This is a genomic window from Streptomyces sp. UC4497 (assembly GCF_054871485.1).
Genome location: NZ_JBTYHB010000046.1, coordinates 1 through 57,671, shown reverse-complemented (window position 1 = coordinate 57,671; position 57,671 = coordinate 1). Strand labels below are relative to the sequence as shown.

Below are 57,671 nucleotides of genomic sequence, written 5' to 3'. Positions count from 1 at the left end.
GGCCGCGTGGTTCCACATCCAGAACTCCAAGATCGCCTCCCATATCGGTCGCGGCGACGGGTGGAGCGAGATCGCCACGGCTCAGGAGCTCGTCCGGGGCCTCCCGCCGTCCGCCGTGCACGCCGAGGTCCTGGCGAACGTGGCCGCCTGGGGCATGCTGCACAGCCCCGGTGCCCAGACCCTGGCCGCCGCCGAGCGGGCCGTCGAGTACGCGCGCATGGTCGACGACGCCGAGGAGGTCGAACTTCATGCGCGTCTCGTCCGCGGCGGACTCCTCGTGGACGCGGGCGCCATCGAGGAGGGCTTCGCCGAGATGTACGCGGTCCGCGAGCGCTCCCTGGCACTGGGCATGACCGCCCGCCTCATCAACGTCAATGTCAATCTGCCCTCGCACCTGGAGGGGGTCGGGCGTTCCGCGGAAGCCGTGCGCATCTGCGAGGAGGCCGTCGTCCTGTGCCGCCGCCACGGCCTCACGGACAACAAGGGCTGGGTCCGCTCCAATCTGGCCGAGTCCCTCGTCTCCCTCGGCCGCTGGGACGAAGCGTTCGAGGTGGCCGACTGGGTGAGCCGGCGCTTCGGACTCAGCGACAAGCCTCGCGGCACCGCGTGCGCGCACCTCGCGGTGATCGCACTCGGCCGCGGCGACCTGCGGGCAGCAGCCGACCACCTGGCCGCTGCCAACGGGTACTACGGCGCGCACGACCCGCAGCCCCAGTACACGCTGCCCCGTGCGCATCTGACCCTCGCGCTCGCCGCCGCCGAGGGCCGCCTCGCGGACGCCCGCGCCGAGCTCGCCCGGCTGGTCGCCGCGGGGCTGCCGCCCTCCATGCACCGCTACCTGTGGCCCCTGCTGCGCACCGCCGCCGCGGCCGAGGCCGACGCCCGCGGGCTGCCCGCCGCCGACGCGGGGCGGGCCGAGGCGGTCGCCCGTATCCGGGACGCCGCCAAGCGGCAGGCCACCCTGGTCCCCGTCTGGGAGGCGCACGAGCAGTGGGTGCGCGCCGAACTCCTGCGCGCCGAGGGCCACGACACCCCGGACGACTGGTCCGCCACGGCCAGCGCGTTCGAACCCCTCGACCGCCCCTACGACCTGGCCCGTGTCCGGCTCCGCCTCGCGGAATCCCTGGTCGCGCGGGGCGCGGAGGACGACCGGGAGCACGCCACCGAGCTCCTCCGCCTCGTCGGCGCCGTCGCCGAGCACCTGGGCGTGCGCCCGCTCGCCGAATCCGTCGCCCTGCTCGGCCGGCGCGCCCGGCTGGCCCTGACCCGCGCCGCGCCGCGACAGAGCGCTCCGGCCGACCCCGCGCAGGAGTTCGGCCTCACGAGCCGCGAGCGGGACGTGCTGCGCCTGGTCGCGGCGGGGCGCAGCAACCGGCAGATCGCCGAGGAGCTGTTCATCTCACCGAAGACCGCCAGCGTCCACGTCTCCAACATCCTGGCGAAGCTGGGCGTCGCGGGCAGGGGCGAGGCGGCGGCCCTGGCCCACCGTCTGCACCTCTTCGCGGCGGGGAGAGCTCCCGTACGCTGAGGGGGAGGGCCCGGTCGGACCCGCCGCTGGGAGGCGCCGTGTTCAACATGTTCGAGGAGCTGTTCTCGCCGGGCCGCAAGCACACCAACGACGAGCGCAAGCGCCTGGAGCTGTCCCGCGTCGACCTGAACGACGGAGATCCGGGCCGCGGCCCGATAGACCTCACGTCGGGCAAGGTCGTCGTCCGCCCGCCGTCCCAGGAGGCCGCACCGGAGACCCCCGAGCCGGACGAGGCCGACGCTCAGGACGCCCCCGCCGCCGAGGGCAAGAGCGACGACGACGTCAGCTGACCTTCAGCTCCAGGATCCGGTCGTCCCCCTTCTCCGGCGTCCCCCGCGTGTCCGTCTCGCTCGTCACGAGCCACAGCTTGTCGCCGCCCGCCGCGACCACCGTGCGCAGCCGCCCGTACTTCCCCTCCAGGAACGCCTGCGGGTCGTGCGCCGCCTTCGAACCGTCGAGCGGGATCCGCCACAGCCGCTCGCCGCGCAGCCCGGCCATCCAGATCGACCCCTCGGCGTACGCGATACCGCTGGGCGAGGCGTCCGCGGTGCGCCACTGGGCGACCGGGTCGTGGTACTTCTTGTCGCCGCTTTTGCCCTCCGCGTCGGGCCACCCGTAGTTGTCACCCGCCACGATGTGGTTCAGCTCGTCCCAGGTGTCCTGCCCGAACTCCGAGGCCCAGAGCCGCTTGTCCTCGTCCCAGGCCAGACCCTGCACATTGCGGTGCCCGTACGAGTACACGGGAGAGTCGCCGCCGAAGGGGTTGCCCGGCGCCGGCTCGCCCTCCGCGGTCAGCCGGAGGATCTTGCCGCCCGTCGACTTCTTGTCCTGCGACAGCGGCTTGTCGTACGTCTCGCCGGTCCCCACGTACAGCAGTTTGTCCGGTCCGAACGCGATCCGCCCGCCATTGTGGTTCGTGCCCTTCGGGATGCCACGGAACACGGTGTCGGGGGCGCCCAGCTGCTCGCCGGAGGGCTTCTTCTCGTCGTAGATCATCCGCACGATGCGGTTGTCCGACTCCGTCGTGAAGTACGCGTAGACCATGTGGTCGGAGGCGTACGAGGGGGAGACCGCGAGGCCGAGGAGTCCGCCCTCGCCTTCGGGCGCGACGCCCGGCACCTCGCCGAGCACGGTCTTCTTCCCGGTCTTCGTGTCGACCCGCGTGATCGTCCCCTCGTCGCGGGACGAGACGAGCAGGTCGCCACCGGGCAGCTCGGCGAGCCCCCACGGCGACTTGAGGCCGTCCGTGACGGTCCGCTCGACGCTCACCGAGCCCTTCGCCGGAGGCACGTCCCCCTTGGGGGACGAGGAGCCCTTGGACCCGCTCGCGTTCGGCGCCGACGTCGCGTCCTTGCTCGGCGCGGGGGAGCCGTCACCGGAGGAGCACCCGGCCGTGAGCAGGAGCGCGGCACAGGCGGTGAGGGCCAACGCGGGCCGCACAGCTGGACTTTGCACGATCAGGGTCCCTTCGACGCGAAGCTCTGTCGTTCACACCGCTCTACCGTTCAAACACCTCGGGCGCCGCTCAGGTTCCCGAAGCCCGCGCCCCGAACCCGGCGCCCCGAACCCGGCCGCTCAGTCCCAGGAGCCCTGCGCCGCCGGAAGTCCCGCGATCTCCGCGAAGTCCTCGGCGGTGAGCCGCAGTTCCGCGGACGCCGCGTTCTCCAGCGCCCAGCGCTCCTGCTTGGTGCCCGGCACCGGCACCACGCCCTCACCTTGCGCCGCCACCCAGGCGAGCGCCACCTGGGCCGGTGTCACGTGCTCGCCGTGGCGCGCGGCGACGCGGCGCAGGCCCGCCACGATCGGCTGGTTCGCCGCCATCATCTCGGCGGTGAAGCGGGGGTGGCGGGCGCGCGGATCGTCCGGCTCGAAGCCCCCTCCGGGAGTGAGCGTGCCGGTCAGGAAACCGCTGCCCAGCGGCATCGCGGCGAGGAATCCGACGCCGCGCGCCTTGCACCACGGCAGCAGCGCCCCGAGCGCCTCCGGCGACCACACCGACAGCTCGGCCATGACCGCGCTCACCGGGAACACCTGCTGCACCCGCTCCAACTGGCGGATCGTTCCGGCATGCCGCGCGGCCCGGCCACCGCGCCGCGAGCCGCGCGCGCCCACGGCGCAGAACCCAAGCGAGCGCACCTTGCCCGCGCTCACGAGCTCCGCCATCGCGCCCCACGTCTCCTCGACGGGCACCTCGGGGTCCTCGCGGTGCAGCTGGTACAGGTCGATGACATCGGTCTGCAGGCGCCGCAGCGACGCGTCACAGGCCCGCTTCACATAGCCGGGCCTGCCGTTGGCGACGATGTGCTGCTCGCCGACGAGCAGCCCCACCTTCGTCGACACGAAGGCGTCGGCCCGCCGCTCCTTGAGCACGCGGCCGAGCAACAGCTCATTGGTGAAGGGCCCGTACATGTCCGCGGTGTCGACCAGGCTGCACCCCCGGTCCAGGGCGGTGTGCAGGGTGCGCAGGGACTCCTCGCCGCGCTGCCGCGAGCAGGTGTACGCCCAGCTCATCGGCATACAGCCGATTCCGACGGCACCCACGTCGAGGCCCGCCGCACCGATCGCCTTGCGCTCCACCTGCCCGTGACCCTCCCTGGCCCCTCCTGCCGAGGTCCCCAACCTAACCTCTGTACCTTCACGGGGCTGACATAGCCTCCTGACCATGACTGGTGATGTGTGGCTGCCCTTCCGCGCCGATGAGATTCCGGGCCTCCCGCAGGGGCTCAACTACCGCTTCTGGAACGGTGAACCCGACTTCCCGGCGGACCCCGCCGACTGCGCGTACTACGTCGTCCCCTACATGAAGCCGCCGGGCCTCGGCATCCGCCCGCTGCCCGAGATGACGTCCCTGCGCGCCGTGCAGACGCTCTCCGCGGGCGTCGACCACGTACAGGACGGGCTGAAGTACCTGCGCCCCGGCGTCCAGTTGTGCAACGCGCGCGGCGTGCACGACGCCAGCACCGCCGAGCTCGCGCTCACCCTGATCCTCGCCTCCCTGCGGGGCATCCCCGACTTCGTCCGAGGGCAGGACCGGGGCGAGTGGCGCGGCGGATTTCGGCCTGCTCTCGCCGACAAGCACGTCCTCATCGTCGGGTACGGCGCCATCGGCGGCGCCATCGAGGACCGGCTCACGCCGTTCGAGGTCGCGCGGGTGACACGCGTCGCGCGCTCCGCCCGTACAACGGAGCGCGGGCCCGTGCGCCCGCTCACCGAACTGCCTGAGCTGCTGCCGGAGGCCGACGTCGTCATCATGGTGACCCCGCTCACCGAGGACACCCGCGGCCTCGTGAACGCCGAGTTCCTCGCGCGACTCAAGGACGGCGCGCTACTCGTGAACGTCGGCCGCGGCCCGGTCGTCGACACCAAGGCCCTCCTCGCGGAGCTGGAAACCGGCCGAATCACCGCGGCCCTCGACGTCACCGATCCCGAACCCCTGCCCCAGGAGCACCCGTTGTGGCAGGCTCCAGGGGTGCTCATCTCGCCGCACGTGGGTGGCCCCACATCCGCCTTCCTGCCGCGCGCCAAGCGTCTCCTCGCCGCTCAGCTCACGCGGTTCGCGGCGGGGGAGCCGCTCGAGAACGTCGTGCTCACCATCGACGGGCACAGCGACTGAACTCCGGTCGCACGCGACTCTGCACACCCCGCAGACCTCGCGGACCACACCGGCCCCACGGGTAACTCCCATGCGGCCGCATGCCGTTCGTCGGGCACGCTGTGCGCCCGCTTGAATGCACCCAGTGCCCACCCCGTGCCCGCATCATGCCTGGTCGTCACGGAGAGTAGAGGAACTATGTCCCTGAGTGACGAGACTGGTGTATCGTCCCGACTGGGGCAGCGCCGTGCCAGCACGCGGCGCCGGGGAAGAGTGACGGACTGCGAGGGGGGCGACGGGCGATGCACGGCCTATGGGCGAACGATCCGACGCGGCGGGGCCGACGGCGGTCCTGTGCGGTGACCCGCGCGGCGATGCGGGGCCGAAGTCCGGGCTGTCGCAGGGCACATGTGCATCGGACGGGCCCGCGCGGCAGTCGCAGAAAGCCTCCGCAGACGGGGCAGGGGAAGGCGGACACGGGAGCCGCCCGGCGGACCGGGGCGGCCCGGTGAGTACGCACCCCACGCCGACGACAGCACTGGGCGCCTCGATGTACTCCGGCGGCCAGGCCCCCGCCCGCGCGCCACAGCGGGGCGGTACGAGAGCCCAGTTGCTCCTCGCCCTCCTGTGCGCAGGCTTCGCGGTGGGGTCCGCGTTCGGCTGGGGTTCCGACCGACTCGCCCTGATCATGGGCGACTTCGGCCTGAGCCTCGCGGCAGCGATCGCCGCCGTATCGAATTTCGTGTACGCGCGCAGCAGCCGCAGCCGCTTTCGACCCGCCTGGCTCCTGTTCGCGTTCTCCTCACTCATGGCCAGCTTCGGCAACGGGGTGTGGGGCTGGTACGAGGTCGTCCTGCGCGAGCCGGTGCCGACGCCGAGCCTCGCCGACCTGTTCTTCCTCTGCTTCGCGCCACCCGCCATCATCGGTCTGCTCGTCCTCGCGCGGCGGCCCGTCACCAAGGCCGGCTGGATCTGCCTCGCGCTCGACGCCTGGCTCATCGCCGGCTCCCTGGTCACGCTCTCCTGGAGCCTCGCCCTCGCGCACACCGCCGAGTTCGAGGGCCAGAGCGTCACCCGCACCGCGCTCTCCCTCGCGTACCCGCTGCTCGACATCGCCCTGGTCAGCATGGTGCTCGCGCTGCACTTCCGGCGCTCTCCCGGGAGTCGTACGGCGGTGAACACCGCGATCGGCGCGCTCGCCCTCACGGTGATGTGCGACGCCCTGTTCACCTCGCCGCTGCTGCACGCCAGCTACCGCTCGGGCGAGATCCTGGACGCCGGCTGGTTCGCCGGCTCGCTGCTGCTCGCGTACGCGCCGTGGGTGGGGACGCGGCGCGGGGTGCGCGAGGAGGAGCACTCGCTCGGGTCCGGCGGCCGCTACCAGGTCAGCTACACGCGGCCGATCTCCGGCTCGCTCGCCGCGCTCACCCCGTATCTGGCCGCCGCCGTCTGCACGTTGGGCATCCTCTACAACCTGCTGGACGGGCACCGGGTGGACCGCGTCGTGCTCTTCACGGCGTGCACGGTCGTCCTGGCGCTGGTCATGCGCCAGGGCATCATGCTGCTCGACAACATCACGCTCACCCAGGAGTTGGCGCAGAAGGAGAACCACTTCCGCTCCCTGGTCCAGGGCTCCAGCGACGTCATCATGATCGCCGCGCCGAACGGGACGCTGAGATACGTCAGCCCGGCCGCCGCGGGCGTCTACGGGCGGGACGCCGAGGATCTCGTCGGCTCCGAGCTCGCGTCGATCATCCACCCCGAGGACCTCGGGCGTGTGATGCACGAGGTGCGCAGATTCCTCGCCGCGAGCCAGATCGAGGAGCCCACTACGCGCATCGAATGCCGCTTCCGGTCCGGCACGGGCACCTGGCTGAACGTGGAGTCGACGGTCAACCGCCACCACGGCGGCCTGATCCTCAACAGCAGAGACGTGACCGAACGGGTGCGCCTACAGGCCCAGTTGCAGCACAACGCCGAGCACGACCCGCTGACCGACCTGCCCAACAGGTCGCTGTTCACCAAGCGGGTCGGACAGGCCCTGGCCGGGCGGCGGGCCGGCGACCTGGGCACCGCCGTGCTCTTCATCGACCTCGACGGCTTCAAGCAGGTCAACGACACGATCGGCCACCAGGCGGGCGACGAGCTGCTCGTCCAGGCGGCGAGAAGGCTGGCCGAATCCGTACGCGCCTCGGACACAGCGGCCCGGCTCGGCGGTGACGAGTTCGCGGCGCTGATCGTCGGCGACGGCGGTCGCGACCACACCGCGAGAGAGCAGCAGATCTACGAGCTGGCCGACCGGCTCAGAATCACCCTGTCCCAGCCGTACTCGATCGACGGGCACGACAATGTGCGGGTCGCCGCCTCCATCGGCGTCGCCTTCGCCGAGCCGGACATCGGGGCCGGTGAGCTGCTGCGCAATGCCGACCTGGCGATGTACCGGGCGAAGGCGGCGGGCAAGGGCCGCGTCGAGCTGTACGCGCCGCAGATGCAGGCCGATGTCGTACGCAAGGCGGAGCTGGCCACGCGGCTGCGATCGGCGCTGCACGAGGGCGAGTTCGCGTTGCTCCACCAGCCGATCGTCTCGCTCGACGACGGCCGGATCACGGCGGTCGCCGCGCAGGCCAGATGGCGCAGCGCGCAGGGCATCCTGTTCACCCCCGCCGAGTTCCTGCGGGTGGCCGACGACAGCGAGCGCACCGCCGAGCTGGGCCGCTGGATGCTGGAGGAGGCCGTCGAGCAGGCCGCCGAGCGCGGGCACAGCGGGCATGCGACGCCGGTCGCCGTACGGATCAGCGCCCGCAGGCTCCTCGACCGGGCCATGCCGCTCGGCTCGATAGAAGCGCTCCTCACCCGGCACGGGCTGCCCTCGGGCGCGCTCGTGATCGAGCTGGCGGACAGCGACCCCAGAGTCCCGCTGGACGAGCTGGAGCGCCGTCTGACGGCCCTGCGCCGCCTCGGCGTCCGGATCGCGCTGGACGGCTTCGGCAGCGGCTATGCGGCCATCACGGCGCTGCGCCGTCTCCCCGTCGACGTACTGAAGCTGGACCGCTCGCTGATCGAGGGCGTCGTCGAGTCCGCGCGGCTGCACAAGATCACCAGTGGGCTGCTGCGGATCGCGGGCGACCTCGGGCTCAACTCCGTGGCGGACGGCGTGGACCTGCCCGAGCAGGTCGCGGCGCTGCGGGCGATGGGGTGCACGCACGGGCAGGGCATGGCGTTCTCCGGGCCGCTCGACGAGTACCGGCTGCGCCGCGCGCTCACCTCGGGGGAGTACCCGATGCCCACGGGCCCCGCCGAGCCGGTGTTCGCGGGCTTCACCACGCTGCGCTCACATAATGAGACGCCCGTCCCACCCACTTGACACGCCCTACGCGCCGGGGGGAGGGTCAGTGCCATGCGCACCCGAATTCTCGTACTTGGAAAGCGCGTCGGCTGAAGCTGGGACCACCGGTCAGGACTCCGGAAACCCAGCGACCGCACCCGGCGCGCTCCCCTCGCTTGCCTCACGGCACGAGGGGTTTTTTGTTGCACGGGTGCCGGTTCAGAACCGCCGCCAACCGCCCGACACACACGTAAGACCCTGCAGAACCCTCGCAAAAACCCTCAGCATCGAGAAGAGAATGCCGATGACCGAGCAGGCCACCGGGGCCAGCCAGCCGCAGCCGCGGCCCCGTTCCGGAGGACAGCAGTCCGCCCCCGTCGAGCACGTCACGGGTGCGAAGTCCCTCATTCGCTCGCTTGAGGAGGTCGGGGTCGACACCGTATTCGGTATCCCCGGCGGCACGATTCTTCCGGCGTACGACCCGATGATGGACTCGAGCCGGGTGCGCCACGTGCTCGTCCGTCACGAGCAGGGTGCGGGCCACGCGGCCACGGGTTACGCGCAGGCCACCGGCAAGGTCGGTGTCTGCATGGCCACTTCGGGCCCGGGTGCGACCAACCTGGTGACGCCGATCGCCGACGCGATGATGGACTCGGTGCCGCTCGTCGCGATCACCGGCCAGGTCGTCTCCAAGGCCATCGGCACGGACGCCTTCCAGGAAGCGGACATCGTCGGCATCACCATGCCGATCACCAAGCACAGCTTCCTGGTCACCAAGGCCGAGGACATCCCGAAGGCGATCGCCGAGGCGTTCCACATCGCGGCCACCGGTCGTCCGGGCCCGGTCCTCGTGGACATCCCGAAGGACATCCTGCAGGCGCAGACGACGTTCGCCTGGCCGCCGCAGCAGGACCTGCCCGGCTACCGCCCGGTGACCAAGCCGCACGCCAAGCAGATCCGCGAGGCCGCGAAGCTGATCACGAATGCGAAGCGGCCCGTCCTCTACGTCGGTGGCGGCGTCCTCAAGGCGGGTGCCACCGCCGAACTCAAGATGCTCGCCGAGCTCACCGGAGCGCCCGTCACCACCACCCTGATGGCGCTCGGCGCATTCCCCGACAGCCACCCGCTGCACGTGGGAATGCCGGGCATGCACGGTGCGGTCACCGCCGTCACCGCGCTGCAGAAGGCCGACCTGATCGTCGCCCTCGGAGCCCGCTTCGACGACCGCGTCACCGGCAATCTGGACAGCTTCGCCCCGTTCGCGAAGATTGTCCACGCCGACATCGACCCCGCGGAGATCGGCAAGAACCGCGCCGCGGACGTGCCGATCGTCGGTGACGCCCGCGAGGTCATCGCCGACCTGATCCAGGCAGTCCAGAAGGAGCACAGCGACGGCCACACCGGCGACTACAGCGCCTGGTGGAAGGACCTCAACCGCTGGCGCGAGACGTACCCGCTGGGCTACGACCAGCCCGCGGACGGCTCGCTCTCCCCGCAGCAGGTCATCGAGCGCATCGGCCAACTCGCCCCCGCGGACACGATCTTCGCGGCCGGCGTCGGCCAGCACCAGATGTGGGCCGCGCACTACATCCAGTACGAGAAGCCGGCGACCTGGCTGAACTCGGGCGGCGCGGGGACCATGGGCTACTCGGTGCCCGCCGCGATGGGCGCCAAGGCCGGCGCGCCGGGCCAGACGGTCTGGGCGATCGACGGCGACGGCTGCTTCCAGATGACCAATCAGGAGCTGACCACCTGCGCCCTGAACAACATCCCGATCAAGGTCGCCATCATCAACAACGGCGCCCTCGGGATGGTCCGCCAGTGGCAGACGCTGTTCTACAACCAGCGCTACTCGAACACCGTGCTGCACGCGGGCCCGGACGGCGAGACCCCGCCCAACAAGGGCACCCGCATCCCGGACTTCGTGAAGCTGAGCGAGGCCATGGGCTGCTACGCCATCCGCTGTGAGCGCCCCGAGGACCTCGACAAGTGCATCGAGGAGGCGAACTCGATCAACGACCGCCCGGTCGTGGTCGACTTCATCGTCCACGAGGACGCCATGGTGTGGCCGATGGTCGCCGCCGGCACCTCCAACGACGAGATCATGGCCGCCCGGGACGTCCGCCCCGACTTCGGCGACAGCGAAGACGACTGAGCGAGAGAGATCAGAGAATCATGTCCAAGCACACGCTCTCCGTCCTGGTCGAGAACAAGCCCGGTGTCCTCGCCCGGATCACCGCCCTCTTCTCGCGCCGCGGCTTCAACATCGACTCGCTCGCCGTCGGCGTCACCGAGCACCCCGACATCTCGCGCATCACCATCGTCGTGAATGTCGAATCGCTCCCGCTCGAACAGGTCACGAAGCAGCTCAACAAGCTGGTCAACGTCCTGAAGATCGTCGAGCTGGAGCCCGACGCGGCCGTGGCCCGCGAGCTGGTGCTCGCCAAGGTCCGCGCCGACAACGAGACGCGCTCGCAGATCGTCGAGATCGTCCAGCTCTTCCGCGCCAAGACCGTGGACGTCTCCCCGGAGGCCGTCACCATCGAGGCCACCGGATCCAGCGACAAGCTCGAGGCGATGCTCAAGATGCTGGAACCCTTCGGCATCAAGGAGCTCGTCCAGTCCGGCACCATCGCGGTCGGCCGCGGCTCGCGCTCCATCACCGACCGGAGCCTGCGGGCGCTCGACCGCACCGCGTGAGCGCGCGGCACCTCCGCGCGCCCCTCTCGCATAGCGAGACCTGAAATCTTTCCTTCCGCACCCCGCCGTACGGTGGGACGCAGAACCAGCAATACCGCAAACGAGGAGAACCCCAGTGGCCGAGCTGTTCTACGACGACGATGCCGACCTGTCCATCATCCAGAACCGCAAGGTCGCGGTGATCGGCTACGGCTCCCAGGGCCACGCCCACGCGCTCTCCCTGCGCGACTCGGGTGTCGACGTCCGTGTCGGTCTGCACGAGGGCTCCAAGTCCAAGGCGAAGGCCGAGGAGCAGGGCCTGCGCGTGGTCACCCCGTCCGAGGCCGCGGCCGAGGCCGACGTCATCATGATCCTGGTCCCGGACCCGATCCAGGGCAAGGTCTACGAGGAGACCATCGCGCCGAACCTGAAGGACGGCGACGCGCTGTTCTTCGGCCACGGCCTGAACATCCGCTACGGCTTCATCAAGCCCCCGGCCGGCGTGGACGTCTGCATGGTCGCCCCGAAGGGCCCGGGTCACCTCGTGCGCCGCCAGTACGAGGAGGGTCGCGGCGTTCCGTGCATCGCGGCCGTCGAGCAGGACGCCACCGGCAAGGGCTTCGAGCTGGCCCTCTCCTACGCGAAGGGCATCGGCGGCACCCGCGCCGGCGTCATCAAGACGACCTTCACCGAGGAGACCGAGACCGACCTGTTCGGTGAGCAGGCCGTCCTCTGTGGTGGCACCGCCGCCCTGGTCAAGGCCGGTTTCGAGACGCTGACCGAGGCCGGCTACCAGCCGGAGATCGCGTACTTCGAGTGCCTGCACGAGCTGAAGCTCATCGTCGACCTCATGTACGAGGGCGGCCTCGAGAAGATGCGCTGGTCGGTCTCCGAGACCGCCGAGTGGGGCGACTACGTCACCGGCCCGCGGATCATCACGGACGCCACCAAGGCCGAGATGAAGAAGGTCCTCGCCGAGATCCAGGACGGCACGTTCGCCAACAACTGGATGGACGAGTACCACGGCGGTCTGAAGAAGTACAACGAGTACAAGAAGCAGGACGAGGACAGCCTCCTCGCCACCACCGGCAAGGAGCTGCGCAAGCTCATGAGCTGGGTGAACGACGACGAGGCGTAAGCCTTCACGGGACGGGGTCGCGGCACACGCCGCGACCCCGTTCTCCATGGCTCGTCCACACGGTTGTCCACGGTGTCCAGCCTCGGACGAGTGATCCTTCCAGGGAGGCGTAAGCACGCCTCCCCAGCGCCACTACACTGCTGAATACATTCGCGTTGGGCCCACAGCGTCGTGCGTCTTCCACGCGGCAAGCACCCTCCACCGCCTGCGGCCGTCGGGACGGCCGTCCGCATTGGACCTGTGAGGACTCACGTGAGCACTGCTGCCAACGGCAAACCCGTCGTACTCATCGCCGAAGAGCTGTCGCCGGCGACGGTCGACGCCCTGGGCCCGGACTTCGAGATCCGCCAGTGCAACGGCGCGGACCGGGCGGCCCTGCTGCCCGCCATCGCCGACGTCGACGCGATCCTGATCCGCTCGGCCACCAAGGTCGACGCCGAGGCGATCGCCGCCGCGAAGAAGCTGAAGGTCGTCGCACGAGCCGGCGTCGGCCTCGACAACGTCGACGTGTCCGCCGCCACCAAGGCCGGCGTGATGGTCGTCAACGCGCCGACCTCGAACATCGTGACCGCCGCCGAGCTCGCCTGCGGTCTGCTCATCGCCACCGCGCGCAACATCCCGCAGGGCTCGCAGGCCCTCAAGGGCGGCGAGTGGAAGCGCAGCAAGTACACGGGTGTCGAGCTCGCGGAGAAGACCCTCGGTGTCGTCGGCCTCGGCCGCATCGGCGCGCTCGTCGCGCAGCGCATGTCCGCCTTCGGCATGAAGGTCGTCGCGTACGACCCGTACGTGCAGCCCGCGCGCGCCGCGCAGATGGGCGTGAAGGTCCTCTCCCTCGACGAGCTGCTCGAGGTCTCGGACTTCATCACCGTGCACCTCCCGAAGACCCCGGAGACCCTCGGTCTCATCGGTGACGAGGCGCTGCACAAGGTCAAGCCGAACGTGCGCATCGTCAACGCCGCGCGCGGCGGGATCGTCGACGAAGAGGCGCTGTACTCGGCGATCAAGGAAGGCCGCGTCGCCGGCGCCGGTCTCGACGTGTACGCGAAGGAGCCCTGCACGGACTCCCCGCTGTTCCAGTTCGACCAGGTCGTCTGCACCCCGCACCTCGGCGCCTCCACGGACGAGGCGCAGGAGAAGGCGGGCGTCGCCGTCGCCAAGTCGGTGCGCCTCGCGCTCTCCGGCGAGCTCGTGCCGGACGCGGTGAACGTCCAGGGCGGCGTCATCGCCGAGGACGTCAAGCCGGGCCTGCCCCTCGCGGAGCGCCTCGGCCGGATCTTCACCGCCCTCGCGGGCGAGGTCGCGGCCCGCCTCGACGTCGAGGTGTACGGCGAGATCACCCAGCACGACGTGAAGGTGCTCGAACTCTCCGCGCTCAAGGGCGTGTTCGAGGACGTCGTCGACGAGACGGTGTCGTACGTCAACGCCCCGCTGTTCGCGCAGGAGCGCGGCGTCGAGGTCCGCCTCACCACGTCCTCCGAGTCGCCCGACCACCGCAACGTCGTCACCGTGCGCGGCACCCTCGGCAACGGCCAGGAGGTCTCGGTCTCCGGCACGCTCGCGGGCCCGAAGCACCTGCAGAAGATCGTCGCGGTCAACGAGTACGACGTGGACCTGGCGCTCGCCGACCACATGGTCGTCCTGCGCTACGAGGACCGTCCGGGCGTCGTCGGCACGGTGGGCCGCGTCCTCGGCGAGGCGGGCATCAACATCGGCGGCATGCAGGTCTCGCGCGCCGATGTCGGCGGCGAGGCCCTCGCGGTCCTGACCGTGGACGACACGGTGCCGCAGTCGGTCCTGAACGAGCTGGCGGCGGAGATCGGCGCGACCTCGGCGCGGTCGGTCAACCTCGTCTGAGGTTTTCGCTCCTGAACGCGCGAGGGCCGGGTCACCCCCGGGGGACCCGGCCCTCGCGCGTTCAGGACGCCTCGGGCTCGATCAGTCCCTCGCGGTAGGCGATGCCCACGGCCTCGGTGCGGCTCGCGGCGCCCAGCTTGGCGAGGATGTTCGAGACGTGGACGCTCGCGGTCTTGCCGCTGATGAACAGCTCCTCGCCGATCTGCCGGTTGGTGCGCCCCCGGCCGAGCAGCCGCAGCACGTCGCTCTCCCGGGCGGTCAGCGCGGCGATGCGGTCCCCGGCGGCCGGGGCGTCGGCGAGGCGGCCCCGCCGGATCAGGGTGTCCAGGGCCTCGCGCAGCGGCTCGGCGCCGAGCCGTACGGCCACGTCCCGGGCCGCGTACGCCTGCTCGGCGGCCTCCTCGCGGCGGTCCGCGGTGAGCAGGGCCTCGGCCAACCGCCTTTGGCAGCGGGCCAGTTCGTACGGCTCCCCGTAGTCGAACGCCGTCACGGCCCGCTCCCACGCCGCGACGTCGGGACCGGTCGCGGCGCGCACCCGCTCGGCCTCGGCGCGCGCCAGCCAGGCGAGGCCCTCGGGGCCCTGCTCCGTGCCGTCCTGACCGTGGGCCGCGGTGTCACGGGCCAACTTCACCAGCTCGGTGGCCGTAGCCGCCCAGCGCTCCGCGCCCGCCGTGTCGCCGGAGAGCCGGGCCTCCTCCGCCGCGTCCGCGACCGCCGCCAGGGCGAGCGCGGCGAGCCGGACCACGGCGTCGGGCCGCGTGCCGCCCGAGACGTCGGTGAGCGACTCGACCGACGCGTGCATCTGTCGTACGCATTCCTCGACGTCGCCGCGGAGCGCCGCCGCGTCGGTCAGCACGATCGCGGCGACGAGCGCCGCCATCCAGTCGAAGTGATGGTCGAGCAGCCCCCGGGCCCCGGTGGCGGCCGCGTCGTACTCGCCGCGGGCCAGGGCCACGTACAGCGCGGGCGCGATCGCGAACCCGCCTGCGGGCGGCAGCAGTTCGGTGTCGGCGGCGGCCGCTCGCGCGCACTCGTCCCAGCGGCCCAGCGTGTAGAGCAGCAGGGACTGCAGGTAGCGCAGTTCCAGGGCGTACGGAGAGGTGAGCAGTCCCGCGCGGCGGGCGCGGTCGAGGCCCTCGGCGAGCCAGGGCAGGCACGCGTCCAGGTCGCCGGACTCGTAGCAGCCGATGGCGAGGTTGTAGAGCGCCCGCATCTCCACCGCGAGGTTCCCGGCGGCGCCGGCCAGCTCACGGGCCCTGACGAGGCGGTCCCGGCCCTGCGGTGTGCGCCGGTTGGGCCCTTCCAGGTTGACCAGCGAGATCGTCAAGTCGGCCTGGGCGTCGGTCAGTTCGAGCCGCTCGGCGACGCCCAGTGCCTGTCGGGCGACGCGCTCGGCATCCTCGTTCCTGCCCACGTGCCGCGCGGCCAGGACATGGGTGGCGGCGGCCCACACCCAGGTGCCCGAGGGCGGTTCGGCCGGGATCAGGGCCAGCGCCTCGCTGCTGTACGTGAACGCGGCTTCCAGGTGGTCGATCCGGATCAGGTTGTCCGCGAGGGTGTAGCGCACGCGCGCCGCGAGTTCGGTGTCGGCGTCGGAGCCGGCCCGGGCGAGCGCGGAGCGGGTGAGCTGGACCGCGCGATGGGGGTCGCCCGCGCGGGCGGCGGCGGCCGAGGCGCGCAGGGTGAGGGTGGCCGTGTCGCCGGCCTCGGGGCGTGCGGACGTGTCCACCACGGCCCACAGTTCGAGCGCGGTCTCCAGGTGCCGCAGCTCCTCGGCGGGGGCGCCGACGCGCTGGGCGTGGTCGGCGGCCTCCAGGGAGGCGGCGAGCGCGTCGGGCAGGTCGTGGCTCTCGCGCGAGTGGTGGGCGCGCTCCGCCGCGCTCTGTGGTGATCGGCCCTCGCCCGCGAGGAGCGCGGCGAACCGCCCGTGCAGCCTGACCCGTTCACCGGGCAGCAGATCCGCGTACACGGCCTCGCGGGTGAGGGCGTGCCGGAACGAGTACGTGCCGTCGTCGCCCGGCACGAGGAGCTGGCGTCCGACGGCCTCGCGCAGCGCCGACTCCAGCTCCTCCTCGGGCAGTTGGACGGCGGACCGCAGCAGCTCGTGCCCGACACGGCGGCCCGCGACGGCCGCCGTGCGCAGCACCTGCTGGGCGGTCTCGGTGAGTTGCTCGATCCGGATGAGCAGCACGTCGGCGAGGCCGCTGGGCATGGCGGGTGAGTGGGCGCCCTCGCCGTCGCCGGGCAGCGCGGCGAGCAACTCCTCTGCGTAGAAGGCGTTTCCCTCGGCGCTCTCGACGATGCGGCGGACCGTGCTGTCGGCCACGGGTCCGGTGCGGCGCGCGCGCACGAGCCGGGCCACGTCGGCGTCGGCCATCGGGCGCAGGTCGAGACGGTCGACGGCGGGCAGCCTGATCAGCTCGGCGAGCAGCGGCCGCAGGGGGTGGCGGCGGTGCAGGTCGTCCGCGCGGTACGAGGCGAAGACGGCGAGGCGGCGGGGCGGGCCGCCGGGCGCGGGCCGTTGCAGGACGCCCCGGCTGAGCAGGAAGCGGAGCAGGTCGCGGGAGGACTGGTCGGCCCAGTGGAGGTCCTCGACGACCAGGAGCAGCGGGGTCAGGTCGGCCAGGTCGGCGAGCAGTCCCGCGACGCCCTCGAAGAGCTGGAGGCGGCTGCCGGGGTCGGGCGCGGGGCCCGCCCCCGAGGCCGCGCCGATGAGCCGGTCCACCGCGGGGTACGCGGCGAAGGCCGGGGCGAGCCGGTCGTCGGCGGCCGCCGCGCCGAGGATCTCCGTGAACGGGAGGTACGGCAGACCTACGTCGCCGAGGTCCACGCAGTGGCCGGTGAGAACGGTCAGGCCGGTGGCGGCGGCGTGCGCGGCGGCCTCCGTCAGTGCCCGGGTCTTGCCGACGCCGGCGTCCCCGGCGACCAGGACGGCGCGCGGATCGCCGGCCGCGGCCCGCTCCAGGACGCCGGTGAGCCGGGCGAGTTCGTCCGCCCGGCCGATGAACGGCGTATCGAATGTCTGAGCCACGGGGCCATCCTGGCACGGTACGGCGGCGTCATCGCTGGGTGCAGGCTTCGGGCTTCCCTACGTGGTGATGCCGGGCGGGCCGGAGTGGTCCGGCCCGCCCGGCATCGTGGCCGACGGATGGCTGTCGGCGCTGTCAGACCGTCGCCTTCTCCTCCGGCGCCGCGTCGGGGACCCCGGCCTCGTCCGCCACCGCGGACTCGCGCACCGCCACCTTGCGCAGGGTCGCCACGGAGAGGACCGCGGCGGCCAGGAGCACGACCGCCCCCGCGATCGCCGCCGCCTGCATGCCGTCGGTGAAGGCCTCCCGTGCGGCGGTCGTCAGGGCCCGGCCCGCCTCGCCCGGCAGCTGCCCGGCCACCGCGAGGGCGCCGCCCAGCGTCTCGTGGGCCGCGGCCGGGGCGTCGGCGGGGACGCCGTGGCGGTAGACGGCCGTGCCGATGGAGCCCAGGACGGCCATGCCGAGGGCGCCGCCGAACTCAGCGCCCGTCTCCAACAGGGACGCCGCGGAGCCGGAGTTGGCGACCGGGACGGTGCTGAGCGCCAGGTCCATCATCTGGGACATCACGGTGACGATGCCGGAGGCGAGGACACCGGCGCCGGCCAGGACCAGCCAGAGCGAGTCGGTGCCGGAGAAGGCAAGAAGCGTGTATCCGCAGGCGGCGACGGTGAAGCCGCCGGCGACGACGTGAGCGCGGTGCACACCCTTCGCGACGAGCTGCGCGGCGACGGGGGCCGCCACCCCGACCAGGACCGTGGGGAGCAGCGACCAGAGCGCGGCCGCCATGGAGCTCTTGCCGAGCACGGACTGCAGGTACTGGGTGGTGAAGTACGCCGAGCCCATCATGCCGAAGGACGAGACGAGGTTCAGGACGACGCCGGGGGCGAAGCCGCGGCCACGGAACAGGGCCGGAGAGATCAGCGGGGACTTGATGGTGCGCTGGCGGTGCACGAACAGGGTGGCGAACAGCAGCCCCACGGTGATCGAGACGACGTACCGCACGTTCCAGCCCTCGGACGGGATCTCCTTGATGCCGTAGATGACGGGCAGCACGGCGGCCATCGACAGCGGCACGCTCAGCAGGTCGAAGCGGCCGGGCTCCGGGTTCTTGGACTCCGGCAGCAGGATCGGGCCGAGGACCAGGAGCAGCACCATCGCGGGCAGGTTGACCAGGAAGACCGAGCCCCACCAGAAGTGCTCGACGAGGACGCCGCTCATCACCGAGCCGAGCGCGATGCCGCCGGTCATGACGCCGGACCACATGCCGATCGCCTTCGCGCGCTGGCCGGGGTCGGTGAACATCGTGCGGACGATCGCCATGGTGGACGGCATGAGGGTCGCGCCGCCGACGCCGAGGAGCGCGCGGGCGGCGATGAGCGTCTCGGCGCTGTTCGCGTACGCGGCCAGGAGCGAGGCGGTGCCGAAGGCGGCGGCGCCGAACAGGAGCAGCTTGCGGCGGCCGATGCGGTCGCCGAGCGAGCCCATCGTCATCAGCAGGCCGGCGAGCACGAACGCGTAGATGTCGAAGATCCACAGCTGCTGGGTGCCGCTCGGCTCCAGGTCGGCGCCGATCTGGGGGATCGCGAAGTAGAGGACGGAGACGTCCATCGAGACCAGGAGCAGCGGAAGCATCAGCACGCCGAGGGCGGTCCACTCGCGGCGCCCCGCAAGGGTTTCGGCGGGTGGGGTGGTGCTCGTCGGGTTCGTCATGGCAGGAACTGTACGAGCGTCTTAAACGCTTGTCTAGTACGAGTGTTTAAGACGTGCGTCTGAACCCCGGTTATGGTGGGGCCATGGGACATCGTGAGGATCTGCTCGAAGGCGCCAAGCGCTGCCTGATGGAGAAGGGGTTCGCGCGCACGACGGCGCGCGACATCGTCAAGGAGTCGGGGACCAATCTGGCCTCCATCGGCTACCACTACGGCTCGAAGGACACGCTGCTCGCGCAGGCGTACGTGGCCCTGGTCGAAGGGGCCTCGGAGGGCTGGGGTGAGCCGCACGAACTGGCGGGCGCGCCGGGCTCGTTGGAGCGCTTTCAGTCCCTGTTGGAGAACGTCGTCGTCGGCCTCGGCAAGCCGGACTCCATGTGGCATCTGAGCATCGAGCTGCTGACGCTCGGCGACAAGATGCCCGCCCTGCGGGAGTATCTGGTGCAGGCTCAGACGGAGGCCGGGCGCGGCTTCATCGGCATGATCATGGGGGAGGAGCCGCCGGCCGACGATCCGCAGGTGGCGACGCTCGGCGGGTTCCTGTCGGTGATGTTCCTCGGGCTCGTCGCCCAGTACACCTTCGATCCGGAGACGTCGCCGTCCGCCGAGCAGCTCACCGTGGGGCTGCGGCAGCTGTTCGAGCTGTCACAGGCGTGACGCCTTCAATCCCATGTGCAGCAGCAGCCGGTCCTCGCCCTCGTCCAGGTCGAGGCCGGTGAGCTGTTCCACCCGGGACAGGCGGTAGTAGAGCGTCTGGCGGTGGATGCCGAGGGCCGCGGCCGTGCGGCCCGCCTGGCCCGCGCAGTCGAGGAACACCTCGGCGGTGCGCGCCAGTTGACGGTGGGTGGGGGAGAGCAGGGGTGCGACCGCGGGGTCGTGCGCGGCCTCCGCGGGGAGCGCGGTCAGCAGCCGGTAGGGGCCGATCGACGACCATTGCGCGTCCGGGCCGAGGCGCGGGTCGGCCAGCGCCGCGCGGGCCGCGGCCGTCGCCTCCTGCCAGGCCGTGGCCAGTTCGGCGAGGTCGTCGCGCGCGGCGCCGATGCCCGCCGCCACCGGGGCACCCGCGCGGGCGCGCAGCTTCGCCGCCGCGGTCAGCGCGGGCGCCAGGGCCTCGCGCGAGCGCAGCCGCACCAGCAGGGCGAGGCACTGGCCCGTCACCCCCCACGGGACCGTGCACAGCGCGTCCGCCGCCGGAATGGTGCGTACAGAAGGAGCGTCGTCGGGGTCCGCGGATGGCCACGGAGCGACGCAGACCACCGTGTGCAGGCCGGGCGCCCGGTCGCCGAGCGCCGTGCGCAGCGCCGCCACCGCCATGTCCCGCTGCCAGCCCCGCTCCGCCGTGAGCACGGAGTGGAACTCGCGGGTCAGGTCCGCGCCCGCCTGCGCCTCGTCGGCGAGCTGCGCGCCGATCCGGCCCGCCACCTCCATCGCCGCATCGAGCTGCTCATCCGTGGGACCCGGATCGTCGTCGAGCAGCCATACGTAGCCGAGGACGAAACCGTGATGGCGTACGGGCAGACAGACGCGGCCGCGGTAGACGCCGGCCTCCGGGGTCGCCGGGATCCGGACCGGCTCCTTGGCGCTCGCGATGCCGAAGCCCTCGAACCAGGAGCGGACCGCCGAGGTCGAGCCGCGCGTCAGGATCGAGCGCGTGCGCACCGGGTCGAGCGCCGCCTCGTCGAAGCCGTCGGTGTCGTCGTCGGCGCTGGCCTGGGCGCCGAAGGCGATGAGGCGGAAGTCGCGGTTCTCGAGGGTCGCCGGGGCGCCGAGCAGCGCCGAGATCTCGTCGACCAGGTCCTGGTAATCGCCTTTCACCCCGCCATTCTCACCCATCCCGGGCCCCTCTTCATACAGATGTCTGAGGTGGCGGCCACAGATGCGTGACAGGTGTCGATGGCACAGGATCGGAGGGATCCTTAGATTTCTGAGTGGTTCTCCGTGCCGTCCCGTTACGCACGGAAATAGACCTTTTGACGTACTGAATCAGTGGTCCGTTCCCACCCGCTCTCAACTCGTGATCCGTGGAGGTGCCCCGTGCTGGCTCCCTTGATCCTCGCCGCGTCGCGCAGCGACAAGATGCGCGCTTTCGTGTCGGCGGCGCCGGGCACCAAGCAGGTCGTCGACCGCTTCATCGCCGGTGAGTCGGTCGACGACGTCGTGCCGATCATCGAGGACGCCGCCGCCAAGGGCCTTGAGGTCACGCTCGACGTCGTCGGTGAGGACATCACCACCGTCGAGCAGTCGCAGGCCGCGCGCGACGCCTATCTGGAGCTGGTCGGACGGCTCGAGAAGCTGGGCCTCGGCACCAAGGCCGAGATGTCCGTGAAGCTGTCGATGTTCGGACAGGCGCTGGAGGGCGGCCACGAGCTGGCCCTCGCCAACGTCCGCCCGGTCGTCGAGGCCGCCGCGAAGATCGGCACCACGGTCACCCTCGACGCCGAGGACCACACCACCCTCGACTCGATGTTCGCCATCCACGAGGAGCTGCGGAAGGACTTCCCGCAGACCGGCTGCGTCATCCAGGCGTACCTGTTCCGCACCGAGGACGACGCCCGCCGCCTCGCCGCCGCCGGAAGCCGCGTGCGCATCGTGAAGGGCGCCTACAAGGAGCCCGCCGAGGTCGCGTACCAGGACAAGGCCGAGATCGACAAGGCGTACGTGCGGATCATGCGCATCCTCATGGAGGGCGCCGGGTACCCGATGATCGGGTCCCACGACCCGCGGCTCGTGGCCATCGCCCAGGAGCTCGCGCGGCAGGCCGGGCGCAAGCTGGACGAGTACGAGTTCCAGATGCTGTACGGGATCCGCAGCGACGAGCACCTGCGGCTCGCCGCCGAGGGGCACCGGATGCGTGTCTACACCGCGTACGGCACCGACTGGTACGGATACTTCATGCGCCGCCTCGCGGAGAAGCCGGCCAACCTGCTCTTCTTCGCCCGCTCGGTCCTCACCAAGGGCTGACCCCAGGGCCGAACACCGGGCCCGACCCCACCAAGCTTCCCGTTCCGTCCCCAACTCCCCGACCCCCGAAGGAGATACGGACCCATGACCCTCGACGCCGTGACCCAGGTCCCCGCCCCGGTCAATGAGCCGGTGCACGGCTACGCCCCCGGTTCCCCGGAGCGCGCCCGCCTGGAGGCCAAGCTCAAGGAGCTGGCCGACAACCCGATCGAGCTGCCCTGCACCATCGGCGGCGTACGTCGGATGGGCGGCGGCGAGCGCTTCGACGTCGTGCAGCCGCACAACCACAAGTCCGTCATCGGTACGTACGCCAACGCCACCGAGCAGGACGCCCAGGACGCGATCGACGCCGCCCTGGCCGCCGCCCCGGCCTGGCGCGCGACGTCCTTCGACGACCGCGCCGCGATCATCCTGCGCGCCGCCGAGCTGCTGTCCACGAAGTGGCGCGAGACGATGGCCGCCTCGACGATGCTCGGCCAGTCGAAGACCGCGCAGCAGGCCGAGATCGACACTCCCTGTGAGCTCATCGACTTCTGGCGCTTCAACGTCCACTACGCCCGCAACCTGCTCGCCGAGCAGCCGCCGGCGAACTCCACGGGCGTGTGGAACCGCATGGACCACCGCCCGCTCGAGGGCTTCGTCTACGCGATCACGCCGTTCAACTTCACGGCCATCGCGGGCAACCTGCCGACCGCGCCGGCGCTGATGGGCAACGTCGTCGTGTGGAAGCCGTCCCCGACGCAGACCCACGCCGCGGTGCTGCTGCTCCAGCTCCTGGAGGAGGCCGGCCTGCCGAAGGGTGTCATCAACCTGGTGACGGGTGACGGTCTCGCCGTGTCCGAGGTCGCGCTCAACCACCGTGACCTGGCCGGTATCCACTTCACCGGTTCGACCAAGACCTTCCAGCACCTGTGGAAGACGGTCGGCAACAACATCGAGAAGTACCGCACCTACCCGCGGCTCGTCGGCGAGACCGGCGGCAAGGACTTCGTCGTCGCGCACCCGAGCGCCGACCGTGCCGTCCTCAAGACGGCCCTGACCCGTGGCTCCTTCGAGTTCCAGGGCCAGAAGTGCTCGGCGACCTCGCGTGCGTACATCCCGGCCTCCATCTGGAACGACGGGTTCAAGGAGGAGTTCGCGGCCGAGGTCGACGGCATCAAGATGGGTGACGTCACCGACCTGTCGAACTTCATCGGCGCGCTCATCGACGACCGTGCGTTCGCCAAGAACAAGGCGGCGATCGACCGGGCGAAGTCCGACGAGTCCTGCACGATCGTCGCCGGTGGTACGTACGACGACTCCGTCGGCTACTTCGTGCGTCCGACGGTCGTCGAGTGCTCGGACCCGGCCAACGAGGTGTTCTCCACGGAGTACTTCGGTCCGTTCCTCGCCGTGCACGTGTACGAGGACGACCAGTACGACGCCATGCTGGAGCAGATGGAGTCGGCGTCGGACTACGCGCTCACCGGCTCGGTCGTCGCGAACGACCGGGCGGCCGCGGCCCACACGATGGAGAAGCTGCGGTACGCCGCGGGCAACTTCTACATCAACGACAAGTCGACCGGGGCGGTTGTGGGGCAGCAGCCGTTCGGTGGTGGGCGTGCGTCCGGTACGTGTGACAAGGCGGGGGCGCCGCAGAACCTGCAGCGGTGGACGCTGACGCGGGCCATCAAGGAGACGTTGGTTCCGCCGACGGACTACGTGTACCCGCACATGGGCTGAGCGCCTCTGTAGCGGTGCCGCCCCCGGTCGAGGTGTTCCCTCGACCGGGGGCGGCTTTGCGTGGACCGTCCCTACGCCACGGGGCTCCGCCCCGGCCCCCGCGCCTCAAACGCCGGCGGGGCTGGAATTGTCCACCCGCCCCCTCCGGGGGCTTCGGTCGGCCCTCGTCGCCTTGGGCAATCTGCCGCCTTGGGCGGCAGGGTGGGCAAGGCGGCGCCACGGTGCCGCGCATCCCTCACGACGGGGCCCGTCCCGGTGCCGTTCAGGGCACCGTCAGGACGATCTTGCCCTGGGTGTGGCCCGAGGCGCCCAGTTCGTGGGCCTTGGGGGCTTCCTCCAGGGGGAGGGTCGCCGAGACGTGGGCGCGGAGGCGGCCCGCCGCCATCAGGGCCGCGACCTTGCGCAGGGTGCCGCCCGAGGGCTGGACCGAGATGGAGGCGAAGCGGACGCCGCGGGTCTCGGCGTCCTCCTGGGTGACGCCGGGGTCCCAGAGCATCGCCGAGACCAGGAGGCCACCGGGGCGCAGGGTGACCAGGGTGCGCGGGCCGTAGTCGCCACCGATCAGGTCGAGGGCCACGTCCACGTCACGCAGGGAGTGGGCGAAGTCCGTGGTCGTGTAGTCGATGGGCTCGTCGACGCCGAGTTCGCGCAGGAAGTCGTGCTTGTCGGCGCCCGCGGTAGCGATCACGTACGCCCCCTCGGCCTTGGCGATCTGCACCGCCACGTGCCCGACGCCGCCGCCCGCCGCATGGATCAGCACCCGCCGACCGGGACCTATCTGCCCGATGTCGACGAGCGCGGCCCATGAGGTGAGCGCCGCCGCGGGCAACGCCGCCGCCTGGACGTGATCGACATTGCCCGGCTTGGGCGCCAGTTGTTCGGTGCGGATCACGACGTACTCGGCGTAGCCCCCGCCCCGGATCATGGCGAACACCTCGTCGCCCGGCCGGAATTCGGTGACGTCCTGGCCCGCCGACTCGACGACGCCCGAGACGTCCCAGCCGAGCGTGAACGGCGGATCGCCGAAGAGCGGCGCGTCGCCGGAGCGCGCCAGCCGGTCCACCGGGTTCACCCCCACGGCCCGCACCCGGACCAGTACCTCGCCCGCCCGCGGCTCGGGCCGCTCCACCTCCACCACTTCGAGCACCTCGGGTCCGCCGAGCCGGCGCTGACTGATGACGCGCATGGTGGGACTCCTCCCCAGGGTCGGCCCGGCCATCGCGGCCCGGCCGGTACTGGCTCCATCGTGGGACGTGGGCGGCGACCGCGCCATGCCGCGGGGAGCGCCATGTCCGGGCGTCGGCGAAAGGTCCGCACCGTAGCACCGTTCCAAGCAACTCCCGGGCAGATTCGGGTAGTTGGTGCCATGGGCGGTCCGGGCGGCCGACGAAGGGCTTTACTGTGACCCGCATCACATGATGCGTCCGCTCGGCAGAAGCAGAAGGGGACCGCCATGAACGCGTGCGATCTGACGGGACGCAAGGCGCTGGTGACAGGGGGCGCCCAGGGGCTCGGGGCGGCCGCGGCCGAGGCGCTCGTGTGCGAGGGTGCCGCCGTCGTCATCGCCGACATCCAGGAGGACGCGGGCCGCGCCGCCGCCGAGACGTTGCAGAAGGCGGGCGGCGCGGCGACGTTCGTCCCGCTCGACGTGGCCGACGACGAGAGCTGGGAGACGGCCGTCGGCCGCGCCGTGGACGAGCTCGGCGGCCTCGACGTCCTCGTCAACAACGCCGGTGTCGAGATCTCGGGTCTTGTCGTCGACCTCGACCCGCAAGACCTCCGCAGGATGCTCGACGTCAACGTCCTCGGCGTCGCGCTCGGCCTCAAGCACGCCTTCCGGGCGATGCGCCCGGGCGGCCGGGCCGGCCGGGGCGGTGCGGTCGTCAACATCTCGTCGGTGGCCGCGACGATCCCCTTCCCCGGCATCGCCGGATATGCCGCGACGAAGTCCGCGGTCGACCGGCTGACCCGGGTGGCCGCCCTGGAGTCCGGCAAGCTGGGTTACGGCGTGCGGGTCAACTGCCTCTACCCGGGCCTGGTTCCCACGGCGATGGGTACCCGCCTCGCCCGGGACATGGAGACCCTGGGGCTGTGGCCGAGCGCGGAGGCGGCCGTGGGGGACGTCATCGCACGGACCCCGCTCGGGCGGCTCGGCGAGGCCACGGACATGGCCGACGCGGTCGTCTTCCTCGCCTCCGACGCCGCCCGCTTCATCACCGGCGCGGGGCTTCCGGTCGACGGCGGCATGGGCATGTGAGGCAGGTGTGACCCGAGGGTCGATTCCCGGTTGGCACGGATTCGGGATATGCCAATTCTCTCGTGCGGCGCGGAGTTGTGCTCTAAAGTCCCGAACGCCCCCTCGGCCGACAGAGCTGGCGCGACGATGATGACTTCTCAAGAAGAGATGACTTCGCAAGAAGAAATGCGATTCCTTTCACCGGGTACGGGCACAGGCGTGGGCACGACCTTCGGAGAGGACGCGCGCCGAATTTCCGGGGAACTCGCGAGCCATGGCACAACTGTTCTCTTCTGTTTCCTGTTACTGGCGGCGATCGGCGCCGCCGTGGTGCGGCTCCGTCATCAGGCGCGGGCGCTCCATTCACTGCGGACGGTGACGCGCACCCTCCAGGAGGGGCTGCTGCGCCCGCTGCCGGGCCGGGTGGGCGGGCTGCGCACGGAGGTCCGCTACCTGGCGGCGCAGCGCGAGGCCCGGATCGGCGGGGACATCTACGACGTCGCCGGTACGCCCTTCGGGGTGCGGCTGCTCATCGGCGACGTGATGGGCAGCGGCATGCCGGCGGTCGGCACCGCCCTGGACGCCCTCGGCGCCTACCGCGAACTGGTCCAGTGCGAGGCCCGGTTGACCGTGGTGGCCCAGCGTATGGACGCGGCGCTGGCCCGCCGTGAGCACAGCGAGGACTTCGTCACCGCGCTGCTGCTCGGCACGAACGGCGACGACGGAGAGCTCGAACTGGTCTGCTGCGGCCACCCGCCGCCCCTGCTGATCCGCGGGCGCCGCGCCACCTTCGTGGATTCCGTGCCGCCGTCACCGCCGCTCGGCCTGATCCGGCTGCAGAACGAGTGGTGCCGGTCGAGCACGATGTCCCTCGCCGCGGGCGACCGGCTGCTGCTCTACACCGACGGAGTCACCGAGGCGCGGAGCGGCAGCGGGGAGTTCTATCCGCTCGCGGAACGCGCGGTGGCCCTTTACGACCGCGATCCCGGGACGTTCCTCGACGCGCTCTCGGCGGACCTGATCCGCCATGTGAAGGGGCGACCGAAAGACGATGCCGCACTCCTTCTGGTCGACTACGGAGATATTCGGGCGGAAGACGGCCAATTTCGGTCGCACAGCCCTCGGTTGACCCGAGGTTCCCAGGCGGTCCGTATTCCCGGAATCGATGAATACCGCACACGAAGTGATCTGCGCGAGACGAGGTAATCGTGGCCCACCAGCTGCCGACGGAGCACACCCCATTCATCGGACGCCGCCACGAACTCGCCCGGTTGCGACAGCTGAGTGCGCGCTCCCGGCTGGTGACGGTCACCGGGCTCGGCGGGATCGGGAAGACCCGCCTCGCCCTACGTGCCGCGGCCGACGTCGCGGACGGGTTCGCCGACGGCGCCTGGTGCGTCGAGCTCCACGAACTCCAGGACCCCGAACTGCTCGTGCACGCGGTCACCACGGCCCTGCACGCCACCGACCACACGACCAGGCCCCAGCACGAGGTGCTCACCGGGCACCTCGCCGACAAGCACCTGCTGCTCGTCCTCGACACCTGCGAACACCTCATCGAGGCCTGCGCGGAGCTCGCCGCGCGGCTCCTCGCCGCGGCCCCCGGGCTGCACATCCTCGCCACCAGCAGGCAGCCCCTCGGCCTGGCGGGGGAGGAGATCTTCGCCGTCGCGCCGATGTCCGTCGCGGCCGACGCGGTGCGGCTCTTCGCGCAGCGCGCCCACGCGGCCCACCCGGAGTTCCGGATCACCGCCCGCGCCAGGCCGGTGGTGGAGCGGATCTGCGCGCGCCTCGACGGCATTCCGCTCGCGATCGAACTCGCGGCGGGGCGGCTGCGCGGAGAGGAGACCGAGGAACTCCTCGCGCTTTTGGAGGACCGCTTCCAGCTCGTCCGCGACGAGCCGGAGTACACCGGCCGGCACAGCACGCTGCGGACGACCATCGGCTGGAGCCACGAACTCTGCCTGCCCGCCGAGCGGTTGCTCTGGGCCCGCCTCTCCGTCTTCGCCGGCAGCTTCTCCCGGGGAGCCGCCGAGAAGGTGTGCGCCGACGCCGCCCTGGAGCGCTCGGCCATCGGCCCCCTGCTCCTGGGACTCGTGGAGAAATCCCTGCTCGTACGCGAAGACGGCCCGGGCGGCGAGAAGTTCAGGCAGCTCGACACCGTCCGGGGCTACGGCGCCGAGTGGCTGCGGCGGCTCGGCGAGGAGCAGTGCGTGCGCGCCCGCCATCTCGCCTGGTGCCAGGAGTTCGCCGTGCAGGGCGAGGCGGTGTGGTTCGGTCCCGGCCAGACCGCCGTGTTCCGCACCACCCGGCGCGCGCACGCACAGCTCCTCGCCGCGCTCGACTTCGCCCTGTCCACACCGGGCCAGGAGCGGGCCGGGGCGCGGCTCGCCGGGACGCTCTGGTTCTACTGGGTCGGCTGCGGGCTCCTCAGCGACGGCCGCTACTGGGTCGACCGCGCGCTCGCCGCGGTCCCGGGGCCGCACCCGGAGCGGCTCAAGGCGCTGTGGGTCGGCGGCTACATCGCCATCCTCCAGGGGGACGCGCGGCCCGCCGCGGCCATGCTCACCGAGTGCAGGGCCGAATCCCTGCGCGCCGATGACGACGAGGCGTACGCGTACTCCACCCACCGCCTGGGGTGCGCCGCGCTGATGCGCGACGAACACGCCACGGCGGAGCGGTACTTCAGGGCGTCGCTGGCCAGCTACGCCGAGCTGGGCGAGCTCGACAGCAACGTCATGATGGCCCGCATCGAGCTGGCCATGGCCCTCGCGTTCCAGGGCGACCTCGCGGCGGCCGTCCCGCTGTGCGAGGAGGCCCGCGCCACCTGCGAGGAGCACGGCGAACGCTGGGCGAAGGCCTACGCCCTCTACGTCCTCTCCTTCGCCGCCTGGGCCGGGGGCCGCAGCGAGGAGGCCATGCGTCTGGCCGACGACTGCCTGGTCATCAACTACGAGTTCCGCGACCTGGTCGGGGTCGTGCTGCCCGTCGAGGTCATCGCCCTGCTGTGGGCCTCGCGCGGCGACTGCGAGCAGGCGGCCGTGCTCCAGGGCGCGGCGCGCCGGATCTGGGACCGGGTGGGCCTGCCCCTGTTCGGCTCCGTGTACTTCAACGCGCCGCACGACACCGCCGTCGCGCTCGCCCGCGAGTCCCTCGGAGACCAGGGGTACGAGGCGGCGTTCGAGCGGGGCGGCGGGCTGGGCCTCGAAGAGGTGGTCGCGCTGGCTCTCGGCCACGCCCAGGAACCAGTGCGCACACAGTGACTGGTGGGACGGGTGAGGTGAGGTCCGTCTCAGATAGTAGGAAGTCCGAGTAATTGTGGAGACAGAAGCAGAGACCTGTCCTAGCTTTGTAGAAGCCGAACGACTCGCCCGATCCGGCGAATGGCGGCCGCGAGCCGGAGCACCTGGCAGGCAACCCCTGCAGCTCCTGCTTCCCGCCCTTCCGGCGCCTCGAAATCCCCTTGCGCACATTGGCGCGCGAGGATTCCCACGGATCTCAAGGAGTCGATCCCTCATGGCCACTGCGACGCCCGTCCGCCGCCGAGTCCGTCACGTCTCCCCGTCGAGCGAAGCCGACCGCCAGGCCGCCAGGACCGCGGCCGCCGCCCTCCAGCGCGCGCTGGACCGCAGGGACAACGGCGGCGAGACCGGACACTGAGCCGCCTCAGGACCCCTCCCGGAAACCGCTCTCAGGACCCCCTCTTCACCTCGAAGTGGTCGATGCGCTCGCCGGTCTCGGCCAGCGCCGACACCTTCATCCGGCCCTTGTCCACCTCCACCGCGAGGAACGAGAAGCCGGTGTACCGCACCCGGGACCACTCCACGGTGTCCGGGTCGGGCAGGCGTGACGTGGTCCAGTGGAAGGTGACGATCGACTCCCGGTCGTTCACGTTGCCCTCGTAGCTGTCCTTCACGCCCGGCCCGAAGCCGTAGAGGTCCTTGCCGGCGCCGCCCGCGGTGACGTACACGATGCCGTCGCGCGTCGGATCGGTCGACGCGCCGACCGGCACCGGCTTGCCGACCTCCCCGTTCCCGTTGCCCTTGATCGCGTCGGTGCGCTCGTAGACGTGGTTGTGCCCGTTGATCACCAGATCCACCTGGTGCTTGGCGAACAGCGGCACCCACGCGTCGCGCACCCCGCCGTCCGAGGCGTGCGTCGACGTCGAGTACGCGCAGTGGTGGAAGAAGACGACCACGAACTCGATGTCGTCCCGCGCCCGAAGCTCACCGAGCCGCTTGTCGAGCCAGGCGGTCTGCTTCCCGTCCAGGTAGCCCTTGTTGGCGGGGATCTCGTACGAGACGTCGTTCGCGTCGAGCGCGACCACGCCGACACTGCCGTACGTGAAGGAGTAGACGCCGGGCGCCTTCTCCGGGTCCGGGCCGTTCTCGGGCAGCGACCAGCGAGCGCTCTGGCCGCCGTAGCCATTCGGCGAATACCAGGCCTCCATGTCGTGGTTCCCGGTCGTCACCATCCACGGCACCGACTTCGCGACCGTCTCCGTCTGCGCGAGGAACTGGTCCCACACGCGCGCGTCGTACGTGTCCGACTCCTTGCCGTGGCCGCTGCTGTCGGCGTAGCAGATGTCGCCCGCGTGCAGGTGGAAGGACGGGTTCTGGCCGAGGATCACCTGGTCGTTGGCGAGCGCGTCGTAGCTGACGCCCTGGTCGCCGAAGGCCGTGAAGACGAACGACTCCGGGGCGGCCGGCGCCGTACGGAACGTGCCGAGCGTGCCCAGGCGCTCCGCGTCCGCCGGGTCGAAGCCGTCGTGGCCGACGCCGTAGTAGTACGTCGTGCCGGGCCTGAGGTTGTCGAGCGCCGCGTGCAGATAGAGCTGCTCGACCTCGGGGAGCTTCTTCGACAGGGACGGCGTGTGCAGGGCGCGCACCTCCGCCGGGATCTTCCGGCTCAGCTCCCAGGGCTTCGACCCCACCCGCAGATACGGATTCTTGACCGCGAACGGCACCTGCCACGAGATCCGCATCTGCGTCTTCGGGTCCGCGCCGAAGGCGAGATGCCGGCCGAAGGGGGCCACGAGGGAGCCGTCCACCTGAGCCGCGGCCGCCCGCGACGGCAGCAGCGGCGCCGCGTACGCGCCCGTCGCCGAGCCACCGCCGAGCAGCGCGGCCCCGCCCACCGAGGCCGCGGCCCCCGTCAGGGCGCGGCGCCTGCTGAACTTCCGCCGCAGGTAATCGTGTTGCTCGGGCATGCTCAGGCGCCGGGCGAGGTGTTCGGGGATGCCGACATTGGGGGTGTCAGGAGCGGTGGTCATGAGAGGGAACTTCCCAGTAACTTCCAACTACCGCCATACGTAAGGGTGAACAGAAAGCGGCGACTCGGCAGCCGTCCACATCATGGACACCGCGTGTCATCCCATGGGACGAGGAGTACGGTGCTCGCATGTCTCGCAGCATCAATCTCGCAGTGATCCCCGGTGACGGCATCGGCCAGGAGGTCGTGGCCCAGGGTCTCAAGGTCCTCTCCGCCGTCCTTCCGCAGGATGTGAAGCTGGAGACCGAGGAGTACGACTTCGGCGCCAAGCGCTACCACGCCTCCGGTGAGACCCTCACCGACGCCGACCTCGACTCGCTCAAGAAGCACGACGCGATCCTGCTCGGCGCCATCGGCGACCCGTCGGTGCCGTCCGGCGTCCTGGAGCGCGGCTTCCTGCTCAAGCTCCGCTTCGCGTTCGACCACCACGTCAACCTGCGTCCGTCGAAGCTCCTTCCGGGTGTTTCGACCCCGCTCGCGGGCGAGCCGGACATCGACTTCGTCGTCGTCCGCGAGGGCACCGAGGGCCCGTACACGGGCAACGGCGGCACGATCCGCAAGGGCACCGAGCACGAGGTCGCCACCGAGGTCTCCGTCAACACCGCGTTCGGTGTGGAGCGCGTGGTCCGTGACGCGTTCGCCCGCGCCCAGGCCCGCCCCCGCAAGAAGCTCACGCTGGTCCACAAGAACAATGTGCTGACCTTCGCGGGCCACCTGTGGACGAACATCTTCAACAAGGTGGCCAAGGAGTTCCCCGAGGTCACCACCGACTACATCCACGTCGACGCCGCGACGATCTACCTCGTCACCGACCCGGCCCGCTTCGACGTGATCGTCACCGACAACCTCTTCGGCGACATCATCACCGACCTCGCCGCGGCCGTCTCCGGCGGCATCGGCGTCGCGGCCTCCGGGAACATCAACCCGAGCCGCGAGTTCCCGTCCATGTTCGAGCCCGTGCACGGCTCGGCCCCGGACATCGCGGGCCAGGGCAAGGCCGACCCGAGCGCCACGATCCTCTCGGTCGCCCTCCTCCTGCGCCACCTCGGCTACGAGGCCGAGGCCGCGCGCATCGAGACCGCGGTCTCCGCGGACCTCGGCGAGCGCGGCGACTCCGTGCGCTCCACCGACGAGATCGGTGACGCCCTCGTCGCCCGAGTAGTAGCCGGCTGACCCGGCGCTCACCATTACGGCAGCAGCCGCCGGGTCGCATACAGCACCCGGCGGCTGTTCCTGTGCGGCCCCTGGGTGCGACCATCAACCCATGGGCCGCTTCGCGTACCCGTACTCAACAGGGCAATTTCCGAGCACACCCCGCCTCGCGCGATAATCGAACGTGGGGCCGCGATGTACGTGGAAGCTCGGACGTCCTAGTACCAGGAGTGCAGGCGTGAACGCGGTCCGTCACAACCAACGGTGAAGGACACGCAACCATGACGACGCCCACGATCGAGCTCAAGCCCACCGCCACCCCGCTGTCCGCCGCGCAGCGCGAGGAGATCCTGGCCAACCCGGGATTCGGCCGCCACTTCACCGATCACATGGTGACGGTCAAGTGGACCGAGGGGCGGGGCTGGCACGACGGGCAGCTGGTGCCCTACGGACCGCTCTCCCTCGACCCGGCCACGAACGTCCTGCACTACGCGCAGGAGATCTTCGAGGGCCTCAAGGCCTACCGTCAGCCCGACGGCACCGTCGCCACCTTCCGGCCCGACATGAACGCCAAGCGCTTCCAGCACTCCGCCTGGCGCCTCGGCATGCCCGAGCTGCCGGTCGAGACCTTCGTCGAGGCCTGTGACCTGCTCGTCCAGCAGGACAAGGACTGGGTGCCCGCGCACGGCGGCGAGGAGTCCCTCTACCTGCGTCCGTTCATGATCGCGACGGAGATCGGCCTGGGCGTGAAGCCCGCCAACGAGTACCTCTTCATCGTCATCGCCTCGCCCGCCGGCGCGTACTTCTCCGGCGGCGTGAAGCCCGTCTCCATCTGGCTCTCCGAGGACCGCGTGCGCGCCGTCCCCGGCGGCGTCGGCGATGCCAAGACCGGCGGCAACTACGCGGCGTCCCTGCTCGCGCAGGCCGAGGCCGCCGCCAAGGGTTGCGACCAGGTCGCCTACCTCGACGCCGTCGAGCACAAGTGGGTCGAGGAGCTGGGCGGCATGAACCTGTACTTCGTGTACGGGAACAAGATCGTCACGCCGACCCTCACCGGTTCGCTGCTCGCGGGCGTCACCCGTGACTCGCTGCTCCAGGTCGCCCGCGACCTCGGCTACGAGTCGGAGGAGCGCCGCATCTCCATCGACGAGTGGCAGTCCGCCACCGAGTCCGGCGAGCTGACCGAGGTCTTCGCCTGCGGCACCGCCGCCGTCATCACGCCCGTCGGCACGGTCAAGCGCGCGGGCGCCGAGTGGACGCAGTCCGGCGGCGAGGCCGGCGAGGTCACGATGAAGCTGCGCAACGCGCTCCTGGACATCCAGCGCGGCAAGTCCGAGGACAAGCACGGCTGGATGCACGAGCTGGGCTAGTCCGCGTCTCGTATCTGGCCGTCGGCCCCCGTCCCGCACGCCGCGGGACGGGGGCCGACGTATGTCCCGGGTCCTGTCAGCTCCCGTCGTCGGAGCTGCTCGACCGGCTGCCCGAGCCCTTCTTCGAGGCCTGTCCCAGTGCGCCGAGGACGATGAGCAGAACCTGTCCGCAGCGCAGCAGGCCGGCGGCCGTGTACTTGGCCGCGCGGATCGCGTTCGTCCTGGCCGCGGATCTGGTGGAGCCCTCGGCTCCCGTGGTGTCCGTCATGCGTGTCCTGCCTCCCCGTGAGGTCCCTGCTCGATGACAGGGAGCCTTCCCGATGTCCGAGACCGAACTCCGGGGCGAATGGTTGCCGTGGTGGGCGCAAATTCCTGGGCCCCCACCCCACCCCTTCCCGAAAGTCCTGCCGGACGGGCCGCCTCAATCGCCGGCGGGGCTTGATCTATCAAGCCCCGCCGGCGATTGAGGCGCGGGGGTCCGGGGGCGGAGCCCCCGGGGACGGGACGGGAAGGGGCGGTGGGGGCGTCTGGTTTAGAGCTGCGCTCTATGTGTGGCGGCTCACGGGGCGCGCCCAGGGCTGTCTACGTGCGACGACAACGTTTAGAGTGGCGTTCTAAGTTCGACGAGGAGGCGTGACGGCGTGAGACTGACCCCCACGGAACGCGACCGGCTGCTGCTGTTCGGCGCCGCCGAGCTCGCCCGGGCCCGCAAGGCCCGCGGCCTGCGGCTGAACGTGCCGGAGGCGACCGCCCTGATCGCGGACACCGTCTGCGAGGCGGCCCGCGACGGGAAGCGGCTCGCCGAGGCGATCGAGGCGGCGCGCTCCGCGCTCGGGCCCGAGGACGTGCTGCCGGGCGTCGCCGACGTGGTGACCGAGGTGCACGTGGAGGCGGTCTTCGACGACGGCTCGCGGCTCGCGGTCGTGAGCGACCCGATCGGTGCCACTGAAGGGGACGCGGCGCCCGGCGCCCTGCTGCCGGGCCCCGAGCACGAGGACCCGCGGCCCGAGCTGACGCTCACCGTCACCAACACGGCGACCGTGCCCGTCTCCGTCACCTCCCACTTCCACTTCTTCGAGGCCAACCCGCGCCTGGACTTCGTACGGGACAAGGCCTACGGCATGCGGCTCGCGGTGCCCGCGGGGTCGTCGGTGCGGTTCGGGCCGGGGGAGATCCAGGACGTCGGGCTGCTGCCGATCGGCGGGGCCCGGGTCGCCATCGGGTTCGCGGGCCTCGTCGACGGCCCGCTGGACGCTCCCGGCGCCCGCGAGGAGGCGCTGCGCCGCGCCGCCGCCTGCGGATATCTGGGCGTAACCACTGAGGAGGACAACCGATGAGCCGCCCCGGAGGCCACGCCGCCGAAGCCCGCCGGCTGACCCCGTACGAGTACGCGGGGACGCACGGCCCGCGCGCCGGTGACCGCGTCCGGCTCGGGGACTCGGGGCTGACCATCAAGGTCGAGTCCGACTCGCAGAGTTACGGGGACGAGTTCCTCGCCGGATTCGGCAAGACCGCGCGCGACGGCCTGCACCTGAAGGCCGCCGCCGTGCGCGACACCTGCGACATCGTGATCAGCAACGTCGTGGTGATCGACGCCGCGCTCGGGATCAGGAAGGTCTCCATCGGGATCCGCGAGGGCCGCATTCACGCCGTCGGGCGGGCCGGCAACCCGGACACGATGGACGGTGTCGACGTCGTGGTCGGCACGGGCACGACGATCGTGTCCGGCGAGGGCATGATCGCCACCGCCGGAGCCGTCGACACTCATGTGCACCTGCTGTCGCCGCGCATCATGGAGGCCTCGCTCGCCTCCGGCGTCACCACGATCATCGGCCAGGAGTTCGGCCCGGTCTGGGGCGTCGGGGTCAACTCGCCCTGGGCGCTCAAGCACGCCTTCTCCGCCTTCGACGCCTGGCCCGTCAACATCGGCTTTCTGGGCCGGGGTTCGTCCTCCGACGGCGCCCCGCTGGTCGAGGCCCTCGCCGAGGGCGGCGCGTGCGGGTTCAAGGTGCACGAGGACATGGGCGCGCACACCCGCGCTCTGGACACGGCGCTGCGCGTCGCCGAGGAGCACGACGTCCAAGTCGCCCTGCACAGCGACGGGTTGAATGAGTGTCTCTCGGTCGAGGACACGCTCAAGGTCCTCGAAGGGCGGACCATCCACGCCTTCCACATCGAGGGCTGCGGCGGCGGCCACGTGCCAAATGTGTTGAAGATGGCGGGAGTTCCGAACGTCATCGGGTCCTCCACCAACCCCACCCTCCCGTTCGGCCGGGACGCCGTCGCCGAGCACTACGGGATGATCGTCTCCGTCCACGACCTGAAGACGGACCTGCCCGGCGACGCCGCGATGGCCCGCGACCGGATCCGCGCCGGGACGATGGGCGCCGAGGACGTGCTGCACGACCTGGGCGCGATCGGCATCACGTCGTCGGACGCGCAGGGCATGGGGCGCGCGGGCGAGACCGTGCGCCGGACGTTCGCGATGGCCGGGAAGATGAAGGGCGAGCTCGGCGACCCGGGCGTCGGCCACGACAACGAGCGCGTCCTGCGCTACATGGCGAAGCTGACCATCAACCCCGCCATCGCGCACGGCCTCTCGCACGAGATCGGCTCCCTGGAGCCCGGCAAGATGGCCGACATCGTGCTGTGGCGCCCGGAGTACTTCGGCGCGAAACCGCAGCTCGTCCTGAAGTCCGGCTTCCCCGCGTACGGGGTGGTGGGCGACCCCAACGCCGCCACCGACACCTGCGAACCCCTCGTCCTCGGCCCGCAGTTCGGGGCGTACGGAGCGACTGCCGCCGAGCTGTCGGTCGCCTTCGTCGCACAGGCCGCCGTCGACGACGGCCACGACACGATGCCCACCCGCAGGCGCCGCGTCGCCGTGCGCGGCACGCGCGGCATCGGCCCGGCCGATCTGCGCCTCAACTCCCGTACGGGAGCGGTCGACGTGGACCAGCGCACGGGCCTGGTCACCCTCGACGGCGACCCGCTCCGCTCGGAGCCGGCCGAGTCCGTCTCCCTCAACCGCCTCTACTTCCTGTAAGGGATCAAGCCCATGACGTATGTGATGCCGCCCGAGTGGGCCCCGCACGAGCGCACGTGGATGGCGTGGCCGGGCCCCAACCCGACCTTCTCCGACGAGAGTGAACTGGCCGAGGCGCGGGCCGCGTGGGCGGGGGTCGCGAACACGGTGCGCCGCCACGAACCGGTGACGATGGTCGTCGGACCGGGGCAGCTGGAGTCCGCGAAGGCGCTCCTCGACCCGTCCGTGGACCTGGCCGAACGAGAGCTGGACGACGCGTGGATGCGCGACATCGGCCCCACCTTCGTCAAGCACGGCGAAACCGGTGAACTGGCCGCCGTGGACTGGACGTTCAACGGCTGGGGCGCCCAGGACTGGGCCCGCTGGGAGCACGACTCCAAGATCGCCCGGCATGTCGCCGACCTCGCCGGCACACCGGTGCACTCCACCGCGCTCGTCAACGAGGGCGGCGGCATCCACGTCGACGGCGAGGGCACGGTGCTGCTGACGGAGACGGTCCAGCTCGACCCCGACCGCAACGGGGGCCGCGCGAAGGAGGACGTCGAGGCCGAGATCCACGCCCGGATCGGCACGTCCAAGGCGATCTGGCTGCCGCGCGGACTCACCGCGGACTACGGCGAGTTCGGCACGCGCGGCCACGTCGACATCGTGGCGTCCTTCGCCGCGCCCGGCGTGGTCCTCGTCCACTCGCAGCGGGACCCGGCGCACCCGGACTTCGAGGTCAGCCGCGAGATCGTCGGCGTACTGTCCGGGCAGACCGACGCACAGGGCAGGCCCCTGGAGATCGTCGAGGTCCCGGCGCCAACCGTACTCACGGACGAGGAGGACGGCGGCTGGGTCGACTACTCGTACATCAACCACTACCTCTGCAACGACGGCGTGGTGCTCTGCGGCTTCGACGACCCGAACGACGAGGAGGCCGCGGCGATCTTCCGCAGGCTCTTCCCGTCCCGGACGGTCACCCTCGTCGACGCCCGCACGATCTTCGCGGCGGGCGGCGGTATCCACTGCATCACCCAGCAGCAGCCGCGCGCGGGAGCCTGACCGGTGACCGGAACGCAGCGCAGGCGCACCCCGGCGCCGCCGCGCGAGGACGTGCTCGCCGCGACCATGGCGATGATCGCCGAGCACGGCCTGGAGCGGCTGACGCTGGCCGCGCTCGGCCGCGAGGTCGGCATGAGCAGCGGGCACCTCGCGTACCACTTCGGCAGCAAGGACGAACTGCTGCTGCGCACGCTGGAGTGGAGCGAGGGCCGACTGGGCGCGCGGCGCCGGGAGCTACTGGTCGGCGGCAGCAGCGCACGGGAACGGCTGGACGCGTACGTCGACCTGTACGTCCCGGACGCGCCGCGCGACCCGCACTGGACGCTGTGGCTCGAGGTGTTCAACCGCTCGCGGAACGCCGACGACGACGCGCGCGCCCGCCAGGCCGCCATCGAGGGGGCCTGGCACCGCGACCTCGTAGCACTGCTCGCCGAGGGCATCTCACGCGGAGAGTTCCGTCCCCTCGACCCGGACCGCTTCGCGACCCGCCTGCGGGCGCTGCTCGACGGCTTCTCCATCGCGGTGGCGATCGGCCTGCGCGGGGACCGGGACGAGGTCATGGGCCACGTACGGGAATTCCTGGACGAAGGCCTACTGCCCTCCTAGACGGTGAAACGCAGCGGCGTCCCGGGCGCAGCCTGGGCCGCCGCCGCGAGCGCGGACTCCTCCACGACGGCGATCACCGGGTAACCGCCGGTCGTCGGATGATCGTGGAGGAACACCACGGGCCGCCCGTCCGGCGGCACCTGTACCGCGCCCAGCACCATGCCCTCGCTCGGCAGCTCACCCTCCAACTCCCGCTCCAGGGCGGGGCCTTCGGTACGCAGCCCGATCCGATTGCTGTTGCCCGAGACGCTGTACGTGGCGGTGACGAACGTCCGCCGCGCGCTCTCGGTGAACCAGTCCGCACGCGGCCCGAACCGCACCGGCAGCACGAGCTCGGCCGGGGGAGCGGGCCACGGCGCCGCCACCGGCAGCACGGGCCGCGCGGCGGGCGCCTCGCCGACGGGCAGCACGTCCCCCGCACGGAGCGGCGCGGGCCCGAGCCCCGACAACAGATCGGTGGCCCGACTCCCGAGCACGGCCTCGACGGCGACCCCTCCGGCAACGGCGACGTAGGACCGCACCCCGGCACTGACGGCCCCCACGTCGAGGACCGCCCCTGCGGGTACGTACACGGGAACACCCCAGGCCGCGGGCACACCATCGACGGTGACAGGACAGGGCGCCCCACCGACGACAACCGTGACACCACGGTCGGGTTGCAACGCACACCCGGTGAGCGTGGTCTCCAGGACAGCGGCCCCCTCCGCGTTCCCGACCAGCCGATTGCCGAGCCGCAGAGCGCGCTCGTCAAGCGCCCCGGACCGCGGAACCCCCAGGTGGGCATACCCGACCCGCCCAAGATCCTGAATGGTGGTGAGCGCCCCGGGGCGCGTCACGGTGACCTTGGCGCTCACGACGTGGACTCTTCCGGTGCTGCGGGCAAATCAAGCCCCTGCGGCGATTGAGCAGCGGGGTCCGGGGCGGAGCCCCGATCTTTCAGCCCCGCCGGCGTTTGAGGCGCGGGGTCCGGGGCAGAGCCCCGCGAGGTCAACCCCACCGGAGCGAAACGAACCCGGGTCCCCGGAGCCAAAAGCGCCGCCGGCTCCCGCGATGGATCCCACAACCCCCCGGGATCCGGCATCGACCCGATCAACTGCCATCCCCCGGGCGTGGCCCGCGGATACACGGCCGAGTAGCCCCCGGCCACCGCAACCGCCCCCGCGGGGACCCGCGTTCGCGGAGTCGCCCGCCTCGGCACATGCAACTCCTCCGGCAGCCCGGTCAGATACCCGAACCCGGGCGCGAACCCGCAGAACGCCACGCGATACGTGTACGAGGCGTGCCGCGCGGCGACGTCCTCCTCGGACACCCCCCACAGCCCCGCGACCTCCGCCAGATCCGGCCCGTCGTACACGACAGGAATCGTCACGACGTCCCCGTCCGCCACGGCGCCCAACGGCACGTCCCACTCGCCCAGTTGGCGCGCGAGCGCATCCCGCTCCGCCACCCCGTCGAGCAGCACCGTCCGCGCCCCCGGCACGATCTCCCGCACCGGCGGCAGCACCCCCGCGCCCCGCCTGCGCAGCACCTCCGCGTGGAACGCCCCCGCGTGCTCGGCGTCGGCGAACTCCACCAGCAGCGCATGCCGCCCGGCAGTCCGTACGCGCAGGCTCACGTGAACGCCCCGACCTTGACCCCGGCGCCCTCCAGCGCCACCCGCACCCGCGCCGCGATCGCCGCCGCGCCCGGGGTGTCACCGTGCACGCACAACGACCGCGCGGCGACGGCGACATGGGACCCGTCGACCGCCTCGACCCCGCCGTCCACCGCGAACGCGACGGACCGACGCACCACGGCGTCCGCGTCCTCGACGACGGCATGCGGCTCGCGGCGCGGCACGAGCGTGCCCTCGGGGGTGTAGGCCCGATCGGCAAAAGCCTCGCGCACCGGGGCGAGCCCCAACTCCTCGGCGGCGCACAGCAATTCAGACCCCGGAAGCCCGAGCACCGGCAGCCCGCCACCGGCGAGCCGCACCCCCTCGACGACCGCACGGGCCTGCTCCCCGTCCCGCACGGTCCGGTTGTAGAGCGCCCCGTGCGGCTTCACGTACGAGACCTCGGCCCCGGCCGCCTCGGCGAACACCCTGAGCGCCCCGATCTGGTAAGCGACTTCGGCCGCCAGCTCGTCCGGCGGTACGTCCATCGCGCGCCGCCCGAAGCCGGCGAGGTCCCGGTACGAGACTTGCGCCCCGATCCGTACGCCGCGCTCGGCTGCCAGATCGCAGACCCGGCGCATCACGGAGGGATCACCCGCGTGGAAGCCACAGGCGACGTTGGCACTGGTCACCACGGAGAGCAGGGCCTCGTCGTCGGTGAGGGTCCACCGTCCGAAGCCTTCGCCGAGGTCGGCATTGAGGTCGATGACGTCCTGGATCACAGGCTCAAGTTAGGGGATCGTTCAACGATCCGACAAGGGTGAGAATCTTCTACCCCCCCCTGAAGTCCGAATTCCGGAACCTCTTGTTAGATCGTTGAACGATCCCCTAAGGTCCGTGCATCCCTCATCCATAAGTGCGTCCCTCATCGAAAAGGCCGCCGCATGATCGTTCTGCTCGGCGTGCTCGTGGTGATCCTCGGATTCGTCACGCGCCGCAATCCCGTCCTCGTGGTCGGCGTCGCCGGCATCGTCACCGGGCTGCTCGGCAAGATGAACCCGCTGGAGATCCTCGCCGCCTTCGGCACCTCCTTCGCCGACAGCCGCTCCGTCACCGTCTTCGCCATCGTGCTGCCGGTGATCGGCCTCCTGGAGCGCTACGGCCTGCGCGAACAGGCCCGCACCCTGATCGGGAAACTCGGCAAGCTCAGCGCCGGCCGCTTCCTCACCGCGTACCTCCTGGTCCGCCAGGTCACCGCCGCCTTCGGCCTCAACAACCTCGGCGGCCCCGCGCAGGCCGTCCGCCCGCTCGTCGCCCCGATGGCCGAGGCCGCCGCCGAACGCAAGTCCGGGGCCGCGCTGCCGGACAAGTTGCGCGAGAAGGTCCGCTCCTACTCGGCGTCCGCCGACACCGTCGGCGTCTTCTTCGGTGAGGACTGCTTCATCGCGATCGGCTCGATCCTGCTGATCACCGGCTTCGTGAACTCGACGTACCACGAGCACCTCGAGCCCACCCAGCTCGCGCTGTGGGCCATCCCGCTGGCCGTCTGCGCCTTCGTCATCCACGGCGCCCGGCTGCTCCTCCTCGACAGGCAGCTGGAACGCGAGATGGCGCTCGCCGTCGCCGAACACGAGATCCCGCTGCCGAAGCAGTCGTCGAGCGACTCCGGAAAGTTCGGGAAGTCCGGCAAGTCCGGGAAGGAGACCGCGAAGTGATCAAGGTCGAATGGCTCTACTGGCTGATCGGGCTCGTCTTCGTCGTCATGGCCGTGCAGATGGCGAAGGACCGCACCAACCCCAAGCGCTGGACCTCGGCCGCCTTCTGGGGCCTGCTCGGACTGACCTTCCCCTACGGCACCGGGGTCGCGGGCGGCTCGAAGGCGCTGCCCGCCGAACCTCTCGGCGTCGCGGTCCTCGCGCTGATCGCGCTGGCCGGGTTCAACTTCATAGGCAAGGGCGAACCGGTCACGACCACGCAGGAGCAGCGCGAGAAGTCGGCGGCCCGCCTCGGCAACAAGCTCTTCATCCCGGCGCTCACCATCCCGCTGGTCGCCATCGTCTGCGCCTCCTTCCTCGACGAATCGGGCCTCTTCGAGACCGGCCAGGCCACCCTCCTCGGGCTCGGCGTCGGCTGCGTCGTGGCGCTCGTCGTCGGGATGCTGGTCACCGGCGAGCGCAAGGTGTCGACGCCGATCCACTCCGGCCGCTCGATGCTGGAGGCGATGGGCTCGGCGCTGCTGCTGCCGCAGCTCCTCTCCGTCCTCGGCTCGATCTTCGCGGTCGCCGGGGTCGGCACCCAGGTCGGGAAGATCACCAACGCGGTGCTGCCGGACAACTCCAAGTACCTGGCCGTGATCGCCTACTGCGTCGGCATGTTCCTGTTCACCGTGATCATGGGCAACGCGTTCGCCGCGTTCCCCGTCATGACGGCGGCGATCGGCTGGCCGGTGCTCATCCAGCAGATGGGCGGCAACGAGGCGGCGGTCCTCGCGATCGGCATGCTCGCGGGCTTCAGCGGCACGCTCGTCACGCCCATGGCGGCGAACTTCAACATCGTCCCGGCGACACTCCTCGAACTGAAGGACCAGTACGGGCCGATCAAGGCCCAACTCCCGACGGGCTTCGCGCTCCTCGGCTGCAACATCGTGATCATGGCGCTCTTCGCGTTCTAGGAGGTCTGTATGTCCGGGTCGTCGATGGCTCGCGTTCTGCTCACCGGATTCGAACCGTTCGGCGGGGAAGCCGTGAACCCGTCGTGGCAGGCGGCGGAGCTGGTGGCCGCCGCGCCACCGGACGCCCTGACCGTCACGGCGGTCCAACTACCGTGCGTCTTCGGCGATGCGCTGACGGCGCTGCGGGCCGCGGTCACCGACACCCGTCCCGACCTGGTCGTCTCCCTCGGCCAGGCGGGCGGCCGCCCCGGCGTCACCGTCGAGCGGGTGGCCATCAACATCGACGACGCCCGCATCCCTGACAACGCCGGCGCCCAGCCGATCGACGTACCGGTGGTGCCGGGCGGCCCCGCGGCCTACTTCTCCACGCTCCCGGTGAAGGCGTGCGTCGCGGCGATGAGGGAGGCGGGCGTCCCGGCGGCCCTCTCCAACACGGCCGGAACGTTCGTCTGCAACCACGTGGCGTACGGCCTCGCCCACCTCTTGGCCACGGAACTCCCGCACATCCGGGGCGGCTTCGTCCACGTCCCGTGGTCCCCGGCCCAGGTCACGGACGGCACGTCCCCGTCCCTCCCGATCGAAACGGTGGCCAAGGGCATCCGAGCACTCCTGCTGACCGCAGCGACAACCCACGACGACCTGCGGATCACCGAGGGCGCAACGCACTGATCTTTTGGGGGCGCGGGGAACTGCGCAAACGCAACCAAAAGCAGTACCGCACCCGGCGACGACCACGCACCCCCGCGGGCACCCGCCCGCACCCCGGCCCACCGAAGGAAAACCCCATGCTCACCCCCGACGAAACCGCCCAACTGGCCGCAGCCAACGTCACCCGCGAATACCCCAACTTCACCGCCCACCTCACCACCTCCCCGGACGACCGCCCCCGCCCCCGCGACCTCCACCCCGCCTTCTACGGCGCCTACGACTGGCACTCGTCGGTCCACATGCACTGGCTGCTGCTCCGGACCCGGCCGGAGGCCCACGCCCACGCCGACGTACTCGACCGCCACCTCACCCGCGAGAACCTCGCCCGGGAAGCCGAATACCTCCTCGCCCGCCCGAGCTTCGAGCGCCCCTACGGCTGGGCCTGGCTCGTCGCGCTCGCGGCCGAGTGCCACGGCACCCGCTGGGCCGACGCCTTCGCCCCCGCCGTGGACGCGGTCGACCGCCTCCTGACGGACTGGCTCCCGAAGGCCACGTATCCCGTACGCCACGGCAACCACCCCAACAGCGCCTTCGCCCTCGGCCTGATCCTCGACACGGGGGAGCGCGCCGGGCTGCCCGCCCGCACGCTCGACGCCGTACGCGACCGCCTGCGCAGCTGGTTCGCCGACGACCACGACGCGCCCGCCCACTGGGAGCCCTCCGGCCAGGACTTCCTGTCGCCGGCCCTGACGGAGGCCGACGCGATGCGCCGCGTCTTCGAGAACGCCGACGACTTCGCCGCCTGGCTCGACCGCTTCCTCCCGGCCCTCGCCACCGACGCCCCCTGCCCGCTGCTCGACGTACCCGTCGTCTCCGACCACAGCGACCCGCAGATCGGCCACCTGCTCGGCCTCGCGCTCTCCCGCGCCGCCGCCCTGCGCACGATCGCGAACGCCCTGCCCCAGGGAGTCGTACGCGACCGCCTCACGAAGGCGGCCCAGGAACACCTCGACGCCGGTCTCCCGGCCGTCGAGAGCGGCGACTTCACGACCGACCACTGGCTCGCGACATTCGCCGAACTGGCCCGTGAAACCCGTGCGTGAACACTATGAACGCAAGTAAGCGCGATCGTTGTCAGGTACACCCTTGCCCTGAGCAGCAGCTTTCGCGCATCGTGCCGATCATGGGACGAGAACAATGGAAGAAGGTCCTGGTCGGCTCGGCCGGGAACATGGTCGAGTGGTTCGACTGGTTCGTGTACGCGAGCTTCGCGACGTACTTCGCGGGATCCTTCTTCCCGAGCGGCAATCCGACCGCCCAGCTGATGAACACCGCCGGCATCTTCGCCGTCGGCTTCTTCATGCGCCCCGTGGGCGGCTGGCTGCTCGGCCGGGTCGGTGACCGCAAGGGCCGCAAGGCGGCGCTGACCCTCACGGTCACCCTGATGTCCGCGTCGGCGGTCCTCATCGCCGTCGCGCCGACGTACGCCGTGGCCGGCTACGGCGGCGCCGTGGTCCTGCTGATCGCCCGCCTGCTGCAAGGACTTTCGGTCGGCGGCGAGTACGCGGCCAGCGCCACATACCTCACCGAGGCGTCCACCCCGGAGAAGCGCGGCTTCGCCTCCAGCTTCCAGTACGTGTCGATGACGGCGGGCCAGATCGTCGGCCTCGGCCTGCAGATCCTGCTCCAGCGCACGATGTCCGACGAGGCCCTGCACAGCTGGGGCTGGCGCATCCCGTTCATCATCGGCGCCCTCGGCGCGGCGATCATCTTCTACCTGCGCCGCAACATGCTGGAGACCGACGTCTACGAGGAGTCGGCCGACGCCGACGCCACCGTGGGCGGCGACGACAAGGGCACCCTCAAGGCGCTGTGGGCGCACAAGCGTGAGGCGTTCCTGGTCATCGCGCTGACCATGGGCGGCACCGTCGCGTACTACACGTACACGACGTATCTGACCAAGTACCTGTCGAACTCCGCCGGGTTGAGCAAGGAGACGGCCACGCTCGTCTCGTTCTGCGCGCTCGTCGTCTTCGCCTGCCTGCAGCCGGTCGCCGGTGCGCTCTCCGACCGGATCGGCCGCCGCCCGCTCCTGATCACCTTCGCGGTCGGCTCGACCTTCCTGACGGTCCCGATCATGACGCTGCTCCAGCACGCGGGGTCGTTCTGGCCGGCGCTCGGCCTCTCGCTGCTCGCCCTCGTCATCGTCACGGGCTACACGTCCATCAACGCGTGCGTGAAGGCCGAGCTGTTCCCGACGGGCATCCGCGCCCTCGGCGTCGCCCTCCCGTACGCCATCGCCAACGCCCTGTTCGGCGGCACCGCCGAATACGTGGCGCTCTGGTTCAAGGACGCGGGCATCGAGTCCGGCTACTACTGGTACGTCGCCGGATGCGCGGCCGTCTCGCTGATCGTCTACCTGTCGATGCGCGAGACCCGTGACATCGACCTGAACAAGGTCAAGGTGCAGGAAGCCGCCGGCGAACCGGCGAAGCAGACCGCCTGACCCGCCGCACCGCCCAGAAGCCCCGGCTCCTCCTGCGACCAGGAGGGGTCGGGGCTTCTTCTCGTGCGGGGGACGGGCGTCAGATCCCGAGCCGCCGCGCGATCCCGTCGAGCACGCAGTCGAGGCCGAACTCGAACTCCCAGGCGGGGTCGTCCTTGCGGGTCGACGACATGGCGTACTCCCGATAGGTCGGGTAACGGCCGCTGTCCATCAGGTAGTTCATCTGCGGGGCGAGTGCCCGACGGGTCTCGTCGCCGCTCTTCCAGCCGTGCTGCTCGCGGTACTGGCGCAGCGCGATCTCGGTCTGCGTCGCGCCGTGCACGAACGCGCTGACCGCGCGGTGGGCGGCCACCATCGAGTCCGCGTCGAGCTCCTTGGTGGCCAGCGCCCTCAACTGCCGCTCCGCCACGGCCATCCGCGCCGGAGTGAGCTGGATGAGCGGCAGCGACGTCTGCCCCAGCCAGGGGTGGCGGAGCATCAACTGCCTTGTCTGCAAGGCGAAGGAGCGCAGCACCTCGCGCCAGTCGCTCACGTCGTCGGGCACGGTCAGCTCGGCCGAGACCCGGTCGAACATCAGCGCCCACAGGTCCTCCTTGCCGGAGACGTGCCGGTACGCGGCCATGGGCGCGACGCCGAGCCTGGTGGCGAGGCGGCGCATGGTGACGGCGGCGCCGCCCTCCTCGTCGGCCAGTTCCACGGCCGTCGCGGCGATCCGGTCGAGGGTCAGTGAGGCGCGCCGCGTGGGGGCGGGCTGCTCCAGCCGCTCCCAGAGCGAGGGCTCGACGAGCCGGCTCTCGCCGTCCCCGGTCTTCTTCTCCACTGCCACGACCTCGGCTCCTCTCGCCCTCACCCTTGCCCGCGTTCGTGTACAGCGTATCCCCGGTAGACGCCGTACACATTGCTGTGTACGTTGTACGCAGCCGGATACGCCGTACACAAACTCATCCGCAAGCAGGGGGAACCTTCATGTCCACGTCCAGCTCCAGCCCGCTCCGCGTCGCCGTCCTGATCGGCTCCACCCGCGAGGGCCGGTTCGCTCCGGTCGTCACGCGCTGGCTCGCCGGACAGCTCGGCCAGCGCGAAGATCTGCGCGCCGATGTCGTCGACCTTGCCGAGACGCCCCTGCCGACCGTGCTCCCCGCTTTCGGCCAGGAGCCGCCGCCCGGCACGAAGGAGGCTCTCGCCCTCGTCTCGCCGCGCCTCGCGGCCGCCGACGCGTTCGTCTTCGTCACGCCCGAGTACAACCACAGCTTCCCCGCGTCCCTGAAGAACGCGATCGACTGGCACAACCAGGAGTGGCACCGCAAGCCGGTCGCCTTCGTCTCGTACGGCGGCCTGTCCGGCGGTCTGCGTGCGGTCGAGCAACTCCGCCTGGTCATGGCCGAGTTGCACGCCACGACCATCCGCGACACGGTCAGCTTCCACAACGCCTGGGGCGCCTTCGACGCGGAGGGACGCGTCGACGATCCGGCCGTGGACGCCGCCGCGAAGGCGATGCTCGACCAGCTGACGTGGTGGGCGCATGCGCTGCGTGACGCCAAGTCCGTTCGCCCGTACGCGGCTTGAGGGAGCGGGCGTCATGGCCACGAACCAGACCACTACGTCCGGACCGGCTGCCGACACGGCCGGCGCGCCCTCCCGGCTCGTGCTCACGGGCCTGCTGCTCGGCATCGTGCTCGCCACACTGGACGGCACCATCGTCGGCACGGCCCTGCCCGTCATCGTCGACGACCTCGGTGGCCTGGACCACCTGTCCTGGGTCGTGACCGCCTATCTCCTCGCCACGGCCGTCACCACCCCGCTCTGGGGCAAGATCGGCGACCTCTACGGCCGCAAGGGCAGCTATCTCACCTCGATCGCCGTCTTCCTCGCCGGGTCCGTCCTGTGCGGACTCGCCCAGGACATGGGCCAGTTGATCGCGTTCAGGGCGGTGCAGGGCATCGGCGCGGGCGGCCTGTTCGTGGGCGCGCTCTCGCTCGTGGGGACACTGCTCGGCCCCGCCGAAGCGGGCCGCGCGCAGTCCGTCATCGGCGTGCTGCTGCCCGCCGCGATGATCGGCGGACCACTGCTCGGCGGCTTCCTCACGGACCAGCTGAACTGGCGGTGGGTCTTCTACGTGAATGTGCCCGTCGGGGCCGTCACCCTCGCCATCGTCGGGGCGGGCGTACGGGTGCGCACGGAGCGGGTGCGCGCACGGGTCGACCTCGCGGGCGCCGCGCTGCTCACCGCCGCGATCCTCGCCCTGACGCTGCTGTCGACCTGGGCCGGGGCGACGTACGCCTGGACGTCGCCGCAGATCGCGGCGCTCGCACTGGTCTCGGTTGCGGCCGTCGCGGGATTCGTCGCGGTGGAGCGGCGAGCGGCCGAGCCGGTGATCCCGCCCCGGCTTTTCCGCGACCGCAACTTCGGCGTCGCGCAGGTGCTGAGCCTCACCGCGGGGGCGGCGATGCTCGCGGCCGCCACCTATCTGCCGCAGTACATGCAGCACGTACGGGGCATGTCGGCGACGGGCAGCGGACTGCTGCTGCTTCCCCTGATGCTCGGCATGATGGGCGCCCAACTGGCCATCGGACGCCGGGTGAGCGACGGCGGCCGCTACCGGCACTACCCGATCGCGGGCGGCGCCCTCGCCACGGTGGGCGCGCTGGCCCTGCTCCTGCTGGGCGCGGCCACGGCGACCTGGGCGGCGTCCGCGCTGACGCTCGCCCTGGGCGTCGGCCTCGGCTGCCTGCTGCAACCCGCGCTGCTGATCACCATGAACAGCGCCGAACCCCGTGACATCGGCGCGGCGAGCGGGACACAGACGCTGCTGCGCACCATCGGGGGATCGCTCGGTGTCGCCGTGCTCGGGTCGGTGTTCGCGCAGCGGGCGCAGGCCGAGTCCGGCCCGGCGGGAATCGTCGCCGGACTGCACGCGGTGGCGATCGGGACGGCGGTGCTGTGCGCGGTGGCGTTCGCGGCGGCGCGCTTCGTACGGGAGGTACCGCTCCGGCGGGCCTGACCGCATCGTGAGACCCCCGACCAGATCTCGGCGGGGCTGTGGCACACTGCGGACGTGCTCTCGTTCGCCATGATTATTGGCAGCAGGCGCGCCGGTCCGCAGTGACCACCTCGTACGACCCGGTACAGGTGGACACCGTCGTCCTCGACCCGCGCGCAGACCTCTCGCACCCGCGAGAGGTTTTTCTGTTTCTGGCCCACCCACAGCCAGGCGGAGAGCGCGAGGGATCATAGATGGACGGTGGAGCCGGTCATTCCGGTAGACCGAGATCCCAATCAGGAGCCAGATCAGCATGAGCAGCAGCCCCAGCGAACGTCTCAGCGAACTCGACGATTCCTCCGACGCTTTCCACGTCTTCGACACCACGCTGCGCGACGGCGCGCAGCGCGAGGGCATCAACCTCACCGTCGCGGACAAGCTGACCATTGCACGGCACCTGGACGACTTCGGCGTGGGCTTCATCGAGGGCGGCTGGCCCGGCGCCAACCCCCGCGACACCGAGTTCTTCGCCCGCGCGCAGGAAGAGATCGACTTCAAGCACGCGCAGCTCGTCGCCTTCGGCGCCACCCGCAGGGCGAACGCCAAGGCGAGCGAGGACCCGCAGGTGCGGGCCCTCCTGGAGTCCGGCGCCCCGGTTGTCTGCCTGGTCGCCAAGTCGCACGACCGGCACGTCGAACTGGCCCTGCGCACGACCCTCGAAGAGAACCTGGAGATGGTCCGCGACACGGTCTCGTACCTGGTCGCGCAGGGTCGCAGGGTCTTCGTCGACTGCGAGCACTTCTTCGACGGCTACCGCGCCAACGCCGAGTACGCGAAGTCCGTCGTCCGGGCCGCGCACGAGGCCGGCGCCTCCGTCGTCGTCCTGTGCGACACCAACGGCGGCTTCCTGCCCGCCCAGGTCCAGGCGGTCGTCTCCACCGTCCTCGCCGACACCGGCGCCCGGCTCGGCATCCACGCCCAGGACGACACGGGCTGCGCCGTCGCCAACACCCTCGCCGCGGTGGACGCGGGCGCGACCCACGTCCAGTGCACGGCGAACGGCTACGGCGAGCGCGTCGGCAACTCCAACCTCTTCCCGGTCGTCGCGGCCCTGGAGCTCAAGTACGGCAAGAAGGTCCTCCCCGAGGGCTCGCTGCGCGAGATGACCCGTATCTCGCACGCCATCGCCGAGGTCGTGAACCTCACCCCGTCCACGCACCAGCCGTACGTAGGTGTCTCGGCGTTCGCCCACAAGGCGGGCCTGCACGCCTCCGCGATCAAGGTCGACCCGGACCTGTACCAGCACATCGACCCGGACCTCGTCGGCAACCACATCCGGATGCTGGTCTCCGACATGGCGGGCCGCGCCTCCATCGAGCTCAAGGGCAAGGAGCTCGGCGTCGACCTCGGCGGCGACCGCGAGCTGGTCGGCCGGGTCGTCGAGCGGGTCAAGGAGCGCGAGCTCCAGGGCTACACGTACGAGGCCGCGGACGCGTCGTTCGAACTCCTCATGCGCGCCGAGGTCGAGGGCAAGGAGCGCAAGTACTTCCAGGTCGAGTCCTGGCGCGCGATCGTCGAGGACCGCCCCGACGGCTCCCACGCCAACGAGGCCACGGTGAAGCTGTGGGCCAAGGGCGAGCGCATCGTCGCCACGGCGGAGGGCAACGGCCCGGTCAACGCCCTCGACCGCGCGCTCCGCGTCGGCCTGGAGCGGATCTACCCGCAGCTCGCGAAGCTGGAGCTGGTCGACTACAAGGTCCGCATCCTGGAGGGCAAGCACGGCACGTCCTCCACGACCCGCGTCCTGATCTCGACCTCCGACGGCACCGGCGAGTGGTCCACGGTCGGCGTCGCGGAGAACGTGATCGCGGCGTCGTGGGGCGCGCTGGAGGACGCGTACACGTACGGTTTGCTGCGCGCGGGCGTGGAACCGGTCGAGTAAGCATCCGCGTTTGCGGGCAAAGCGAGTTAGCGTCGATACATGAGGCCCCTTATCGCCGCCCTCGCCGCCCCGCTCCTCGCTCTGGGCGCCACCCTCGCGGTGGCGCCATCCGCCTCGGCCGCCACGGACGTGTCCACGGTGGCCGAGGCCCTGGAGAAGAGCCCCGTCTACGTCGCGCCCGGCGCGTCCGCCGGGCTGACGTCGGACGACGTCGACGCGCTCGAGAACAAGATCAAGGACGCGGACAAGCCGGTGATGGTGGCGGTGCTGCCCGCCGACTTCCCGACGCAGAAGCTGTTCAGTGACCTGCGGGCGAAGACCGGGGTCGTGGGCGTGTACGGGGTCCGCCTCGGTGATCGGTTCGACGCGCGCGCGGACTCCCGTGTCATGTCGCAGCAGTCCGTCAAGAACGCGGTGGACAGCGTTCAGGGCCAGTCGACCAAGAGCCAGCTCGACGACTTCGTGAGTACGTCGGTCCGTACGGCCAAGGGCTCGGCCCCGTCCGCCTGGGACGCGGGCGGCGACGACGGCGTCTCCGTCGGCCCCCTGATCGGCGTCGGCGCGGTCGTGGTGCTCGGCGGAGCCGGTGTGTACGCCCTGAGCAGGCGGAACCGGCGCAGGCGCGAGGAGGAGCAGCGCGAGGCCCTCGACAAGCTGCGGGTCGTGGTGGACGAGGACATCACGGCGTTCGGCGAGGAGCTCGACCGGCTCGACTTCCACCCGGCGGAGGCCGGCGCCGACGACGCGATGCGCGCGGACTTCGAGCGGGCGCTCGACGCGTACGAGAAGGCCAAGCAGTACATGGCCGACGCCCAGCGCCCCGACGACGTGCGCGGTGTGACGCAGGCCCTTGAGGACGGCCGGTTCTCCCTCGCGCAGCTCGCCGCGCGCCGCGAGGGCCGCCCGCTGCCCGAGCGCAGGGCGCCCTGCTTCTTCGACCCGCGCCACGGCCCCTCGACCGAGGACGCCCGGTGGACTCCGCCCGGCGGTTCGTCCCGCGAGGTCCCGGTCTGCGCGGCGGACGCGACGCGGCTGCGGGACGGCGAGGACCCGGACGTGCGCACGGTCGACGCGGGGGCGGGGGAGCGCCGCCCGTACTACGACGCGGGTCCGGCGTACGGCCCGTGGGCCGGCGGCTACTTCGGCGGCGGCATGCTGCCGGGGCTGCTGGTCGGCACGGTGCTCGGCTCCATGCTGGCGAGCCCCGCCTACGCCGCCGACTACGGCGGCGGTGACTTCGGTGGCGGCTTCGACGGGGGCGACGTCTCCGGCTCCGACTTCGACCCGGGCGACTTCGGCGGGGGCTTCGGCGACGGCGGGGGTGGCGGCGACTTCGGTGGTGGCGGAGGAGGGGACTTCGGGGGCGGGTTCTAGCGGTCCGACGTCTCGGGGCTCCGCCCCGGGCCCTGCTGCTCGATTGCCGCAGGGGCTTGATGTGCCGAGCCCGCCTGGAGCGGTGGGCCGGCCTTCGGTACCTGCGTCCCCTCCCCGAACATCCACCGCGACAACGCGACCCGCAGCCGCCGCGTGGCCCGGACCCGCCGACGTACGCCGTGCTCGTCCTCGTACGGCAGCGCCTCAAGCGCGGCAGGCTGCTCGTGCTGCGTGAGGCGGTACGCCTCGCCCTGTTCCAGGGGCTCGTGGACCTCCACGTACTCGCCGTGCGGGAGACGCTTGACGCGGCCCGTCTCGCGCCCGTGCAGCACCTTCTCCCGGTCCCGGTGCTGGAGCCCGAGGCACACCCGCTTCGTCACGACGAACGCGAGGACGGGCCCGGCGAACAGCGCCACCCGCGCGAACCACGTGATGACGTTCACCGAGAGGTGGAAGTGCGTGGCCCAGAGGTCGTTGCCGCCGGCCGCCATCGCGACGAGGAAGCCGGTCAGCCAGGCCGCGCCAAGTGCCGTACGGACAGGGCGGTTTCGTGGCCGGTCGAGAAGATGGTGCTCCCGCTTGTCGCCGGTGATCCACGCCTCCACGAACGGGTACACCCCGATCAGCACCAGCCACAGCGGGAACGCCAGGAACGGGATGAGGACGCCGAGCGCCAGGGTGTGACCGCCCAGCACGATCTCCCAGCCCGGCATCACACGCACGAGCCCCTCCGCGAACCCGAGATACCAGTCCGGCTGGGCGCCGGTGGAGACATGGTCCGGTCGGTAAGGCCCGTACACCCAGACCGGGTTGATGGAAGCGACCGCCGAGACGAGCGTGACCACGCCGAACACGAGGAAGAAGAAGCCGCCCGCCTTGGCGACGTAGTTCGGGAAGAACGGCTCGCCCACGACGGTGCGTTCGGTCTTTCCCGGGCCCGGATACTGGGTGTGCTTGTGGTAGAAGACCAGGATCAGGTGGGTGACGACGAGCACCGCCATGATGCCGGGCAGCAGAAGCACGTGGATCGAGTAGAAGCGGGCCACGATGTCGTCGCCCGGGAACTCGCCTCCGAACAAGAAGAACGACAGATATGTGCCGACGATCGGGATGGCGAGCGTCATGCCCTCGATCAGCCGCATGCCCGCGCCGGAGAGCATGTCGTCGGGGAGCGAGTACCCCAGCAGCCCCTCGAAGAGGGCGAGGAACAGCAGCAGCCAGCCGAACAGCCAGTTCAGCTCGCGCGGCTTGCGGAACGAGCCGGTGAAGAAGTGCCGCATCATGTGCACGAACATCGCCGCCACGAAGATCAGCGCCGACCAGTGGTGGATCTGCCGGATGAGCAGGCCGCCGCGCACGTCGAAGCTGAGGTCGAGCGTCGAGGAGTACGCCTCCGACATCCGGATGCCCTTCAGCGGCACGTAACTGCCGTCGTACGTCACCTCGTTCATCGACGGATGGAAGAAGAGCGTCAGATAGACGCCGGTGAGGATCAGGATGAGGAAGGTGTAGAGGCAGATCTCGCCCAGCATGAACGACCAGTGGTCGGGAAACACCTTGCGCAGATACTTCCGGCCGAGGCCGTGGATCCCGAGCCTCCCGTCGGCCCAGTCGGCCAGGCGTTCTCCTGCGGCGGGGGTGGGTTCGCGGCGCTCCGTGCGGTGGGACATCGGTCGGGCTCCTCCCGTGGCTCCTCAGAGAGGAGACGGAGCGGGCGCCGTGTCTGTGACATGCGGGCGTCCTCACCCCCGGCTCAGCGTCCGCGTCACCCCCGCCACCACCGTCGTCGTCAGGATCCAGCCGACCGCGATGAGCCCGTACGCGAGGCCCTGCACGCCCGCCTCGTCCCAGTGCCAGCCGCCGCGCTGACCGAGCCCGCCGATCGGCACCATCAGATCCAGGGCGTACGCGGCCGCGTTGAACGGCGGGCCCTCGCCCTTCTTGTTCGGTACGGGGGTGTGCGCGTCGAAGACGGCGGCGCCGAGCAGGGTGAGCGCGGCGAGCCAGATCCCGGCGATCCACGGCCGGTAGCCGTATCCGACGGTGGCCTCCAGCAGCCACCCCCAGGCCCGCCCGGCCGGGCCGAGCGTCGCGCGCCGCCGCCGCTCCCGTACGAGGAGGACCCGGCGGGCCTCGCCCTCGTGGCCCAACCTCCGGTAGTGCGCGGCGAGTTGCTCGTACGGCTGAGGCGCGTACCCGGGTTGGAGGCGCAGCCACGCCAGCCGGTTCGTACTGTCCTCACGCTGCGCGGCGGCCGTCGACGACAGCCAGTCGTACGTCAGTCCGTCCAGGCCCAACTGGCCCTGCCAGGTGGTCGGGTGGTCCTGAATACGGCCCGCGTGCGCGTTGCGCAGGTTCACGCCGCCCGCCGGTGGCCTCGTGAATCGCAGGTCGAGCGCCTCCACCTGTGCGCCCACGCACATCAACGACGAGCCCGCGCCCACGAGTTCGGCGCGGCCGAACGACAACAGGTCGTCGACCCGCACCCCGCGCAACCGCACCCGGCCGTTTGTCCAGAACCCCTCGTGCAGACGCACGGTCTGCGCCCGAAGACCGTCCCCGTTGAACGCGACCTGGTCCGGCTCCGGGACCACGATCCGCGCCCCGCTCATCCACAGTCCGCCGGGCAACTCGGCGCCCGGCAGCAGCACTTGGCCGTGCGCGACGAACCCCTCCTCGCAGAACACGCCGCCCTGCATGACCAGGCCGCCCGCGTTCAGTGCCATGCCCTCCGGTGCCACCAGGTGCGCCCGGTCGAGCCGCATCCCGCCCGCGATGCGCGCGTGCACGAGGTACACGGCGCCGTGCGGGCTGCCCCCGCCGATCGTCGACCCACGCAGGTCGAGCCGCCCGCCGATCTGAGCCGTCGGCGCCAGAAATCCGGGCAGCTCGCAGTCGGTGACACTGAGCGCGAGCGTGCTCGCGGCCTCCAACGTCATCGGTTCGTCGAAGCGGCACCCCTCGAACCGTACGAGCCGCTTGATCTCGGCCCCGTCCAGCGCCAGCGCCCCGCGAACGCGGGTGTCGCGCAATACGTACGGGTCCGGCCCCGCGTCCGCGTCGAGGATGTCCCGCCGCACCACAGCGGCGTCGACGCTCCGCTCGGGGGCGGGTGTCGACGGCACGGGTGGCGGCATCGGGCTCCTCGGGGGTCGTCCAGCAGGCGCGCGCTCCCGCCGGGGGCCGCGCGTGTGACCGCAGCATGCCCTACTTCGGCGGATGGATGCCGTTGAATGTCCACCCCGGGGGGAAACACGAGTTGGCGGTCACGCCATTCGTGACCGCCTGAACTCGCTGACGCAGTGGGCCGGTTCAGGCCTCCTTGATCGCCGAGATGTCGAAGTTGAGCTTGATCTTGTCGGAGATGAGCACGCCACCGGTCTCGAGCGCGGCGTTCCAGCTCAGGCCCCAGTCCGAACGGAGGATCTCGGACTTGCCCTCGAAGCCGACGCGCTCGTTGCCGAACGGGTCCTTCGCGACGCCGTTGAACTCCAGGTCGATGGTGAGCGGCTTGGTGGTGCCGAGGATCGTCAGGTCACCCGTGATGCGGTAGTCGTCGCCGCCCAGGGACTCGGCGGAGGTCGACCGGAAGGTCATCGTCGGGAACTCGTCGATCTTGAAGAAGTCGGCGCTCTTCAGGTGGCCGTCACGGTCCTCGCTACCGGTCGAGATGCTCGCCATCTGCACGTCGAAGGAGGCCGTGGACTTCGCGGGGTCCGAGCCGTCCAGGTGCAGCGAGCCGGTGAAGTCGCTGAAGCTGCCCTTCACGTTGGTCACCATGGCGTGCCGGGCGACGAAGCCGAGCGTGGTGTGAGCGGGGTCGACGGTGTAGTCGCCGGTGACGGCGGCGAGGTCGGGGTTGGCCGGCGCGGCGGCAGCGGCGGTGGCGGGGGTGGTGGCGGACTCGTTCTTGCGGCCGAAGATGCCCATGACGTGCTCCTTGGGGACGGGCGGCACGGGTGGTGCCACGTGGAGTGATGCGGTTGATGTTGAACGTTGAACTATCAACTGGTTCCGACTGTAGCGCGATGAAGTTCAATGTTCAACATCAAACGATGTGTGCTTCCTCGATTACAGCCCGACACGGCCCGGGTCGCCCTTTCGGGCGTGCACGCGGTGCGCGCTCACAGTGGTGACGGCGGCGGTGTGAGGCGAGTCTCAGGGCGCCGCTTTGTGTGACGTCTACAAGGCGGACCCGCGCTGAGCAGTCACTTCGGCCTCCTCGAGGCAAGGTTCTGTTCAGGGCTACCAGGAAAACGGGCCGGAGACTGTTCGGAGTCGACGGACGGTTTTCGTGGGTGCACTTCGTAAGGTCACTACATGACCGTTTTGGACGACAGCGCCTCGAACCCTGGGGACGAGCCCACCGACGCCCGTGGACGCGTGGCCGAGCTGCACGCGATCCGTGCGCAGGCACTGGCCGGACCCAGCGAGAAGGCGACCGCGGCCCAGCACGCGAAGGGGAAGCTGACGGCGCGTGAGCGTATCGAGCTGCTCCTGGACGAGGGTTCGTTCAACGAGGTCGAGCAGTTGCGCCGGCACCGGGCGACCGGCTTCGGCCTGGAGGCCAAGAAGCCGCACACGGACGGTGTCATCACCGGTTGGGGCACGGTCGAGGGCCGCACGGTCTTCGTCTACGCGCACGACTTCCGGATCTTCGGCGGGGCGCTGGGCGAGGCCCACGCCACGAAGATCCACAAGATCATGGACGTGGCCATCGCGGCCGGTGCGCCGCTGGTCTCGCTGAACGACGGCGCGGGCGCCCGCATCCAGGAGGGCGTCAGCGCCCTCGCGGGTTACGGCGGCATTTTCCAGCGCAACACGAGGGCGTCCGGTGTCATCCCGCAGATCAGCGTGATGCTCGGCCCGTGCGCGGGCGGCGCGGCGTACTCGCCCGCCCTGACGGACTTCGTGTTCATGGTCCGCGACACCTCGCAGATGTTCATCACGGGCCCGGACGTGGTCAAGGCGGTGACGGGCGAGGAGATCACCCAGAACGGCCTGGGCGGCGCGGACGTGCACGCGGAGACGAGCGGCGTCTCGCACTTCGCGTACGACGACGAGGAGACCTGCCTCGCCGAGGTCCGCTACCTGCTCTCGATGCTCCCGCAGAACAACCGGGAGAACCCGCCGACCGTCGAGTCCGACGACCCGGCGGACCGTCGCGGCGACGTCCTGCTCGACCTGGTCCCGGCCGACGGCAACCGCCCGTACGACATGACCAAGGTGATCGAGGAGCTCGTCGACGACGGCGACTACCTGGAGATCCACGAGCGCTGGGCGCGCAACATCATCTGCGCCCTGGCCCGGCTCGACGGCCAGGTCGTCGGCATCGTCGCCAACCAGCCGCAGGCGCTCGCGGGCGTCCTGGACATCGAGGCCAGCGAAAAAGCTGCCCGCTTCGTCCAGATGTGCGACGCTTTCAATATCCCCATCGTGACGCTGCTCGACGTCCCCGGCTTCCTGCCCGGCGTCGACCAGGAGCACGGCGGCATCATCCGCCACGGCGCCAAGCTCCTCTACGCGTACTGCAACGCCACGGTGCCCCGGATCTCCCTGATCCTGCGCAAGGCGTACGGCGGCGCCTACATCGTCATGGACTCGCAGTCCATCGGCGCCGACCTCACCTATGCCTGGCCGACCAACGAGATCGCGGTCATGGGCGCGGAGGGTGCGGCCAACGTGATCTTCCGC

The 57,671-nt window shown here is 71.0% G+C and carries 46 protein-coding genes (1 of these 46 running past the window's edge); 31 read left to right on the top strand and 15 right to left on the bottom strand.

All coding sequences use genetic code 11. From position 1 onward, the window contains the following. Both ACYSUO_RS37750 and ACYSUO_RS37745 read left to right on the top strand, forming a co-directional pair. A protein-coding gene (locus ACYSUO_RS37750) for a helix-turn-helix transcriptional regulator (RefSeq protein ID WP_461780719.1) crosses the window boundary here: on the top strand, positions 1-1,528 show its final stretch. Its footprint begins 1,529 nt before the window's first position; the window shows 1,528 of its 3,057 coding nt (coding positions 1,530-3,057); its start codon lies off the left edge, out of view; the stop codon is at positions 1,526-1,528. A gap of 47 nt (positions 1,529-1,575) precedes the next feature. Next, entirely contained in the window at positions 1,576-1,818 is a 243-nt protein-coding gene (locus tag ACYSUO_RS37745; RefSeq protein WP_461780731.1) for a DUF6191 domain-containing protein, read from the top strand. Here the strand turns inward: ACYSUO_RS37745 and ACYSUO_RS37740 are convergent. Further along, positions 1,811-2,989, bottom strand: a complete 1,179-nt coding sequence (locus tag ACYSUO_RS37740) for a PQQ-dependent sugar dehydrogenase (RefSeq protein ID WP_461780730.1) — start codon at positions 2,987-2,989, stop codon at positions 1,811-1,813. The genes ACYSUO_RS37745 and ACYSUO_RS37740 overlap by 8 nt on opposite strands. A gap of 114 nt (positions 2,990-3,103) precedes the next feature. Next, the gene (locus ACYSUO_RS37735) at positions 3,104-4,105 is read right to left on the bottom strand and encodes an aldo/keto reductase (protein WP_461780718.1); all 1,002 of its coding nucleotides are present in this window, start codon (positions 4,103-4,105) and stop codon (positions 3,104-3,106) included. An 85-nt stretch (positions 4,106-4,190) separates the two neighbouring features. Between ACYSUO_RS37735 and ACYSUO_RS37730 the strand changes: the two genes are divergently transcribed. From ACYSUO_RS37730 to serA, 6 genes are all read left to right on the top strand, one after another. Further along, the gene (locus ACYSUO_RS37730) at positions 4,191-5,141 is read left to right on the top strand and encodes a 2-hydroxyacid dehydrogenase (protein ID WP_461780717.1); all 951 of its coding nucleotides are present in this window, start codon (positions 4,191-4,193) and stop codon (positions 5,139-5,141) included. A gap of 529 nt (positions 5,142-5,670) precedes the next feature. Continuing rightward, complete coding sequence (locus tag ACYSUO_RS37725; protein WP_461780729.1) at positions 5,671-8,484, top strand: putative bifunctional diguanylate cyclase/phosphodiesterase; 2,814 nt, start codon at positions 5,671-5,673, stop codon at positions 8,482-8,484. A 265-nt stretch (positions 8,485-8,749) separates the two neighbouring features. Beyond that, complete coding sequence (locus ACYSUO_RS37720; protein ID WP_461780716.1) at positions 8,750-10,600, top strand: acetolactate synthase large subunit; 1,851 nt, start codon at positions 8,750-8,752, stop codon at positions 10,598-10,600. A gap of 20 nt (positions 10,601-10,620) precedes the next feature. Then, on the top strand, positions 10,621-11,145 hold the full coding sequence (ilvN, locus tag ACYSUO_RS37715) for an acetolactate synthase small subunit (protein ID WP_266714397.1): 525 nt from the start codon (positions 10,621-10,623) through the stop codon (positions 11,143-11,145). A 115-nt stretch (positions 11,146-11,260) separates the two neighbouring features. Continuing rightward, entirely contained in the window at positions 11,261-12,262 is a 1,002-nt protein-coding gene (gene ilvC, locus ACYSUO_RS37710; RefSeq protein ID WP_461780715.1) for a ketol-acid reductoisomerase, read from the top strand. Between the two features lie 252 nt (positions 12,263-12,514). Then, the gene (gene serA / locus ACYSUO_RS37705) at positions 12,515-14,116 is read left to right on the top strand and encodes a phosphoglycerate dehydrogenase (protein ID WP_461780714.1); all 1,602 of its coding nucleotides are present in this window, start codon (positions 12,515-12,517) and stop codon (positions 14,114-14,116) included. Positions 14,117-14,177: 61 nt separating this feature from the next. Here serA and ACYSUO_RS37700 read toward each other — a convergent pair whose 3' ends face one another. Both ACYSUO_RS37700 and ACYSUO_RS37695 read right to left on the bottom strand, forming a co-directional pair. Continuing rightward, positions 14,178-17,147, bottom strand: coding sequence for a helix-turn-helix transcriptional regulator (locus tag ACYSUO_RS37700; protein ID WP_461780713.1), 2,970 nt, complete (start codon positions 17,145-17,147; stop codon positions 14,178-14,180). Positions 17,148-17,280: 133 nt separating this feature from the next. After that, positions 17,281-18,855 (bottom strand): MFS transporter, encoded by a 1,575-nt coding sequence (locus ACYSUO_RS37695; RefSeq protein ID WP_461780712.1) that lies wholly within the window; start codon positions 18,853-18,855, stop codon positions 17,281-17,283. 83 nt (positions 18,856-18,938) lie between these two features. On the opposite strand from ACYSUO_RS37695, the gene ACYSUO_RS37690 reads away from it, so the two are divergent. After that, complete coding sequence (locus ACYSUO_RS37690) at positions 18,939-19,511, top strand: TetR/AcrR family transcriptional regulator (RefSeq protein ID WP_461780711.1); 573 nt, start codon at positions 18,939-18,941, stop codon at positions 19,509-19,511. Here ACYSUO_RS37690 and ACYSUO_RS37685 read toward each other — a convergent pair. After that, positions 19,500-20,687 carry a PucR family transcriptional regulator gene (locus ACYSUO_RS37685; protein ID WP_461780710.1) on the bottom strand — a complete coding sequence of 396 codons (1,188 nt, stop codon included), beginning with the start codon at positions 20,685-20,687 and terminating at the stop codon, positions 19,500-19,502. The two genes, ACYSUO_RS37690 and ACYSUO_RS37685, sit on opposite strands and share 12 nt — an antisense overlap. 201 nt (positions 20,688-20,888) lie before the next feature. Between ACYSUO_RS37685 and ACYSUO_RS37680 the strand changes: the two genes are divergently transcribed. Together ACYSUO_RS37680 and pruA are read left to right on the top strand one after the other, a co-directional pair. Continuing rightward, a complete protein-coding gene (locus ACYSUO_RS37680) occupies positions 20,889-21,815 on the top strand; it encodes a proline dehydrogenase family protein (RefSeq protein WP_461780709.1) in 927 nt (308 codons plus the stop codon). An 84-nt stretch (positions 21,816-21,899) separates the two neighbouring features. Next, positions 21,900-23,537: an L-glutamate gamma-semialdehyde dehydrogenase gene (gene pruA / locus ACYSUO_RS37675; protein ID WP_461780708.1), complete on the top strand. Its 1,638-nt coding sequence runs from the start codon at positions 21,900-21,902 to the stop codon at positions 23,535-23,537. Positions 23,538-23,799: 262 nt separating this feature from the next. Here pruA and ACYSUO_RS37670 read toward each other — a convergent pair whose 3' ends face one another. After that, positions 23,800-24,723: an NADP-dependent oxidoreductase gene (locus ACYSUO_RS37670; RefSeq protein WP_461780707.1), complete on the bottom strand. Its 924-nt coding sequence runs from the start codon at positions 24,721-24,723 to the stop codon at positions 23,800-23,802. 267 nt (positions 24,724-24,990) lie between these two features. Between ACYSUO_RS37670 and ACYSUO_RS37665 the strand changes: the two genes are divergently transcribed. The 4 genes from ACYSUO_RS37665 to ACYSUO_RS37650 all read left to right on the top strand — a co-directional run bounded on the left by ACYSUO_RS37665 (position 24,991) and on the right by ACYSUO_RS37650 (position 29,433). Beyond that, positions 24,991-25,794 carry an SDR family NAD(P)-dependent oxidoreductase gene (locus ACYSUO_RS37665; protein ID WP_461780706.1) on the top strand — a complete coding sequence of 268 codons (804 nt, stop codon included), beginning with the start codon at positions 24,991-24,993 and terminating at the stop codon, positions 25,792-25,794. A gap of 354 nt (positions 25,795-26,148) precedes the next feature. Next, a complete protein-coding gene (locus ACYSUO_RS37660) occupies positions 26,149-26,979 on the top strand; it encodes a PP2C family protein-serine/threonine phosphatase (RefSeq protein ID WP_461780705.1) in 831 nt (276 codons plus the stop codon). A 2-nt stretch (positions 26,980-26,981) separates the two neighbouring features. After that, on the top strand, positions 26,982-29,036 hold the full coding sequence (locus ACYSUO_RS37655; protein ID WP_461780704.1) for an ATP-binding protein: 2,055 nt from the start codon (positions 26,982-26,984) through the stop codon (positions 29,034-29,036). 253 nt (positions 29,037-29,289) lie between these two features. Beyond that, on the top strand, positions 29,290-29,433 hold the full coding sequence (locus ACYSUO_RS37650; protein WP_266714423.1) for a hypothetical protein: 144 nt from the start codon (positions 29,290-29,292) through the stop codon (positions 29,431-29,433). A gap of 31 nt (positions 29,434-29,464) precedes the next feature. On the opposite strand, the gene ACYSUO_RS37645 is transcribed toward ACYSUO_RS37650, so the two are convergent. Next, entirely contained in the window at positions 29,465-31,045 is a 1,581-nt protein-coding gene (locus tag ACYSUO_RS37645) for a purple acid phosphatase family protein (RefSeq protein WP_461780703.1), read from the bottom strand. Positions 31,046-31,173: 128 nt separating this feature from the next. Between ACYSUO_RS37645 and ACYSUO_RS37640 the strand changes: the two genes are divergently transcribed. Further along, positions 31,174-32,217: a 3-isopropylmalate dehydrogenase gene (locus ACYSUO_RS37640; protein WP_461780702.1), complete on the top strand. Its 1,044-nt coding sequence runs from the start codon at positions 31,174-31,176 to the stop codon at positions 32,215-32,217. Positions 32,218-32,477: 260 nt separating this feature from the next. After that, positions 32,478-33,566, top strand: a complete 1,089-nt coding sequence (locus ACYSUO_RS37635) for a branched-chain amino acid aminotransferase (RefSeq protein ID WP_461780701.1) — start codon at positions 32,478-32,480, stop codon at positions 33,564-33,566. A 76-nt stretch (positions 33,567-33,642) separates the two neighbouring features. On the opposite strand, the gene ACYSUO_RS37630 is transcribed toward ACYSUO_RS37635, so the two are convergent. Continuing rightward, positions 33,643-33,834 carry a hypothetical protein gene (locus ACYSUO_RS37630; RefSeq protein ID WP_461780700.1) on the bottom strand — a complete coding sequence of 64 codons (192 nt, stop codon included), beginning with the start codon at positions 33,832-33,834 and terminating at the stop codon, positions 33,643-33,645. A 373-nt stretch (positions 33,835-34,207) separates the two neighbouring features. Here ACYSUO_RS37630 and ureA point away from each other — a divergent pair, with 373 nt between their 5' ends. The 4 genes from ureA (at position 34,208) to ACYSUO_RS37610 (ending at position 38,262) form a co-directional block, all read left to right on the top strand. Beyond that, positions 34,208-34,903, top strand: coding sequence for an urease subunit gamma (ureA, locus tag ACYSUO_RS37625; protein ID WP_461780699.1), 696 nt, complete (start codon positions 34,208-34,210; stop codon positions 34,901-34,903). Next, positions 34,900-36,612 (top strand): urease subunit alpha, encoded by a 1,713-nt coding sequence (locus tag ACYSUO_RS37620; RefSeq protein WP_403722741.1) that lies wholly within the window; start codon positions 34,900-34,902, stop codon positions 36,610-36,612. Before ureA ends, ACYSUO_RS37620 begins: the two co-directional genes overlap by 4 nt. Positions 36,613-36,624: 12 nt before the next feature. Continuing rightward, positions 36,625-37,656, top strand: coding sequence for an agmatine deiminase family protein (locus tag ACYSUO_RS37615; protein ID WP_461780698.1), 1,032 nt, complete (start codon positions 36,625-36,627; stop codon positions 37,654-37,656). 66 nt (positions 37,657-37,722) lie between these two features. Then, entirely contained in the window at positions 37,723-38,262 is a 540-nt protein-coding gene (locus tag ACYSUO_RS37610; RefSeq protein ID WP_461780728.1) for a TetR/AcrR family transcriptional regulator, read from the top strand. Here ACYSUO_RS37610 and ACYSUO_RS37605 read toward each other — a convergent pair. The 3 genes from ACYSUO_RS37605 to ACYSUO_RS37595 are packed head-to-tail and all read right to left on the bottom strand — an operon-like array spanning position 38,259 to position 40,638. Then, on the bottom strand, positions 38,259-39,116 hold the full coding sequence (locus ACYSUO_RS37605) for a 5-oxoprolinase subunit C family protein (RefSeq protein WP_461780697.1): 858 nt from the start codon (positions 39,114-39,116) through the stop codon (positions 38,259-38,261). The genes ACYSUO_RS37610 and ACYSUO_RS37605 overlap by 4 nt on opposite strands. Beyond that, positions 39,113-39,877, bottom strand: coding sequence for a 5-oxoprolinase subunit B family protein (locus tag ACYSUO_RS37600; protein ID WP_461780696.1), 765 nt, complete (start codon positions 39,875-39,877; stop codon positions 39,113-39,115). The genes ACYSUO_RS37605 and ACYSUO_RS37600 overlap by 4 nt, the downstream gene beginning before the upstream one ends. Beyond that, positions 39,874-40,638, bottom strand: a complete 765-nt coding sequence (locus ACYSUO_RS37595; RefSeq protein WP_461780695.1) for a LamB/YcsF family protein — start codon at positions 40,636-40,638, stop codon at positions 39,874-39,876. The genes ACYSUO_RS37600 and ACYSUO_RS37595 overlap by 4 nt, the downstream gene beginning before the upstream one ends. A 162-nt stretch (positions 40,639-40,800) precedes the next feature. Here ACYSUO_RS37595 and ACYSUO_RS37590 point away from each other — a divergent pair, with 162 nt between their 5' ends. The 5 genes from ACYSUO_RS37590 to ACYSUO_RS37570 all read left to right on the top strand — a co-directional run bounded on the left by ACYSUO_RS37590 (position 40,801) and on the right by ACYSUO_RS37570 (position 45,681). Continuing rightward, positions 40,801-41,571 (top strand): DUF969 domain-containing protein, encoded by a 771-nt coding sequence (locus ACYSUO_RS37590; RefSeq protein ID WP_461780694.1) that lies wholly within the window; start codon positions 40,801-40,803, stop codon positions 41,569-41,571. Next, positions 41,568-42,527, top strand: a complete 960-nt coding sequence (locus ACYSUO_RS37585; protein ID WP_461780693.1) for a DUF979 domain-containing protein — start codon at positions 41,568-41,570, stop codon at positions 42,525-42,527. Before ACYSUO_RS37590 ends, ACYSUO_RS37585 begins: the two co-directional genes overlap by 4 nt. Before the next feature lie 24 nt (positions 42,528-42,551). Continuing rightward, positions 42,552-43,196, top strand: a complete 645-nt coding sequence (gene pcp / locus ACYSUO_RS37580; protein WP_461780727.1) for a pyroglutamyl-peptidase I — start codon at positions 42,552-42,554, stop codon at positions 43,194-43,196. Positions 43,197-43,312: 116 nt separating this feature from the next. Then, positions 43,313-44,278 carry a DUF2891 domain-containing protein gene (locus ACYSUO_RS37575; RefSeq protein WP_461780692.1) on the top strand — a complete coding sequence of 322 codons (966 nt, stop codon included), beginning with the start codon at positions 43,313-43,315 and terminating at the stop codon, positions 44,276-44,278. An 80-nt stretch (positions 44,279-44,358) separates the two neighbouring features. Continuing rightward, positions 44,359-45,681 carry an MFS transporter gene (locus ACYSUO_RS37570; protein WP_461780691.1) on the top strand — a complete coding sequence of 441 codons (1,323 nt, stop codon included), beginning with the start codon at positions 44,359-44,361 and terminating at the stop codon, positions 45,679-45,681. A gap of 79 nt (positions 45,682-45,760) precedes the next feature. On the opposite strand, the gene ACYSUO_RS37565 is transcribed toward ACYSUO_RS37570, so the two are convergent. After that, entirely contained in the window at positions 45,761-46,507 is a 747-nt protein-coding gene (locus tag ACYSUO_RS37565) for a TetR/AcrR family transcriptional regulator (protein ID WP_461780690.1), read from the bottom strand. Positions 46,508-46,647: 140 nt separating this feature from the next. Here ACYSUO_RS37565 and ACYSUO_RS37560 point away from each other — a divergent pair, with 140 nt between their 5' ends. The 4 genes from ACYSUO_RS37560 to ACYSUO_RS37545 all read left to right on the top strand — a co-directional run bounded on the left by ACYSUO_RS37560 (position 46,648) and on the right by ACYSUO_RS37545 (position 51,977). Then, positions 46,648-47,247 (top strand): NADPH-dependent FMN reductase, encoded by a 600-nt coding sequence (locus ACYSUO_RS37560; protein WP_461780689.1) that lies wholly within the window; start codon positions 46,648-46,650, stop codon positions 47,245-47,247. 13 nt (positions 47,248-47,260) lie between these two features. Continuing rightward, positions 47,261-48,682: a DHA2 family efflux MFS transporter permease subunit gene (locus tag ACYSUO_RS37555; RefSeq protein WP_461780688.1), complete on the top strand. Its 1,422-nt coding sequence runs from the start codon at positions 47,261-47,263 to the stop codon at positions 48,680-48,682. A gap of 292 nt (positions 48,683-48,974) precedes the next feature. Further along, the gene (cimA, locus tag ACYSUO_RS37550) at positions 48,975-50,603 is read left to right on the top strand and encodes a citramalate synthase (RefSeq protein WP_461780687.1); all 1,629 of its coding nucleotides are present in this window, start codon (positions 48,975-48,977) and stop codon (positions 50,601-50,603) included. A gap of 39 nt (positions 50,604-50,642) precedes the next feature. Then, complete coding sequence (locus tag ACYSUO_RS37545) at positions 50,643-51,977, top strand: hypothetical protein (protein WP_461780686.1); 1,335 nt, start codon at positions 50,643-50,645, stop codon at positions 51,975-51,977. On the opposite strand, the gene qcrB is transcribed toward ACYSUO_RS37545, so the two are convergent. From qcrB to ACYSUO_RS37530, 3 genes are all read right to left on the bottom strand, one after another. Next, positions 51,974-53,647, bottom strand: coding sequence for a cytochrome bc1 complex cytochrome b subunit (gene qcrB, locus ACYSUO_RS37540; protein WP_461780685.1), 1,674 nt, complete (start codon positions 53,645-53,647; stop codon positions 51,974-51,976). The two genes, ACYSUO_RS37545 and qcrB, sit on opposite strands and share 4 nt — an antisense overlap. 72 nt (positions 53,648-53,719) lie before the next feature. Then, on the bottom strand, positions 53,720-55,114 hold the full coding sequence (locus ACYSUO_RS37535; protein WP_461780684.1) for an oxidoreductase: 1,395 nt from the start codon (positions 55,112-55,114) through the stop codon (positions 53,720-53,722). A 175-nt stretch (positions 55,115-55,289) separates the two neighbouring features. Beyond that, complete coding sequence (locus ACYSUO_RS37530; protein WP_461780683.1) at positions 55,290-55,907, bottom strand: YceI family protein; 618 nt, start codon at positions 55,905-55,907, stop codon at positions 55,290-55,292. 390 nt (positions 55,908-56,297) lie between these two features. Here ACYSUO_RS37530 and ACYSUO_RS37525 point away from each other — a divergent pair. Then, positions 56,298-57,671 (top strand): acyl-CoA carboxylase subunit beta (locus tag ACYSUO_RS37525; protein WP_461780682.1); only part of this gene is annotated, 1,374 nt, incomplete at its 3' end.

Coding starts and splice junctions, on each gene's coding strand:
- ACYSUO_RS37555 (WP_461780688.1), top strand. CDS start 47,261: ATGGCCACGAACCAGACCACTACGTCCGGACCGGCTGCCGACACGGCC.
- ACYSUO_RS37570 (WP_461780691.1), top strand. CDS start 44,359: ATGGGACGAGAACAATGGAAGAAGGTCCTGGTCGGCTCGGCCGGGAAC.
- ACYSUO_RS37575 (WP_461780692.1), top strand. CDS start 43,313: ATGCTCACCCCCGACGAAACCGCCCAACTGGCCGCAGCCAACGTCACC.
- ACYSUO_RS37610 (WP_461780728.1), top strand. CDS start 37,723: ATGGCGATGATCGCCGAGCACGGCCTGGAGCGGCTGACGCTGGCCGCG.
- ACYSUO_RS37720 (WP_461780716.1), top strand. CDS start 8,750: ATGACCGAGCAGGCCACCGGGGCCAGCCAGCCGCAGCCGCGGCCCCGT.
- ACYSUO_RS37670 (WP_461780707.1), bottom strand. CDS start 24,723: ATGCGCGTCATCAGTCAGCGCCGGCTCGGCGGACCCGAGGTGCTCGAA.
- pcp (WP_461780727.1), top strand. CDS start 42,552: ATGGCTCGCGTTCTGCTCACCGGATTCGAACCGTTCGGCGGGGAAGCC.
- ACYSUO_RS37665 (WP_461780706.1), top strand. CDS start 24,991: ATGAACGCGTGCGATCTGACGGGACGCAAGGCGCTGGTGACAGGGGGC.
- ACYSUO_RS37730 (WP_461780717.1), top strand. CDS start 4,191: ATGACTGGTGATGTGTGGCTGCCCTTCCGCGCCGATGAGATTCCGGGC.
- ACYSUO_RS37725 (WP_461780729.1), top strand. CDS start 5,671: ATGTACTCCGGCGGCCAGGCCCCCGCCCGCGCGCCACAGCGGGGCGGT.
- ACYSUO_RS37695 (WP_461780712.1), bottom strand. CDS start 18,855: ATGACGAACCCGACGAGCACCACCCCACCCGCCGAAACCCTTGCGGGG.
- ACYSUO_RS37685 (WP_461780710.1), bottom strand. CDS start 20,687: ATGGGTGAGAATGGCGGGGTGAAAGGCGATTACCAGGACCTGGTCGAC.
- ACYSUO_RS37645 (WP_461780703.1), bottom strand. CDS start 31,045: ATGACCACCGCTCCTGACACCCCCAATGTCGGCATCCCCGAACACCTC.
- ACYSUO_RS37545 (WP_461780686.1), top strand. CDS start 50,643: ATGAGGCCCCTTATCGCCGCCCTCGCCGCCCCGCTCCTCGCTCTGGGC.
- ACYSUO_RS37620 (WP_403722741.1), top strand. CDS start 34,900: ATGAGCCGCCCCGGAGGCCACGCCGCCGAAGCCCGCCGGCTGACCCCG.
- ACYSUO_RS37590 (WP_461780694.1), top strand. CDS start 40,801: ATGATCGTTCTGCTCGGCGTGCTCGTGGTGATCCTCGGATTCGTCACG.
- ACYSUO_RS37640 (WP_461780702.1), top strand. CDS start 31,174: ATGTCTCGCAGCATCAATCTCGCAGTGATCCCCGGTGACGGCATCGGC.
- ACYSUO_RS37535 (WP_461780684.1), bottom strand. CDS start 55,114: ATGCCGCCACCCGTGCCGTCGACACCCGCCCCCGAGCGGAGCGTCGAC.
- ACYSUO_RS37650 (WP_266714423.1), top strand. CDS start 29,290: ATGGCCACTGCGACGCCCGTCCGCCGCCGAGTCCGTCACGTCTCCCCG.
- ilvN (WP_266714397.1), top strand. CDS start 10,621: ATGTCCAAGCACACGCTCTCCGTCCTGGTCGAGAACAAGCCCGGTGTC.
- cimA (WP_461780687.1), top strand. CDS start 48,975: ATGAGCAGCAGCCCCAGCGAACGTCTCAGCGAACTCGACGATTCCTCC.
- ACYSUO_RS37530 (WP_461780683.1), bottom strand. CDS start 55,907: ATGGGCATCTTCGGCCGCAAGAACGAGTCCGCCACCACCCCCGCCACC.
- ACYSUO_RS37745 (WP_461780731.1), top strand. CDS start 1,576: ATGTTCGAGGAGCTGTTCTCGCCGGGCCGCAAGCACACCAACGACGAG.
- ACYSUO_RS37560 (WP_461780689.1), top strand. CDS start 46,648: ATGTCCACGTCCAGCTCCAGCCCGCTCCGCGTCGCCGTCCTGATCGGC.
- pruA (WP_461780708.1), top strand. CDS start 21,900: ATGACCCTCGACGCCGTGACCCAGGTCCCCGCCCCGGTCAATGAGCCG.
- ACYSUO_RS37635 (WP_461780701.1), top strand. CDS start 32,478: ATGACGACGCCCACGATCGAGCTCAAGCCCACCGCCACCCCGCTGTCC.
- ACYSUO_RS37690 (WP_461780711.1), top strand. CDS start 18,939: ATGGGACATCGTGAGGATCTGCTCGAAGGCGCCAAGCGCTGCCTGATG.
- ACYSUO_RS37630 (WP_461780700.1), bottom strand. CDS start 33,834: ATGACGGACACCACGGGAGCCGAGGGCTCCACCAGATCCGCGGCCAGG.
- qcrB (WP_461780685.1), bottom strand. CDS start 53,647: ATGTCCCACCGCACGGAGCGCCGCGAACCCACCCCCGCCGCAGGAGAA.
- ACYSUO_RS37615 (WP_461780698.1), top strand. CDS start 36,625: ATGACGTATGTGATGCCGCCCGAGTGGGCCCCGCACGAGCGCACGTGG.